General features: G+C 65.6%; 62 protein-coding genes (2 of these 62 cut by a window edge). 25 read left to right on the forward strand and 37 right to left on the reverse strand.

Annotated features, from left to right (window positions below; genetic code table 11):
- Positions 1–12: the beginning of an ATP-binding protein gene (locus tag A4249_RS00335; protein WP_066549803.1), read on the reverse strand. Its footprint begins 1,560 nt before the window's first position; 12 of the gene's 1,572 nt are visible here — the first part of the coding sequence; its start codon is at positions 10–12; the stop codon falls past the left edge of the window.
- 112 nt (positions 13–124) lie between these two features.
- Between A4249_RS00335 and A4249_RS16420 the strand changes: the two genes are divergently transcribed.
- A complete protein-coding gene (locus A4249_RS16420) occupies positions 125–511 on the forward strand; it encodes a hypothetical protein (RefSeq protein ID WP_156494554.1) in 387 nt (128 codons plus the stop codon).
- Positions 424–861, forward strand: coding sequence for a hypothetical protein (locus A4249_RS00340; RefSeq protein ID WP_066549806.1), 438 nt, complete (start codon positions 424–426; stop codon positions 859–861). The genes A4249_RS16420 and A4249_RS00340 overlap by 88 nt, the downstream gene beginning before the upstream one ends.
- On the opposite strand, the gene A4249_RS00345 is transcribed toward A4249_RS00340, so the two are convergent.
- The 13 genes from A4249_RS00345 to A4249_RS16425 form a co-directional block, all read right to left on the reverse strand.
- Positions 858–2,219 (reverse strand): glutamate--cysteine ligase, encoded by a 1,362-nt coding sequence (locus A4249_RS00345; RefSeq protein ID WP_066549809.1) that lies wholly within the window; start codon positions 2,217–2,219, stop codon positions 858–860. The two genes, A4249_RS00340 and A4249_RS00345, sit on opposite strands and share 4 nt — an antisense overlap.
- A gap of 134 nt (positions 2,220–2,353) precedes the next feature.
- Positions 2,354–3,085, reverse strand: a complete 732-nt coding sequence (locus A4249_RS00350; RefSeq protein ID WP_066549811.1) for a 16S rRNA (uracil(1498)-N(3))-methyltransferase — start codon at positions 3,083–3,085, stop codon at positions 2,354–2,356.
- Entirely contained in the window at positions 3,082–3,342 is a 261-nt protein-coding gene (locus A4249_RS00355) for a Txe/YoeB family addiction module toxin (RefSeq protein WP_066549813.1), read from the reverse strand. The genes A4249_RS00350 and A4249_RS00355 overlap by 4 nt, the downstream gene beginning before the upstream one ends.
- Positions 3,339–3,596: a type II toxin-antitoxin system Phd/YefM family antitoxin gene (locus tag A4249_RS00360; protein WP_066554535.1), complete on the reverse strand. Its 258-nt coding sequence runs from the start codon at positions 3,594–3,596 to the stop codon at positions 3,339–3,341. Before A4249_RS00360 ends, A4249_RS00355 begins: the two co-directional genes overlap by 4 nt.
- Positions 3,597–3,639: 43 nt before the next feature.
- Positions 3,640–3,855 carry a hypothetical protein gene (locus tag A4249_RS00365; protein ID WP_156494556.1) on the reverse strand — a complete coding sequence of 72 codons (216 nt, stop codon included), beginning with the start codon at positions 3,853–3,855 and terminating at the stop codon, positions 3,640–3,642.
- Between the two features lie 46 nt (positions 3,856–3,901).
- Positions 3,902–5,065, reverse strand: a complete 1,164-nt coding sequence (locus A4249_RS00370; protein ID WP_066549821.1) for an acyl-CoA dehydrogenase family protein — start codon at positions 5,063–5,065, stop codon at positions 3,902–3,904.
- Positions 5,066–5,161: 96 nt separating this feature from the next.
- Entirely contained in the window at positions 5,162–6,946 is a 1,785-nt protein-coding gene (locus A4249_RS00375; protein WP_066549823.1) for an acyl-CoA dehydrogenase C-terminal domain-containing protein, read from the reverse strand.
- Between the two features lie 3 nt (positions 6,947–6,949).
- Positions 6,950–7,432: a MerR family transcriptional regulator gene (locus tag A4249_RS00380; protein ID WP_039244783.1), complete on the reverse strand. Its 483-nt coding sequence runs from the start codon at positions 7,430–7,432 to the stop codon at positions 6,950–6,952.
- Positions 7,433–7,621: 189 nt separating this feature from the next.
- Positions 7,622–8,038: a DoxX family protein gene (locus A4249_RS00385; protein ID WP_055806164.1), complete on the reverse strand. Its 417-nt coding sequence runs from the start codon at positions 8,036–8,038 to the stop codon at positions 7,622–7,624.
- Positions 8,039–8,248: 210 nt separating this feature from the next.
- The gene (locus A4249_RS00390) at positions 8,249–8,467 is read right to left on the reverse strand and encodes a helix-turn-helix domain-containing protein (protein WP_039244779.1); all 219 of its coding nucleotides are present in this window, start codon (positions 8,465–8,467) and stop codon (positions 8,249–8,251) included.
- 12 nt (positions 8,468–8,479) lie between these two features.
- Complete coding sequence (locus tag A4249_RS00395; protein ID WP_066549826.1) at positions 8,480–9,007, reverse strand: DUF2975 domain-containing protein; 528 nt, start codon at positions 9,005–9,007, stop codon at positions 8,480–8,482.
- A 123-nt stretch (positions 9,008–9,130) separates the two neighbouring features.
- Positions 9,131–10,543, reverse strand: a complete 1,413-nt coding sequence (locus A4249_RS00400) for a protein adenylyltransferase SelO (protein WP_066549829.1) — start codon at positions 10,541–10,543, stop codon at positions 9,131–9,133.
- A 316-nt stretch (positions 10,544–10,859) separates the two neighbouring features.
- On the reverse strand, positions 10,860–11,717 hold the full coding sequence (locus A4249_RS16425; RefSeq protein ID WP_156494558.1) for a hypothetical protein: 858 nt from the start codon (positions 11,715–11,717) through the stop codon (positions 10,860–10,862).
- 375 nt (positions 11,718–12,092) lie between these two features.
- Between A4249_RS16425 and A4249_RS00410 the strand changes: the two genes are divergently transcribed.
- Positions 12,093–12,644: an OmpA family protein gene (locus A4249_RS00410; RefSeq protein ID WP_039244254.1), complete on the forward strand. Its 552-nt coding sequence runs from the start codon at positions 12,093–12,095 to the stop codon at positions 12,642–12,644.
- A gap of 61 nt (positions 12,645–12,705) precedes the next feature.
- On the opposite strand, the gene A4249_RS00415 is transcribed toward A4249_RS00410, so the two are convergent.
- On the reverse strand, positions 12,706–13,416 hold the full coding sequence (locus A4249_RS00415) for an NAD-dependent deacylase (protein WP_066549832.1): 711 nt from the start codon (positions 13,414–13,416) through the stop codon (positions 12,706–12,708).
- A 63-nt stretch (positions 13,417–13,479) separates the two neighbouring features.
- On the opposite strand from A4249_RS00415, the gene A4249_RS00420 reads away from it, so the two are divergent.
- Positions 13,480–14,586, forward strand: coding sequence for an S-(hydroxymethyl)glutathione dehydrogenase/class III alcohol dehydrogenase (locus A4249_RS00420; RefSeq protein ID WP_066549834.1), 1,107 nt, complete (start codon positions 13,480–13,482; stop codon positions 14,584–14,586).
- Between the two features lie 61 nt (positions 14,587–14,647).
- On the forward strand, positions 14,648–15,031 hold the full coding sequence (locus A4249_RS00425) for a VOC family protein (protein WP_039244257.1): 384 nt from the start codon (positions 14,648–14,650) through the stop codon (positions 15,029–15,031).
- 6 nt (positions 15,032–15,037) lie between these two features.
- Here the strand turns inward: A4249_RS00425 and A4249_RS00430 are convergent, their stop codons facing one another.
- Positions 15,038–15,724 carry a glutathione S-transferase family protein gene (locus A4249_RS00430; RefSeq protein WP_055806152.1) on the reverse strand — a complete coding sequence of 229 codons (687 nt, stop codon included), beginning with the start codon at positions 15,722–15,724 and terminating at the stop codon, positions 15,038–15,040.
- A gap of 87 nt (positions 15,725–15,811) precedes the next feature.
- On the opposite strand from A4249_RS00430, the gene fghA reads away from it, so the two are divergent.
- The 4 genes from fghA to A4249_RS00450 all read left to right on the forward strand — a co-directional run bounded on the left by fghA (position 15,812) and on the right by A4249_RS00450 (position 18,654).
- Positions 15,812–16,651 carry an S-formylglutathione hydrolase gene (gene fghA, locus A4249_RS00435; RefSeq protein ID WP_066549836.1) on the forward strand — a complete coding sequence of 280 codons (840 nt, stop codon included), beginning with the start codon at positions 15,812–15,814 and terminating at the stop codon, positions 16,649–16,651.
- 26 nt (positions 16,652–16,677) lie between these two features.
- A complete protein-coding gene (locus A4249_RS00440; RefSeq protein ID WP_017504686.1) occupies positions 16,678–16,902 on the forward strand; it encodes a hypothetical protein in 225 nt (74 codons plus the stop codon).
- Between the two features lie 107 nt (positions 16,903–17,009).
- Complete coding sequence (locus tag A4249_RS00445; RefSeq protein WP_066549838.1) at positions 17,010–17,621, forward strand: superoxide dismutase; 612 nt, start codon at positions 17,010–17,012, stop codon at positions 17,619–17,621.
- A 94-nt stretch (positions 17,622–17,715) separates the two neighbouring features.
- Positions 17,716–18,654: an MBL fold metallo-hydrolase gene (locus tag A4249_RS00450; RefSeq protein ID WP_066549843.1), complete on the forward strand. Its 939-nt coding sequence runs from the start codon at positions 17,716–17,718 to the stop codon at positions 18,652–18,654.
- Here the strand turns inward: A4249_RS00450 and A4249_RS00455 are convergent.
- Entirely contained in the window at positions 18,651–18,872 is a 222-nt protein-coding gene (locus A4249_RS00455) for a hypothetical protein (RefSeq protein ID WP_066549845.1), read from the reverse strand. The two genes, A4249_RS00450 and A4249_RS00455, sit on opposite strands and share 4 nt — an antisense overlap.
- Before the next feature lie 250 nt (positions 18,873–19,122).
- On the opposite strand from A4249_RS00455, the gene rpsD reads away from it, so the two are divergent.
- The 3 genes from rpsD (at position 19,123) to A4249_RS00470 (ending at position 22,763) form a co-directional block, all read left to right on the forward strand.
- Complete coding sequence (rpsD, locus tag A4249_RS00460) at positions 19,123–19,740, forward strand: 30S ribosomal protein S4 (protein ID WP_055806141.1); 618 nt, start codon at positions 19,123–19,125, stop codon at positions 19,738–19,740.
- A gap of 195 nt (positions 19,741–19,935) precedes the next feature.
- The gene (locus tag A4249_RS00465) at positions 19,936–20,316 is read left to right on the forward strand and encodes a hypothetical protein (RefSeq protein WP_082464942.1); all 381 of its coding nucleotides are present in this window, start codon (positions 19,936–19,938) and stop codon (positions 20,314–20,316) included.
- A 95-nt stretch (positions 20,317–20,411) separates the two neighbouring features.
- Positions 20,412–22,763, forward strand: a complete 2,352-nt coding sequence (locus A4249_RS00470) for a bifunctional diguanylate cyclase/phosphodiesterase (RefSeq protein ID WP_066549848.1) — start codon at positions 20,412–20,414, stop codon at positions 22,761–22,763.
- A gap of 7 nt (positions 22,764–22,770) precedes the next feature.
- Here the strand turns inward: A4249_RS00470 and A4249_RS00475 are convergent, their stop codons facing one another.
- A complete protein-coding gene (locus A4249_RS00475) occupies positions 22,771–23,877 on the reverse strand; it encodes an NADH:flavin oxidoreductase/NADH oxidase (RefSeq protein ID WP_066549851.1) in 1,107 nt (368 codons plus the stop codon).
- A gap of 283 nt (positions 23,878–24,160) precedes the next feature.
- Between A4249_RS00475 and A4249_RS00480 the strand changes: the two genes are divergently transcribed.
- Positions 24,161–24,571, forward strand: a complete 411-nt coding sequence (locus A4249_RS00480) for a hypothetical protein (protein WP_066549855.1) — start codon at positions 24,161–24,163, stop codon at positions 24,569–24,571.
- Here A4249_RS00480 and A4249_RS00485 read toward each other — a convergent pair.
- From A4249_RS00485 to map, 8 genes are all read right to left on the reverse strand, one after another.
- Positions 24,555–24,995, reverse strand: coding sequence for an acyl-CoA thioesterase (locus A4249_RS00485; RefSeq protein WP_066549859.1), 441 nt, complete (start codon positions 24,993–24,995; stop codon positions 24,555–24,557). The two genes, A4249_RS00480 and A4249_RS00485, sit on opposite strands and share 17 nt — an antisense overlap.
- Positions 24,995–25,348, reverse strand: a complete 354-nt coding sequence (gene grxD / locus A4249_RS00490) for a Grx4 family monothiol glutaredoxin (RefSeq protein ID WP_017504696.1) — start codon at positions 25,346–25,348, stop codon at positions 24,995–24,997. Before grxD ends, A4249_RS00485 begins: the two co-directional genes overlap by 1 nt.
- Positions 25,349–25,439: 91 nt before the next feature.
- On the reverse strand, positions 25,440–26,342 hold the full coding sequence (locus tag A4249_RS00495) for an aldo/keto reductase (protein WP_066549860.1): 903 nt from the start codon (positions 26,340–26,342) through the stop codon (positions 25,440–25,442).
- A 5-nt stretch (positions 26,343–26,347) separates the two neighbouring features.
- On the reverse strand, positions 26,348–26,590 hold the full coding sequence (locus tag A4249_RS00500; protein ID WP_066549863.1) for a BolA/IbaG family iron-sulfur metabolism protein: 243 nt from the start codon (positions 26,588–26,590) through the stop codon (positions 26,348–26,350).
- A gap of 56 nt (positions 26,591–26,646) precedes the next feature.
- A complete protein-coding gene (locus A4249_RS00505; protein WP_082853985.1) occupies positions 26,647–27,171 on the reverse strand; it encodes a GNAT family N-acetyltransferase in 525 nt (174 codons plus the stop codon).
- Complete coding sequence (radC, locus tag A4249_RS00510) at positions 27,168–27,920, reverse strand: RadC family protein (RefSeq protein WP_066549865.1); 753 nt, start codon at positions 27,918–27,920, stop codon at positions 27,168–27,170. The genes A4249_RS00505 and radC overlap by 4 nt, the downstream gene beginning before the upstream one ends.
- On the reverse strand, positions 27,920–28,411 hold the full coding sequence (locus tag A4249_RS00515) for a hypothetical protein (RefSeq protein WP_066549872.1): 492 nt from the start codon (positions 28,409–28,411) through the stop codon (positions 27,920–27,922). The genes radC and A4249_RS00515 overlap by 1 nt, the downstream gene beginning before the upstream one ends.
- A gap of 87 nt (positions 28,412–28,498) precedes the next feature.
- On the reverse strand, positions 28,499–29,317 hold the full coding sequence (gene map, locus A4249_RS00520; protein ID WP_017504701.1) for a type I methionyl aminopeptidase: 819 nt from the start codon (positions 29,315–29,317) through the stop codon (positions 28,499–28,501).
- 97 nt (positions 29,318–29,414) lie between these two features.
- Here map and A4249_RS00525 point away from each other — a divergent pair, with 97 nt between their 5' ends.
- Both A4249_RS00525 and A4249_RS00530 read left to right on the forward strand, forming a co-directional pair.
- On the forward strand, positions 29,415–30,182 hold the full coding sequence (locus tag A4249_RS00525; RefSeq protein ID WP_066549873.1) for a competence/damage-inducible protein A: 768 nt from the start codon (positions 29,415–29,417) through the stop codon (positions 30,180–30,182).
- A 162-nt stretch (positions 30,183–30,344) separates the two neighbouring features.
- Positions 30,345–31,709: an OmpP1/FadL family transporter gene (locus tag A4249_RS00530; protein WP_066549874.1), complete on the forward strand. Its 1,365-nt coding sequence runs from the start codon at positions 30,345–30,347 to the stop codon at positions 31,707–31,709.
- Positions 31,710–31,820: 111 nt separating this feature from the next.
- Here A4249_RS00530 and A4249_RS00535 read toward each other — a convergent pair whose 3' ends face one another.
- Both A4249_RS00535 and A4249_RS16430 read right to left on the reverse strand, forming a co-directional pair.
- On the reverse strand, positions 31,821–33,317 hold the full coding sequence (locus A4249_RS00535; protein WP_442854489.1) for a DEAD/DEAH box helicase: 1,497 nt from the start codon (positions 33,315–33,317) through the stop codon (positions 31,821–31,823).
- 276 nt (positions 33,318–33,593) lie between these two features.
- Positions 33,594–34,154, reverse strand: coding sequence for a hypothetical protein (locus tag A4249_RS16430; protein WP_066549889.1), 561 nt, complete (start codon positions 34,152–34,154; stop codon positions 33,594–33,596).
- Between the two features lie 164 nt (positions 34,155–34,318).
- On the opposite strand from A4249_RS16430, the gene A4249_RS00545 reads away from it, so the two are divergent.
- Complete coding sequence (locus A4249_RS00545) at positions 34,319–35,071, forward strand: hypothetical protein (RefSeq protein WP_066549892.1); 753 nt, start codon at positions 34,319–34,321, stop codon at positions 35,069–35,071.
- A 109-nt stretch (positions 35,072–35,180) separates the two neighbouring features.
- Here A4249_RS00545 and A4249_RS16435 read toward each other — a convergent pair whose 3' ends face one another.
- The 5 genes from A4249_RS16435 to A4249_RS00560 form a co-directional block, all read right to left on the reverse strand.
- Positions 35,181–35,687: a hypothetical protein gene (locus tag A4249_RS16435; protein ID WP_156494561.1), complete on the reverse strand. Its 507-nt coding sequence runs from the start codon at positions 35,685–35,687 to the stop codon at positions 35,181–35,183.
- Complete coding sequence (locus tag A4249_RS16440; protein WP_156494563.1) at positions 35,684–36,310, reverse strand: RipA family octameric membrane protein; 627 nt, start codon at positions 36,308–36,310, stop codon at positions 35,684–35,686. Before A4249_RS16440 ends, A4249_RS16435 begins: the two co-directional genes overlap by 4 nt.
- 456 nt (positions 36,311–36,766) lie before the next feature.
- Positions 36,767–37,153, reverse strand: a complete 387-nt coding sequence (locus A4249_RS00550) for a TIR domain-containing protein (RefSeq protein ID WP_066549894.1) — start codon at positions 37,151–37,153, stop codon at positions 36,767–36,769.
- Between the two features lie 132 nt (positions 37,154–37,285).
- A complete protein-coding gene (gene uvrB, locus A4249_RS00555) occupies positions 37,286–39,514 on the reverse strand; it encodes an excinuclease ABC subunit UvrB (RefSeq protein WP_231868823.1) in 2,229 nt (742 codons plus the stop codon).
- 184 nt (positions 39,515–39,698) lie between these two features.
- A complete protein-coding gene (locus A4249_RS00560; protein WP_082853987.1) occupies positions 39,699–43,115 on the reverse strand; it encodes a class I SAM-dependent DNA methyltransferase in 3,417 nt (1,138 codons plus the stop codon).
- 145 nt (positions 43,116–43,260) lie between these two features.
- Between A4249_RS00560 and A4249_RS00565 the strand changes: the two genes are divergently transcribed.
- The 6 genes from A4249_RS00565 (at position 43,261) to A4249_RS00590 (ending at position 47,378) form a co-directional block, all read left to right on the forward strand.
- Positions 43,261–43,596 (forward strand): PadR family transcriptional regulator, encoded by a 336-nt coding sequence (locus tag A4249_RS00565; RefSeq protein ID WP_091749647.1) that lies wholly within the window; start codon positions 43,261–43,263, stop codon positions 43,594–43,596.
- Between the two features lie 26 nt (positions 43,597–43,622).
- On the forward strand, positions 43,623–44,741 hold the full coding sequence (locus tag A4249_RS00570) for an HAAS signaling domain-containing protein (protein WP_066549905.1): 1,119 nt from the start codon (positions 43,623–43,625) through the stop codon (positions 44,739–44,741).
- A gap of 72 nt (positions 44,742–44,813) precedes the next feature.
- Positions 44,814–45,515 (forward strand): hypothetical protein, encoded by a 702-nt coding sequence (locus A4249_RS00575; protein WP_066549906.1) that lies wholly within the window; start codon positions 44,814–44,816, stop codon positions 45,513–45,515.
- A complete protein-coding gene (locus tag A4249_RS00580; protein ID WP_017504712.1) occupies positions 45,508–45,717 on the forward strand; it encodes a helix-turn-helix transcriptional regulator in 210 nt (69 codons plus the stop codon). Before A4249_RS00575 ends, A4249_RS00580 begins: the two co-directional genes overlap by 8 nt.
- Positions 45,718–45,787: 70 nt before the next feature.
- Positions 45,788–46,867, forward strand: coding sequence for a bifunctional transcriptional activator/DNA repair enzyme AdaA (locus tag A4249_RS00585; RefSeq protein ID WP_231868735.1), 1,080 nt, complete (start codon positions 45,788–45,790; stop codon positions 46,865–46,867).
- Positions 46,851–47,378: a methylated-DNA--[protein]-cysteine S-methyltransferase gene (locus A4249_RS00590; RefSeq protein ID WP_066549910.1), complete on the forward strand. Its 528-nt coding sequence runs from the start codon at positions 46,851–46,853 to the stop codon at positions 47,376–47,378. The genes A4249_RS00585 and A4249_RS00590 overlap by 17 nt, the downstream gene beginning before the upstream one ends.
- Here A4249_RS00590 and A4249_RS00595 read toward each other — a convergent pair.
- Entirely contained in the window at positions 47,375–48,220 is an 846-nt protein-coding gene (locus tag A4249_RS00595) for a tetratricopeptide repeat protein (protein ID WP_082853988.1), read from the reverse strand. The genes A4249_RS00590 and A4249_RS00595 overlap by 4 nt on opposite strands.
- 48 nt (positions 48,221–48,268) lie before the next feature.
- Positions 48,269–48,979, reverse strand: coding sequence for a LamG-like jellyroll fold domain-containing protein (locus A4249_RS00600; protein ID WP_066549915.1), 711 nt, complete (start codon positions 48,977–48,979; stop codon positions 48,269–48,271).
- A gap of 109 nt (positions 48,980–49,088) precedes the next feature.
- Here A4249_RS00600 and A4249_RS00605 point away from each other — a divergent pair, with 109 nt between their 5' ends.
- On the forward strand, positions 49,089–49,487 hold the full coding sequence (locus A4249_RS00605; protein ID WP_017504716.1) for a host attachment family protein: 399 nt from the start codon (positions 49,089–49,091) through the stop codon (positions 49,485–49,487).
- Between the two features lie 37 nt (positions 49,488–49,524).
- Here the strand turns inward: A4249_RS00605 and A4249_RS00610 are convergent, their stop codons facing one another.
- Together A4249_RS00610 and ilvA are read right to left on the reverse strand one after the other, a co-directional pair.
- Positions 49,525–51,732: a methyl-accepting chemotaxis protein gene (locus A4249_RS00610; RefSeq protein ID WP_066549916.1), complete on the reverse strand. Its 2,208-nt coding sequence runs from the start codon at positions 51,730–51,732 to the stop codon at positions 49,525–49,527.
- Between the two features lie 69 nt (positions 51,733–51,801).
- Positions 51,802–53,316 (reverse strand): threonine ammonia-lyase, biosynthetic, encoded by a 1,515-nt coding sequence (gene ilvA, locus A4249_RS00615; protein ID WP_066554546.1) that lies wholly within the window; start codon positions 53,314–53,316, stop codon positions 51,802–51,804.
- Between the two features lie 190 nt (positions 53,317–53,506).
- On the opposite strand from ilvA, the gene nadA reads away from it, so the two are divergent.
- Entirely contained in the window at positions 53,507–54,598 is a 1,092-nt protein-coding gene (gene nadA, locus A4249_RS00620) for a quinolinate synthase NadA (RefSeq protein WP_231868736.1), read from the forward strand.
- Between the two features lie 58 nt (positions 54,599–54,656).
- Positions 54,657–55,034: the start of a metalloprotease gene (locus tag A4249_RS00625; RefSeq protein ID WP_066549918.1), read on the forward strand. It continues 483 nt past the right edge of the window; the window shows 378 of its 861 coding nt (coding positions 1–378); it begins with the start codon at positions 54,657–54,659; the stop codon falls past the right edge of the window.

Consider the following 55,034-nt stretch of genomic DNA (forward strand, 5'->3'; position numbering starts at 1 on the left):
CGAACAGGTCATTGCGCACTCTCTCGAACTGAGACCCATGTTACGGCGCATCGGTTAAGCTCGCCTTTGCAAAGGATCGAAAAGAGCCGATGGCATCGTGCGCCGTGTCAGTTAGGAACAACTCATGATCTTGCTTCTCGCCGCGATCGCCATGCTCCAATCCCCGCTATCAGGGGACGGAATCGAACCCCTGACCCTGGCCGAGGATCGAGCCTGCACGGACGACGGGGCTCAGTGCGTCGGTCTGACGCAGCAGACGCGTGACGGCGAGCCGGTCTTCACCCCGGTAGTTCGTGCGCCAGACGCCCTGCCGGCCGCGCCGCAAGAGGCGTCGGGCGAGGTGGAAAATTACAAGCCCTGGGCTGGCCTGATCCGGCTGGCGGACGGCGGGTTTCTGGCCGGGTCGAGATGGAGAGCCGCAGCATGTATTCCGGCGGCGGCGGGCAGGCGACGGAGTTGCGGCTCTATCGGCTGGATGCGGACGGCGAGGTTGGCGCCGCCCCGGTGCTGACCGTGCCGATCCAGGGTTCGCTGATGATCCGCGCCTGTTTCAGCGAGGAGGACATGACCCAGCGCGCCGGCGCATGCCGCGACGAATACAGTTTCGCTGCGACCCTGACCGCGAGCGACGCGGCGGATGCGATGCCGGTCCTGACCTATGAGACGACCGCCACGGCCTATCCGCGCGGCGCCTCGCGATCCGAGGACTCGCTGGAGAAGCCGCCGCTGAAGCCTGCCGACCTGATCGCCGCGCGCGATCCGAAATGCAGCTTCATTCGTCGGTTCACCTTCGACGCCAAGGCCGGCGAATACAAACCGGACAGCCCGCTGCCCGACTGCTCGGACTACACCGTCCCCTAATAGGCGAAGTCGGCGTAGATGCGCTTCACGTCGCCCTGCCAGGCGCCGTGATACAGGTCCAGCAGGCGCTCAGCCGGCGTGACGCCGCTGTCGGCGATGTCTTCCAGTTCCGACAGATAGCCGCGCTCGTCCACCATGCCGCCCGAGAATTTGGCGCGATTCTTCAGCCCCTGTTTGGCGATGTTCACCAGATCGACGGCGATGTCGCGCACGGACCGGCCCGCCACCTCGGCCTTCAGACCCAGGCGGGTCACGTCGCGGCGCAGACGTTCGTGGTCGGCGATGTCCCAGTCCTTGACCAGGTCCCAGGCGGCGGCCAGCGACGGCGCGTCGTACAGAACCCCGGCCCACAGGGCGGGCAGGGCGCAAATCCGGCTCCAGGGTCCGCCGTCGGCGCCGCGCATTTCCAGATAGGCCTTCAGCCGCACCTCGGGGAAGAGGGTGGTCAGATGGTCGTTCCAGTCCTTCAGGGTCGGATATTGGCCGGGCAGGGCGGGCAGTTTGCCGGCCTGGAAATCGCGGAACGACTGGCCCGAGGCATCGACATAACGGCCGTCGCGCTTGGCGAAATACATCGGCGTGTCCAACGCATAGTCGGCGTAGCGCTCGAAGCCGAACCCCTCCTCGAACACGAAGCCCAGCATGCCGGTGCGGTCAGCGTCGGTGTCGGTCCAGACATTGGCCCGCGCCGACAGGAAGCCGTTGGGGCGGCCCTCGGTGAACGGCGAGCAGGCGAACAGGGCGGTGGCGATGGGTTGCAGCGCCAGCGAGGTGCGGAACTTCATCACCATGTCGGCTTCTGAATCGAAGTCCAGGTTCGCCTGAATGGTGCAGGTGCGCAGCATCATGTCCAGACCCAGGGTGCCGACCTTGGGCATATAGGCGCGCATGATGTCATAGCGGCCCTTCGGCATGACCGGCACCTGTTCGCGGGTCCACAGCGGGTCGAAACCGGCGCCCAGGAATCCGACGCCGATCTGGTCGGCGACCTGCTTGACCTCCATCAGGTGCTGGCCGGTCTCGTTGCAGATGTCGTGGATGGTCAGAAGCGGCGCGCCCGACAGTTCGAACTGACCGCCCGGCTCCAGGCTGACGGAGGCGACGAAGCCTTCGCTGTTCCTGCGCTCCAGTCCGATCAGAAAGCCGTTTTCCTCGACGGGCGACCAGCCGAAGCGTTGCAGCCCCTCCAGCATGGCCTTGATGCCGTTCGGACCGTCATAGGCGGGGCGCGCCAGGGTGGTCTTGTCGAAGCCGAACTTCTCGTGCTCGGCGCCGATGCGCCACTGGTCCTTGGGCTTGATCCCCTTGGACATGGCCTCGATGAGGTCGGTCCGGGTCAGCGGCGCGTTATCGGTCATGCGTCAGTCCCCTGCGGGCGCATCGTAAGCGACCGTGTGTCGCGGCTAGATGGGCAAGATTGCGGCAAGGCTCAAGAGGGCTTTCGTCTTTCCCTGACGCTCGTCGCGCGTCGGCTAGTGCCTGAGGGGCGGACTTATCGTTCCCAATCACCGACGGCCGCCTGCCACAGGGTCATGGCGGCGATGGCGGCGGTGTCGGCGCGCAGGATGCGCGGGCCCAGCGACACGGCGGTGGTGAAGGGCAGGGACCGCAGCCGCTCGCCCTCTTCCGGCGAGAACCCGCCCTCCGGCCCGATCAGGATGGACCATTTTTGCTCTTGGGCACCCGCGCCTGCCGCCGCCAGCGCCGATATCGCCGGCGCGCCGCCGGTCTCGTCGCAGAACATCAGCCGGCGTCCGGTCTCCCAGCCATCCAGCAGGGCGTCCAGCTTGATCGGATCACCGACGGCGGGCACGTCCATCCGCCCGGTCTGTTCGGCGGCTTCCTCGGCGATGGCGTCCAGACGGTCCAGGCGGATCCGGTCGGCGTTGGTGCGTTTCGTCAGAACCAACCGCACCCGGCGTGCGCCCAACTCGGCGGCCTTCTCCACAATGGTCTCGACGCGCGCCTTCTTCACCACCGAAACGATCAGTTCCAGATCAGGACCGAAGGTCTGGGGTCGCACCTGTTCCTCGGCGCGCAGGATCACGCCCTTCTTCAGCACTTCCGCGACCGTGCAGCGCCACTCCCCATCGCGCCCGTTGAACACCAGCAGATCGTCCCCGGCCTTCAGCCGCATGACCTGGGTCAGATAGCGCGATTGGTCCAGCGTGGGCGCAACGGGAGCGGCGGCGGCGAGCGGCGATGTGACGTAAAGGCGGATCATCGGTCGTAGTGATAGCGGCATTGGGCGATCAAAAGCGCATCGTCGGTCACGCGATAGACGAGACGATGTTCCTGGTCGATGCGCCGCGACCACCATCCCGCAAAATCGCCCTTCAACGGTTCTGGCTTTCCAGTCCCGGAAAAAGGCGTCCGCTGGCATTCCCTGATCAGCCGATTGAGCTTTCGCACCATCTTGCGATCATGGTCTTGCCAGTGAAGATAATCCTCCCACCCGTAGGTCTGGAAGGTCAGCTTCATTCTTCGATCAGTGCGCGAACCTGACCGCCGCCCGCATCGAGTTCGGAGATCGCCTCACGCAATCGCGCGGCGTTCGCCGGGCTGCGCAGCAGGTACTCGGTCTCTTGCCAAGAGGCGAAGTCTTCCAACGACATCAGCACCGCTGCGGGTTTGCCGCCCTCGCGTGTGATGATGGTGTAGTCATGATCCGCCGTCACCCGGTCGATGACCGAGGCGAGGTTCTTGCGGAGTTCGGTGACGGACATCGCGTTCATGGCATGAATGTACGTGATTAAGTACATTTATGCAAGGTCGCGTCTAAGGCCTGTCGGGCGTCTCTTTTTGGTCCGCCTTCTCTCGGGACGCTTCGCGCTGCGCTTCTATCAGCCGTTCGGTCGAGGGGCTTACGATCTTCTGGATATCAAGCAACGCGCTGCCGACGCCGATGGAGGCGGCGTCTCGCCTGCGCCGCTTCATGGCGCCGACCAGCATCGGCATCAGCCAGAGCGCTGCCATGAGCACCGCCGTCGCCACAACCCACTCCATCATCGCCGCATTCTCCGTTCGATTGGGAAAGTGGCTACAGCGTCCTCGCGATCAAGAGCTTCATGATCTCGTTGGTGCCGCCGTAGATGCGTTGGACGCGGGCGTCCTTGTACAGCTGGGCGATCGGATATTCGTTCATATAGCCATAGCCGCCGTGGAGCTGGAGCATCTCGTCGATGGTCTCGCCCTGGATGTCCGTGACCCAGTATTTGGCCATGGAGGCGGTGGCGGCATCGAGTTTCCCCTGCAGATGCAGGCCGATGCAGTGGTCGGTGAAGACCTTGGCGACGGTGAGCTTGGTCTTGACCTCGGCGAGCTTGAACTGGGTATTCTGGAAGTCGATGACGCGTTTGCCGAACGCCTTACGCTCCTTGACGTAGGCCAGAGTGGCTTCAAGGCCGCGCTCGGCTGCGGCGACGCCCTGGACGGCGATGTTCAGCCGCTCCTGGGGCAGTTGCTGCATCAGTTGGACGAAGCCTTGGCCTTCGGTCCCGCCGATGATGTTGTCGCCCGGCACCTTCACGTCGTTGAAGAACAGTTCGGAGGTGTCGTTGGCCTCCATGCCGATCTTGTGCAGGTTGCGACCACGTTCGAATCCTTCCGCGCCATCGGTCTCGACCACGATCAGCGAGGTGCCCTTGGCGCCCTCGGCCGGATCGGTCTTGGCGACCACGATCAGGAAGTTGGCCAGCTGGCCGTTGGTGATGAAGGTCTTGGAGCCGTTGACGACATAGCCGTTGCCCGACTTGATGGCCGTGGTCTTGACCCCTTGCAGGTCCGAGCCCGCGCCCGGTTCGGTCATGGCGATGGCGCCGACCAGTTCGCCGGATTGCAGGCGCGGCAGCCAGCGCGCCTTCTGCTCCTCGGTGCCGTAATGCCAGATGTAGGGCATGACGATCGCATTGTGCAGCGAAATGCCGAAGTGGTCTGCGCCCTTCCAGCCCAGCTGACGCATCAAGACGACCTCGTGCCGATAGTCGCCGCCGAAGCCGCCGTCCTCTTCCGGCAGCGACAGGCCCAAGAGACCCGCCTCGCCCGCGTCGTTCCACAGCTGGCGCGGCACAGAGGAGTCGGCGATCCATTGCTGCACCTTCTCGAGCGGCGCGTGCTCGTCGATCCATTTGCCGACGCTGTCGGAGAAAAGGGTGATCTCTTCTTCACGCATGAAGTCGGGATCGGGGCTGCCCAGCACGTTCATCGGTTTCGTCCCTGAGGTTCGCGGGCTTTTGCCCGTCTGGTCGGTAAGAAAAACGGGCCAGCGAGATCGCCGACCCGTTTCGTCGTCAGTTTGAGATCAGAACGCCTCGGCCGGCATGGCCATCAGCACGTCGGCCCCGGTCTTCATCTTCTTCAGATGGGCTTCGGCGTCGGGCAGGATGCGCTCGACGAAGTAGCGGCCGGTCTGAAGCTTGGTGGCGTAGTAGGGGTCGGTCGAACCGGCCTCGACTTGGGCTTGAGCCACCTTGGCCATCTGCGCCCACATATAGGCCAGAGCCGTCAGGCCGAAGACGTTCAGATAGTCGGTCGATGCGGCGCCGGCGTTGTCCGGATTGGCCATGCCGTTTTGCATCAGCCACATGGTGCCGTCCTGCAGCTTGGCCTTGGCGTCGGCCAGGCCGTCGACGAAGGGCTTGATGGCCTCATTGCCGCTGTTTTCGGCGACAAAGGCGTCGATCTCGCCGAACCAGGTCATGATCGCGCGGCCGCCGTTGGCGGGCAATTTGCGGCCGACCAGATCCAGCGCCTGGATGCCGTTGGTGCCCTCGTAGATCATGGTGATGCGGGCGTCGCGCAGATACTGCGAGGCGGTGAAGTGTTCGGTGTAGCCCGAACCGCCGTGCACCTGCATGCCCAGCGAGGCGACGTGGAAGCCCTTGTCGGTCAGATAGGCTTTCAGCACCGGCGTCAGCAGGCCCATGTAATCCTTGGCCTTCTGGGCGACGGCGGCGTCTTCGGACTTCTCCAGGTCTGCGTGAAGCGCGGTCCACAGGATGAAGGCCTGGCCGCCTTCGACGAAGGCCTTGGCCTCCAGCAGCATGCGGCGAACGTCGGGGTGGACCATGATGCTGTCGGCCGGGCCGTCCGGGTTCTTCGGTCCGGTCAGCGAACGGCCTTGCAGGCGGTCCTTGGCGAATTCGACGGCGGCCTGATAGGCGGCGGTGCCGATGGCCAGGCCCTGCAGGCCTGTGCCGAGGCGCGCCTCGTTCATCACGACGAACATATTGTTCATGCCGCGGCCTTCTTCGCCGATCAGCCAGCCCTTGGCGCCGTCGTACTGCATGACGGCGGTGGCGTTGCCGTGGATGCCCATCTTGTGCTCGAGGCCGGCGCATTCCAGGCTGTTGCGCTCGCCCAGCGAGCCGTCCTCATTGACCAGGAACTTGGGCACGACGAACAGCGACAGGCCCTTGATGCCCGGAACCGCGCCTTCGACGCGGGCCAGCACCGTGTGGATGATGTTGTCGGCGAAGTCGTGCTCGCCCGCCGAGATCCAGATCTTCTGGCCGGTGATCGAATAGGAGCCGTCGCCGTTCGGCACGGCCTTGGTGCGCACCATGCCCAGGTCCGTTCCGCACTGCGGCTCGGTCAGGTTCATCGTGCCCGACCATTCGCCGGTCGCCATCTTGGGCAGGTATTTCTGCTTCAGCTCTTCGGAGGCATTGGCGTGGATGCCGGCATAGGCGCCGGCCGTCAGGCCCGGATACATCGAAAAGGCGGCCGAGGCGCCGGCCGTCATCTGACCGAAAGCCGAGGCCACCACGCTGGGCATGCCCTGACCGCCGTACGCCGGGTCGGCGGCCAGCGCCATCCAGCCGGCTTCGGACATGGCCTTGTAGGCTTCCTTCCAGCCCTTGGGTCCGGTCACCACGCCGCCCTCGGCCCAGTGGCAGCCTTCCTTGTCGCCCGGATTGTTGATCGGGGCGATGACCTCGTCGGCGAACTTGGCGCCTTCTTCCAGGATCTGGCTGACCAGATCCGAAGAGACGTCCTGGAAGCCCGGCTGGTTGGTGTAGCGGTCGATCTCCAGCACTTCATTCAGGATGAAGGTGAAGTCGCGGACAGGCGCCTTGTAGGCCATGGATTACGCTCTTGCTTTGAAGGGGTGGTGGTGGTCGTGGTTGAGACGCGCGCGCAGCAGCTTCTCATAGTCTTCGGCGCCCGGCAGCAGGTCGGGGCGGTGTTCGGACAGCTTGGATTCCATCCAGGCGCAGGCCTGTTCGGCCGTCTCGATGGCGCCTTCGATATCTTCCAGCTGCTGTTTCAGCGCCGCGATCTGGGCGCGGTGCCGCACCAGGGCCACGGCCATCTGATGGACGTTGTGATCCTTCTGATCATAGAGATCCATCATGTCCTGGATTTCCTGAAGGGTGAAGCCGATGCGACGGCCCCTCAGGATCAGTTTCAACCGGGCGCGGTCGCGCGCGTCATAGACGCGGGTTTGGCCCTTGCGCGCGGGCGTCAGCAGGCCCTTGTCTTCATAGAATCGAAGGGCGCGCGCCGTGGCGCCGAACTCGCGGCACAGCTGGCGAATGGAATAGGTGCGGTGGTCGTCGGCGGTGGCCATACGCCTTCATAACTTGACGTGCGCGTAAAGGGAAGAGGCTTACGCGCACGTAAGGGTAAGCTTTTCATCCTTGCCGACGATCAGGCATGAAAAAGCCCGGAGCCTGGGGGGAGGCTCCGGGCGCAAACGCCGGACTGCAGGGGGGAGAGGGGTCCGGCGTTCGATCTCTTTCAATCAGGCCTGCAGCAATCAGGCTCTGCGGCGGCCCAGCAGCACCGGGACGGTGATGGCCAGCAGGACGGCGTTGACCGCCGCCAGTCCGAAGTCCTGGCTCAACGCGTGGATCGTCATCATGGTCGCTTCCATGACGATCAGGCCGACCGCCGCCGTCAGCAGCAGGGGGCGACCCACACGCCACGAGATCAGCGGGCTCAGCACGCCCATGGCCAGAACGATCTCGACCACGCCCAGACCGCGCACCATGTTCTCGGGCGCGACGGCGGGCCAGCCCATCAGATTGATCAGGTTGGTCATCGGCTCGGTCAGCTTGGCGTAGCCGGCGGCGATGAAGAACATCGCGATCCAGCCCTGCAGCGTCCAAAGGGCGATGTTGGCGTAGGCGGCGCGGTTGCGCGACGGCGCGGTGGTGAAGGTCGAGGTGGTCATCGGGGAGGACGCCTGAAGGTCATGAACGGCTGCGATCCGGCCTGGGGGCGTTCCCCGGGGAGCCGTTCGCTGAAGCCTATATAGCGGCGCTTCAGACGGTTGTCATCATGCGATGACATCAACTGATGACATCAGCTGATGACTTTCTGTTACGAGCCGGGGGCATTGGGCCGATTCCCAATGCCCCACAAGGATTTGCAACGCGCGATTTCAGTCTTCGGGCTGCGGCCCCGGCGTCTGGACGATCAGATCGCCGGGTTGGCAATCCAGTTCGCGGCACAGGGCGTCCAGGGTCGAGAAGCGCACCGCGCGGGCCTTGCCGGTCTTCAGGATCGACAGATTGGCCAGGGTGACGCCGACGCGGTCGGACAGTTCGGTCAGGGACATCCGGCGTTCGAGCAGCAGCCGGTCCAGTTGGATCATGATCATGGCGCGCGTTCCTCAGACCGTGGTCAGCTGTTCGTCGCGCATGGCCGACCCCTGCCGGAACACCTCGGCCAGGATGAAGACCACCAGAATGCCTAGCCAGGACCCCAGGTCGAAGTCATAGTCGGCCGGCGACTGGCCGATGCTCTGCGGGGCGACGAAGACCAGCAGCAGCGCCGTCAGCTGAATGCCGATCAGGCCCAGACCCACGCCTTGCAGCCGTTTGACGTTGGCGAACTCGAAGGCGTCGCCCTGATTGACCGACAGCAGGATGCGCCGCAGCCGATTGATGATCCACCAGGTGAAGCCGCAGGCCAAGAAAGCGCCGAGCAAGGTCAGACGCTCCGGCCATTGCAGCTCACGGCCCGTGCTGCTGTTCATGTCCTTCAGTCCGTCGATGAAACCTGCTGCGAAGTCGGCCGATACGACGCTGCCCAAGAGACAGATCGCCATGACGATCGTCGCCAGCATGACGAAGACGTTTGCGAACCCCAGGCACCAGCGCAGGGCGCTTGCGATTGAATATTTGCCGATCAGTTTCATCTCGAAAGCCCTTCCCTTCGGGTCGCCCTCCGCGACCGCCTTGGTGACTATCGATATGGATTTATCGATAAACGGGCAAGAGAATTATCGATAAACGAGATGAAGCTTTCGTAAGGTTCGGCGTCAGGCCGTGAAGCTCCAGGCCAGTCGCGCCGCCTCCAGCCGATCCAGCTTGGCCTGGAAGGGCGCCCAGTCGTCGGCGTCGGCGACGGCGGCCCAGATCGCCTCGACCTCGTCGATCAGCATCTCCTCCGGTTCGCGCGCCGCGAACATCGTATGCTCCAGCCGTTCGATCCGATCCGGTTCGTGTTCCATCAACGCGAAGCGGAAGGCGTCGAAGGCCTCGCCCTGATACAGTTTCGCGCGTGGTCCCGACAGGGCGCGGGCCGAGGAGGCGAAACCGCCGAACCAGTCGAAGAACAGCGGCTCCCACCGCAGGGCCGCGCCGCCCTCTCGCAGCAGGGCCAGGGTTGTATCGACCAGCCGCTGATCCGCCGCCTCGCCCAGGCTGTGGACGCCCAGTCGCATCAGGAACGCGGCGCGCAGTTCACGGATATAGGCGGGGCCGAAGCCGTTCAGCGCATCGGTCAAAGGCTCGACCTCGGCGACCAGTTTCAGACATCCGGCCAGCTGCGTCAGGTTCCAGAACACCGCCTCGGGCTGGCGCGCGAAGGCGTAGAGGCCCGTCTGGTCGAAATAGGCGGCGGTGAAGGCCGGGTCGTATTTGGGCAGGAACCGCCAAGGGCCATAGTCGAAGCTCTCGCCCGTGACGTTCAGATTGTCGGTGTTCAGCACCCCGTGCACGAAGCCCGCTGCGATCCACCGCGCCGTCAGTTTCGCCGAGGCCTCGACAACAGCCCGCAGCAGACCGGGCGCATCCCCGGCGGCGACGCTCGGGTGATACAGGCTACGCACGTGTTCGATCAGCGCTTCGATCTGGTCCTTGCGGCCCAGATAGGCCGCGCGCTGGAACGTCCCGAACCGCACATGGCTGTGCGACAGTCGCACGAGCACGGCCGACCGCGTCGGCGACGGCTCGTCCCCGCGCTCCAGCGCCTCGCCGGTCTCGATCAGCGAGAAGGCGCGGCTGGTCGGAACGCCTTGCGCCTCCAGCATCGTCGCCGCCAGCACCTCGCGCACCCCGCCCTTCAGCGTCAGCCGCCCATCACCGCCCCGCGACCAGGGCGTCTGGCCAGAGCCTTTGGTGCCCAGATCCATCAGCCGGCCCAATGCGTCGCGCATCTGCGCCGCCAGGAACCCCCGCCCGTCGCCCAGATCGGGATTGTAGTGCCGGAACTGATGCCCGTGATAGCGCATGGCGATCGGACCGGGCTGCCCCGGCAGGGGCTCGAACCGCCCGAACGCGGCGATCCATTCCGCCTCGCTCAGCCCCTCCAGCCCGACCTCGGCCGCCGCGCGGTCGTTGCGAAACCGCAGGATCGTTTTCGGAAAGTCCGCGGCCTGAACCGCATCGGCATAGTCCGCGCCCAAGTCAAAAAAACGCGGTTCGGGGCGGTAGGCTGGGGAGACGGGCATGGCAGGCTAGGTGCGTGTCCAAGGAGAGGAGCGCAACCGCGCGCACGTCTTTCTTTCGTGATCCCCCAGTTTCGCTCTGCTCGCCGCACGATCACTACGGGGTGGGCCAGGCATCCTATTCGCCTGAGGTCAGTCTAATGTTTTCAATCTTCTCTCGCTCGCCGGCGTCTTCTTCCTGCCCACGCTTCCAAGCCGTGCGATCCTGTCTCGGTTCGTTCGCACGAAACGCACCGCATAGTCGGGGAGAAAGAAATCAGACGAATTAGACTAATTAGACGGTGTTTTGCCGACGACTGTCTGAATGGGCGTCGGCGCGTCAGCCCGCGCCCAGCAGGTCCGACCAGCGCCAGCTGCCCTTGCCCAACGCGAGCTGCGCGCCGCCGGGGCGGTCTTCCAGCTTCAGCACGGCCAGGCCCGTCATGCGCTGGCTCTTGCATTCGGCCGGGGCGAAGGCGACTTCCAGGGCGATGGCCTGGCGCACGCCGGCCAGACCCTTGCCCGCCTGGTTGCGGCTTTGCAGCCAGTCGCCGTTCCAGACCAGGATGGCGCGGCCGTTCGCATCCATGTCCTGGGATGCGGCTATGACGGCGCGGCGCACGGCCTGGTCATCGCGCACGGCGTCCTGGACCCAGCGCACCATGTCGCACGACCCTCCGCCGGAGCCGGAGCCGGAGCCGGAGCCGGAGCCGGAACCGGCGCCGGTCCCGCCCGATCCGCCCGATCCGCCCACGCCGGTTCCGCCGCCGCCGCCTGGGCCGGCGCCGACCGTCATGGCACCGGCGATCTGGGCTGCGCCCAGCAGGGGCAGGGGCGGACCCGGCGGGGCGGGCGCGGCGGGCAGGGGTTCGACGTCGGGCGGGCGTTTGCTGACCACCAGTCGCGGTCGCGCCGCCGCCACGGCCGGCGGTCGCCGCTGGGGCGCAGGTTTGGGCGGCGCGGCCGCCTGGGCGGCGGCGGCCGGCGCGTCGGGCTTGGGCGAGGGATCGGGCGCGATCACGCGCGCGGGCGGGGGAGGCGGCGGGGGCGGCTCGACCAGTTCGACCATCATCGGCGGCGACTGCGGCGCCTCGACGATCGGCTCCGCACCGCCGCGCATCAGCAGCGCCAGCCCCAGATGCGCGGCCAGGATCGGCGTCGCCGCCAGCGCCCAGCGCCGTGTGCGCGCCGCGCTCAATCGCCTATCCGTGATGGGAGTTGAACACGCCGCCGCATGGTCATCGGGACAAAACGCCTGTAAAAACCGCCAGGCTCCGTTGAAAACATTCGGTCGCGTCAGGAAAGTGGCGTCGTCGTGAATACAACCGCGCGACGGCGCAGAGCGGCGATAGATGAGCGTATCCGCCCTCCGGCATTGGCCGTCGGCGGCGCAACGTCTTCACTGAGGTGATGGTTCCGTGCTCATGCAAGAATAACGCGAATATTCCATCTGCTTATGGTCAAGCTGACATGATGCCGCCTAAAGCGCGTCATTACTCCGCCTTGTCTCATACGCCATTTTCATCTTGCGCATGAACTGGGTGTGGCGCTCCCGGCAAGAAGGAGACAGAACTTGAGCAGATCGAAACTCAGGACGGCGGTCGTCGGCGGCGCCCTCATCGCCCTCGGCTTTGCGGCCAGCGGCTGCGCCAGCCATCGTTTCGTGCGTGATCAGGTCGAAGTCGTCGACAACCGCGTGACCACCGTCGAAGGCACCGCAGGCCAGGCCCTGCAACGCGCCAACGACGCGCACAAACTGGCCGAGGGCAAGTTCCTCTATCAGGTCGTGCTGTCGGACGATTCCGTGAAATTCCCCACCGACGCGGCGGCCCTGTCGCCCGAGGCCGAGCAGCGCCTGGCCCAGTTCGCCCAGCGTCTGCAGGGTGAGAACAAGAACGTCTATCTGGAAATCCAGGGCTACACCGACTCGACCGGCACGCCCGAGCATAACGACCAGCTGGGCGAGCAACGCGCCGAGGCCGTGCGTCGCTTCCTGAACCGCCAGGGCGTCGCCCTGAACCGCATGGCCACCATCTCCTATGGCCAGGAACAGCCGGTGGCCTCGAACGACACGCCCGAGGGCCGTTCGCAGAACCGCCGCGTGACCATCGTGGTCCTGGCCTAAGCCGCCTCGACCTCGAACGCCGGAACGGCGGCCGCCTTCGCAGCGGCCGCCGTTTTCGTCTCTACAGCGTGTCGAAGAAGGCCGGCACGGCCTGCGTCGCCGGCCCGTAAACGCCTTCGTCAAACAGGCGCGCCACCGAGGTCGGCTCCAGGTTGATCTCCACCGTCCGCGCCCCGGCATACCGCGCCGCCTGCACGAACCCCGCCGCCGGATAGACCGCGCCCGACGTGCCGATGGACACGAACAGGTCGCAGGCCTCCAGCGCCCGCTCGATCCGCTCCATCTGAAGCGGCATCTCCCCGAACCAGACGATGTGCGGCCGCATGACGCCTTCGGGATGATGCGGCGAGGCCTGATCCGCCGCCATGTCGCCGGCCCAGCCCATCACCACGCCCGACCGGGTGCAGCGGCCTTTCAGCAGTTCGCCGTGCATATGGATCAGCTCGAACCCGGCGGCCGGCGGCGTCTGTTCATGCGCCCGGTCGTGCAAATCATCGACGTTCTGCGTCACCAGCAGGAAGTCGCCTTCCCACCGCGCCGCCAAGTCCGCCAACGCTCGGTGCGCCGCATTGGGCCGGACATCGGCCAACTGCCGCCGCCGCTGATTATAGAAGTCCTGCACCAGCGCCGGATCGACCGCATAGCCTTCGGGCGTCGCCACATCCTCGACCCGATGCCCGCACCACAGCCCGTCCGACGCCCGAAAGGTCGGCACGCCGCTCTCGGCCGATATGCCGGCCCCGGTCAGGACGACGAGGTTTGTGTGTGACATGACGGCTTCATACCATCCTGCGCCTGCCTTAGAAGAGGAGGGAATCGTTCAGGAGCCCCCGCCATGAAAACCCGCGCCGCCGTCGCCTTCGAGGCCAAACGTCCGTTGGAGATCGTCGAGGTCGATCTGGAGGGGCCCCGCGCGGGCGAGGTGCTGATCGAGATCAAGGCCACCGGCATCTGCCACACCGACGCCTATACGCTGGACGGGCTGGACTCCGAGGGCGTCTTCCCCTCGATCCTAGGCCACGAGGGCGCGGGCGTGGTGGTCGAGGTGGGGCCGGGCGTGACCTCGGTCGCGGTCGGCGATCACGTCATCCCGCTGTACACGCCGGAATGCCGCCAGTGTAAGTCGTGCCTGTCGCGCAAGACCAACCTGTGCACCGCCATTCGCGGCACCCAGGGCAAGGGCGTCATGCCCGACGGCACCAGCCGCTTCAGCTACAAGGGTCAGGCCATCGCCCACTATATGGGCTGCTCGACCTTCTCGAACTTCACCGTCCTGCCCGAGATCGCGGTGGCCAAGATCCGCAAGGACGCGCCCTTCGATAAGGCCTGTTACGTCGGCTGCGGCGTGACCACCGGCGTGGGCGCCGTGGTCAACACGGCCAAGGTCGAGCCCGGCGCAAACTGCGTCGTCTTCGGCCTGGGCGGCATCGGCCTGAACGTCATCCAGGGGCTGAAGATGGTCGGGGCCGACATGATCGTGGGCGTGGACATCAACGGCGACAAGGAAGAATGGGGCCGTCGCTTCGGCATGACCCATTTCGTCAATCCGAAGGATGTGCCGGACGTGGTGACCCATCTGGTCCAGCTGACCGACGGCGGCGCGGACTACACCTTCGACTGCACCGGCAACACCGTTGTCATGCGCCAGGCGCTGGAGGCCTGCCACCGCGGCTGGGGCGAGAGCGTCGTCATCGGCGTCGCCGAATCCGGCAAGGAGATCGCCACCCGCCCGTTCCAGCTGGTGACCGGCCGCGTCTGGCGCGGTTCGGCCTTCGGCGGCGCGCGCGGCCGCACCGACACGCCCAAGATCGTCGACTGGTACATGGACGGCAAGATCGAGATCGACCCCATGATCACCAACACCTTCGCCCTGGACGACATCAACAAGGCCTTCGACCTGATGCACGAGGGCAAGAGCATCCGCTCGGTCGTGGTGTTCTGACGCCTTGCGCGTCGTCGTTTTCGTTGTTTAAGAAAACGGACTGAAAGAGGGAAATCTGACCATGTTCACCCACGTCACCGTCGGCGCCAACGACATCGAGGCGTCGCGCCGGTTCTATGACGCCGCGCTCGGCGCCCTTGGCGTCGAGCCGGGCCAGGGGCCGGATCCCAAGGGCCGCTACTGGTGGCGCACCCGCATGGGCGCCTTTGCGATCGGCGCGCCGATCGACGGCGAGCCGGCCTGCCATGCCAACGGCGGAACCATCGGTTTTCACGCCAAGACGGCCGAGATGGTCCAGGCCTTCCATGACGCCGGCGTCGCCGCGGGCGGTCGCGCCATCGAGGACCCGCCCGGCGAACGCAAGGGCCCCTTCGGCCCCATGATCCTGGCCTATCTGCGCGATCCCTCGGGCAACAAGATCTGCGCCATGCACCGGGTGGGGTGAAGGGCGTCAGCCGGCGGCTTGGGCCTCACGGTATCGCATGTCGCGGGGGCCATGTGCGGCGATGGTCGCACACTGGTCCGCGACGGCCTTTCGATAGGCCGGGCGATCCAGGCAGCGGTCGAAATAGGCCTGCAGCGCGGGATAGGCCTTTAACATGTCCAGCGATGCGGCGATCTTCAGGACTGAACTCATCATCAGGTCGGCGACCGTGAAGGTTTCTCCGACCAGCCACAGACGGTCGCCCAGCGCGAGCTGGAGCTCGGATAATCGCTTTTCGGCGAAGGGCAGAACCTGCGGCCGCCGCGCCGCCTTGGCCGCTTCGTCGGGCAGGAAGAACTCGGCCTCGCTGACGTTGATCAGCGCGCCTTCGACGCTGTTCAAGGCGGCGAAATACCAGGTCAGAACCTGCGCTCGCATCACCGGATCGGACGGGATCAACACGCCCGCTCGTTCGGCGATGTCCCAGACGATGGCGCCGCTCTCGAACATCGGAGCGCGGCCGTCCTCCTCCAGCGTCGGCACCTGACCGAACGGCTGAAGCGCACGGTATTCCGCCGACTTCTGGTCCACTGCATCCAGCAACCGGATTTCATAGGCCCAGCCCGCCTCGTTCAGGATCCATCGCACGCGGTGATCCCGAACTTGTCCGGCGGCGAAGGGCGGAACCCATTTGAAAGCGGTGACGGTGATCATCTTTTGATCCTCATGGTCGGTCGCTCGCCGACTCTATCACGAGCTTCGCGCGTTGCGGACATCGGCCGGTTGCACTAGCCAGAAGTCATGACCTTGCAGACCACCAAGACCCACGCCGTCCACGGCGGAACCCTGCGCTATCTGAAGCACGACAGCACGGCGACCGGCACGCCGATGACGCTGTCGGTCTTCACGCCGGCGGGCGAGGGGCCTTTCCCGGTGCTGATCTGGCTGTCGGGCCTGACCTGCACCGAGGATAATTTCACCACCAAGGCGGGGGCCTACCAGGCCGCCGCCGAACACGGCGTCATCATCGTGGCGCCCGACACCAGCCCGCGCGGAGAGGGCGTCGCCGACGATCCCGCCTATGACCTGGGCCAGGGCGCGGGCTTCTATGTGGATGCGACACAGGCGCCCTGGGCGCCGCATTTCCGCATGGAGACCTATGTCACCGAGGAACTGATCGCCCTGATCGACGCCGAGTTTGCGACCACGGGCGTCCGCTCGATCAGCGGCCATTCGATGGGCGGCCATGGCGCCCTGACGCTGGCGCTGAACCACCCCGACCTGTTCCGTTCGGTCTCCGCCTTCGCGCCGATCTGCTCGCCCACCCGGTGCGCCTGGGGTGAAAAGGCCTTCACCGCTTATCTGGGTGAAGACCGCGCCGCCTGGGACCGTCACGACGCTGCAAAGCTGATCGCAGCCGGCGCGGCGCGCGGCGTCTATGACGACATCCTGATCGACCAAGGGGACGCCGACACCTTCCTGGCCGAGCAGCTGAAGCCCGAGCTGCTCCAACCCGCCGCCGACGCCGCCGGCCAGAAGGTCACGATCCGTATACAGCCGGGCTACGACCACTCCTACTTCTTCATGGCCAGCTTCATCGCCGACCACATCGCCTTCCACGCCGAACGCTTGAAGACCTGAGCGGTCAGCGATGCTACAGGGCCGGCATGAGCGCTCCTGATCCCTATGAACCGATGTTTTCCGCCCTGTGCCGCGAGGTGGGCTATTGCCTGCACGCCAAGGGGCAGAAGCGGGTGATCGAGGCGCTGCCAAAGGGGCTGGACGCCGCCGTGCGCGCCGTCTTCGCGGCAGAGGGCGTGGATGAACCCAATGCGCCGGGCGATGTGAAGCGGGCCGTTCGCGATTGCCTGAAGGCGAACTTGCCAGCTTGACCGTTACGGGTCGATAAGTCGGAACAAATCCAGGCGCTGTCGCTTGGGTTTCATGAACGGGCGCCTAGATGAGGCGCATCGGAAACTTGTCGCGAGAGGAACCTCCCATGGCCTTCACCCTGCCCCCGCTGCCCTACGCCTATGACGCGCTGGAGCCGGCCATCGACAAGGAGACGATGACCTTCCACCACGACAAGCACCATCAGACCTATGTCGACAACCTGAACAAGGCCGTCGACGCCGATGAGAGCCTGCAGGGCAAGTCGCTGGAGGAAATCTTCACCAGCATCTCCACCGCGCCCAAGGCCGTGCGCAACAACGGCGGCGGCCACTGGAACCACAGCCTGTTATGGGAACTGCTGGCCCCGGCCGATCAGGCGGGTGAGCCCTCGGCCGAGCTGAAGGCCGCCATCGACGCCGATCTGGGCGGCATGGACAAGTTCAAGGAAGACTTCAACGCCGCCGGCGCCGCGCAGTTCGGTTCGGGCTGGGCCTGGCTGATCGTGCAGAACGGCAAGCTGAAGATCACCTCGACCCCGAACCAGGACAATCCGCTGATGGACGTCGTGGACGAGCGCGGCGAGGTCATCCTGGGCGCCGACGTCTGGGAGCACGCCTATTATCTGAAATACCAGAACCGCCGCGCCGACTATCTGAAGTCGTTCTGGACGGTGGTGAACTGGAGCAAGGTCAACGAACTCTACGCCGCCGCCAAATAAGGCCGGTACAGCCCAGCGATCGAGAGATGACGACGCCCGCCGGAACCTCCGGCGGGCGTTTTCGATTGCGTCATCGCAAACGGAGATCGAAGCGATGCGGATGATGATGACGGGGGCTGCTTTCGCGGCCCTGATGTTGGCGGCCTGTAACCCCAACGCAAACGCGCCGAAGCCCGGCGATCCCGCGCCGCCCAACCCTACCCACACCGTCGCGGCCCCGGCCGAAAAGCCGGTCTATCGCTTCAAGATCGGCGCGCTGGACGCCATCGCCCTGTTCGACGGCCAGAACCCGGTCAAGAACGACAACCAGACCTTCGGCGTCGGCCTGACGCCGCAGGCGGTCTCCGCGCCGCTCACCGCCGCCGGACAGCCGGCCGATCCGATCATGCTGGAAATCCATCCGCTTCTGGTCAGGAACGGCGCCCGCACGATGCTGTTCGACACGGGCCTGGGCGAGGGCAAGGGCCAGTTGATGGACAGCCTGCAAAAGGCGGGCGTCGATCCGGCCTCGATGACCGACGTCCTGATCTCGCACGGCCACCCGGACCATGTCGGCGGCCTGATCCGCAACGGCGGCCTGGCCTTCCCTAATGCAGCGATCCGGATGTCGCAGGCGGAATGGGCGTCCATCCGCGCCAATCCCGAACTGGCCGATCTGGTGCGGATCATCACGCCCAAGGTCCAGGCTTTCGAGCCGGGCGGCGAGGTCGCGCCGGGCATCCAGTCCCAGGACACGGCCGGCCATACGCCGGGGCACGTCGCCTATCTGATCGCCGACGGCCAGAACCAGCTGCTCTACACCGGCGACCTGATGCATCACTGGATCCTGTCGGTCGAACATCCGGACTGGAAGGTCGGCTATGACGACGATCAGGCGGCAGGCCTGAAGGCGCGGCTGGACGAGGTGACGGCGCTGCGCAACTCCGGCGCCCACATCTACGCCTATCACTTCCCTTTCCCGGGCCTGGGCAAGGTCGCGACCCGCGAAGGCCGGGCGATGTTCATCTCCGAAGCCCAGTCTGCAAAGGACTAGATGCGAAGGTCCACGCCGTGCCGGGTGCGCGCGTTCATGCGCTCGGCATGGTGCTGGCGGACCACGCGGCGCTGGCGCAGCATCTCATGGATGCCGTCGGCGAGATCGAGCAGCTGGTGGTCGCTCAAAGGCTCGACCAGATCGACCAGCTGGGTCTTCAGCGTCTGCATGGCCTCGTCGGACAGTCCGGTCTGAAAGCTGCTGGGTTCGGGCTGCATTCCACTCCTCCTTGTCCTCATGCGTGGTTTGGTTGCATCGAAGGAAGGGTGGGGCGACGGGATCGTTCCATCCCATCGTGCTTAACAGCCCGCCGTGCTTGACTCCGCCGCCCTCGCTGGCCATAAGCGCCGCCTTCCACGGGTCCGCTTCGGCGGGGCCGGGATGAATGACGGAAGATGCGTGGACCGCCGTTGAGATCGCATTCCCAATCCAGGGGATGCCGGGCCGTATCGTCGAAAAGAGAATAGAATGTCCAAGCGCCACAGCGCCAAGTACAAGATCGACCGGGCCATGGGTGAGAACCTGTGGGGCCGCGCCAAGTCGCCGGTCAACAAGCGTTCTTACGGTCCCGGCCAGCACGGCCAGCGTCGCAAGTCCAAGGTTTCGGACTTCGGTCTGCAACTGAAGGCCAAGCAGAAGCTGAAGGGCTACTACGGCAACATCACCGAGAAGCAGTTCGCCAAGACCTATGACGAGGCTGCGCGTCGCAAGGGCAACACCTCGGAAAACCTGATCGGCCTGCTGGAATCGCGCCTGGACGCCGTCGTCTACCGCGCCAAGTTCGTCCCGACCGTCTGGGCCGCCCGCCAGTTCGTCAGTCACGGCCACGTCCTGGTCAACGGCAAGAAGGTCGACATCGCCTCCTACCGCGTTAAGCCGGAAGACGTCGTCACCGTGAAGGAAAAGTCGCGCAACATGGCTCTGGTGCTGGAAGCCCAGCAGTCGTCGGAACGCGACGTGCCGGATTACCTGGAACTGTCGGACCGCTCGTTCTCGGTTCGCTACGTCCGCGTGCCGGAACTGTCGGACGTGCCGTACGCCGTGAAGATGGAACCGAACCTGGTCGTCGAATACTACGCTTCGTAAGCGAAGCTTACGAAGCTTTCTTCAAGGGGGCTATCGCCCTTCGGGCTACTTGAGCCCCGTGGCGGTCCCTTTGAAGTGTTCAGTTTGGAGGGCCTCGGATTCGTCCGGGGCCTTTCGTTTTTTATCCTGTTCCCTCCAAGGGAGAACAGGCGCATTCTCGGCCGGTTCAGGCTTTGAGGCAGGGGAGGTCGTCAGTTGCGCGACTCCATCATGAAACGCTTGGCTTTGATCGCCGCCGCATCGGCGGGCCTGGCCGCCTGCGCCAGCCGCGGCGAGCCGACTGTCTCCACCGCGGGCATGCCCGGCGCGCTGGAGCCGATCCATGCCGCCGCCTTCACCAAGGACCAGGCCGTCTTCTGGGTCAGTTCGAACGGCTGCACGGCCAAGGAAGACCTGATCCCGATCGTCAGCCTGCAGGGCGGCAGCGCCGTCATCACTCTGCGCCGCATCGACGAGGACAAGTGCAAGCAGGACCTGGTCCAGGGCGTCGAGCTGAAGTGGTCGTTCGAGGAACTGGGCCTGACGCCCGGCTCGCCCGTCAGCGTCAACAACCCCTATCAGATGCCTCGCTCCTGAAAACGGCTGTAGCGTTTCGTTAAGCCTGTTCGAGCGCGTCTGATTAAGCAACGTCCGTTACGACGACAGACCGTCCCCCCAAGGTCTGTAGCTTCATGCGCTTCTTCACCTGCCTGACCGACGACCACAATCTTTGGCTCGTCGCGTTGGCCGCCGGCCTGTGCCTGATCGGTTCTATCATCACCTTCCGCCTGTATCGCCGCCTGCGCGCCGCCCAAAAGGGCACGCGTCTGGCCTGGGCCTTCATGGGCGCGGTGGCGACCGGGGCGACGATCTGGTGCACCCATTTCGTGGCGATGATCGCCTATGAGCCCGGCGTCACCATCAGCTATGGCCCCGTGCTGACCGGCCTGTCCCTGGGCGTCGCCATCGCCGGCAGCGCGCTGGCGCTCTGGGTGGCCTCGCGCCGGATGCCGGCCTCGGCCGAGATCGGCGGCGTGCTGTTCGGCCTGACCGTGGTGGCCATGCACTATACCGGCATGGCGGCCTTTGCGACCGACGCCGTCATCCACTGGTCGGCCCCATATGTCGCCGCTTCAGTTGCGGGGGCGGTCGTCTTGGGCGCCCTGGCGTTCAATCGCGCCCGGCAGTCCGGCAAGGTCGTCCCGGTCGTGCTGATGGTCATGGGCATCGTGGCCCTGCACTTCACCGGCATGGCCGCCATGACGATCGTGCCGGTCGGCGCGCTGGTCGATATGGGCGCTGTCGGATCCACCAATCTGGTCCTGGCCTTCGCCGTCTCCGCCGTCGGATTGATGATGCTGGGCACCGGCGTCGCCAGCCACGCCCTGGACGTCCAGTCCCGTCTGCAGGCCAAGGCGCGCCTGGATCACCTGATCGAGGGCAGCGTCGATGGCATGGTGGTCGAACAGGACGGCGTCATCCTGGCCGCCAACGCCGCCTTCGCCGATCTGGCGGGCGTCCAGCATCAGGCCTTGGTCGGCGAGCCGCTGTCGCGCTGGATCGCCGGCGTTGCCGATCTGACAGTAAACGGCCTGAGCCAGTCCAAACTGGTCGCCGAAGGCGGGGCGGACATCCCCGTCGAGATCGCCGTGCGCCGCGACTGCGGTATGGATCACGTCATGATCTACGCCGTGCGCGATCTGCGCATGCGTCAGGCGCAGGAGCGTCGCATCGCCCATCTGGCGCGCAACGACGGCCTGACCGGCCTGCCCAACCGCTCGTCCTTCCTGGAATGGCTGACGCGCCAGACCGCCGACCTGACCGTTCCGAACAAGGTGGCCCTGCTGGCCATGGATCTGGACCGGTTCAAGGAGGTCAACGACGTTCACGGCCATGCCGCCGGCGACCAGCTGCTGATCCAGATCGCCGAACGGATGCGCGCCTGCCTGCGCCACGACGAGTTCATCGCCCGCCTGGGCGGGGACGAGTTCGTCGCCGTCGTGCCGATCCAGCACAAGGACGACGCCCTGGATCTGGTCGCGCGCCTGCGCGACGCCGTCACCGCCCCGGTCGTGCTCGACCATGCCGAGGTCGCCTGCGGTCTCAGCACCGGCATCGCGATCTGGCCTGACGACGCCCACGACCCGTCCGCCCTGATCAATGACGCAGATCTCGCCATGTACCGGGCCAAGGCCTCGCTAGGGACCGACGTCTGCTTCTACGAGGAGGAGATGGACGAGGCGGTGCGCAATCGACGTCGCATGGCCCAACAGATGCGCGAGGCCCTGGATCAGGGCCAGTTCAGCCTGAACTGGCAGCTTCAGGCCGCCGTCGATACCGGCGACATCACGGGCTATGAGGTGCTGCTGCGCTGGATCCAGCCGGACGGGACCTTCATTTCGCCGGCCGACTTCATTCCTCTGGCTGAAGAGAACGGTCTGATCCTGCCGATCGGCGAATGGGTGCTGCGCACCGCCTGCGCCGAGGCCGCCAGCTGGACCGAACCGCACAAGATCGCCGTCAACCTGTCGCCGGTGCAGCTAGGCCACGTCGACCTGCCGCGCCTGGTGCATCAGGTCTTGGTGGAGACCGGCCTGGCGCCGTCGCGGCTTGAGCTGGAGATCACCGAGACAGCCATGATCACCGACATGGAGCGCACGACCCACGTCCTGCGTCAGTTGAAGCTGCTGGGCGTCTCCATCGCCATGGATGACTTCGGCACCGGCTATTCGTCGCTGTCGACCCTGCGCGCCTTCCCGTTCGACAAGATCAAGCTGGATCGCTCCTTCATGTCCGAACTTGACGGCGGACCCCAGTCGGCCGCCATCATTCGCGCGGTCCTGGCCCTGGGCGAAAGCCTGCACATCCCCGTCCTGGCCGAGGGCGTCGAGACGTTGGAGCAGCTGGCCTTCCTGCGCGATCAGGGCTGCGACGAGGTCCAGGGCTATCTGCTCGGCCGCCCGCAAAAGACGGCCGATGCAGAGGTTCAAGCCGCTGCACGCGTTCTATGGGCCGTCGATCCGTCGATGGAAAAGGCCGCCTGATCAGGCCTTAAACGTCGGCCTTGCCGTATGCCGGCCAAACGCCCTTGCCGGCGCCGCGATACTGGACCGGCAGGCCTTCGTCCTCGCCCAGGGCTACGGCTGCATGGTGCGCCCAGTGCGGGTCGTCCAGCGCCGCGCGTGCAATGGCTATGAAGTCCGCCTGACCGGACGCCACGATGTCCTCGGCCTGCTGCGGATCGAAGATCATGCCGACGGCCATGACATTGGCCTGAGGCGTCGCCGCCTTCACGGCCTGGGCGAACCGCAGCTGATAGCCCGGCTCACCGCCCGGGATTTGCGCCTGCGCGACGTTCCCGCCCGACGTCAGGTGCAGATAGTCGTAGCCCATGTCGTGCAGCGCCTGACCAAGGGCCGTCACCTCGTCCAGGGCGATGCCGCCCTCGACCCAGTCCGAGCCGTTGAAGCGTACGCCAAGCGCCTTGGTCCGGGGCCAGGCGTCGCGCAGGGCTTGGGCGACCCGCAGCGGGAATCGCGCCCGGTTCTCATAGGATCCGCCGAACTCGTCGGTGCGGTGGTTGGACACCGGCGACAGGAACTGGGTCAGCAGATAGCCGTGGGCGGCGTGCAGTTCGACCAGATCGAACCCGGCCCGGTCCGCCCGCCTCGCCGCGTCCTCGAAGGCGGCGACCACGCGGTCCATGTCGGCCGGGGTCATGGCGGTCGGCGTGTGCCAGTCATCCTTGAACGGTTCGGCCGAGGCGCTGAAGGTTTCCCACGCGCCGTCTTCGGCCGTCAGGGCGCCGCCACCTTTCCACGGCGCGCTGGTCGAAGCCTTGCGTCCGGCGTGGGCCAGTTGGATGCCGATCGGGGTGTCGCTGTAGGTGCGGATGTCGCGAATGATCCGGGCGAAGGCCTCTTCCTGGCCGTCGTTCCACAGGCCGGTGTCGTCCGGCGTGATCCGTCCCGCCGCCTCGACCCCCGTCGCCTCGACGATGATCAGTCCAGCGCCGGAGATCGCCAGTCGTCCCAGATGCTGCACGTGCCAGGGCTGAGGCACGCCGTCGATGGCCGAATACTGGCACATCGGCGCGATGGCGACGCGGTTCTTCAGCGTCAGGGGGCCGACGGCGCGGGGCGAGAACAGCTGGCTCATGAAGGACGATCCGTGGGGCAGGAGAGGGGGGGACTGTAGCTATGGCGGTTGCGGTCACGTTCAACCCCGATCCTTTCCGATTGTTCACCCAGCTTTCCGATTATTCACGTGTGCGCGCCCGGCCCGCGCGGCACAAAAGGGTCAAGCTTCAACTGGGGAACACACCAATGCTTCGTCTCGCTCTCGCCATCGCCATCGCCGCCCCGCTGCTGTCGGGCTGCATCATCGTCTCGACCGAAAAGCCGACCACGCGCGTCATCACCGCGCCGGCCTCGGGCCAGTGATGCGCAGCCTGGTCAAGGGCCCGATGATCAAGGGCCAGATGATCAAGGGTCTGGCGGTCGCGGCCCTGGTCGCGCCGTTGCTGTCGGCCTGCGTCATCTATGACAGCGACGCGGGCGAGAATGTCTCGGTGAACCTGCGCCGCGACGACGCCCCGCCGGCCGAGGCCATCCGCGAAGCCCGGTTCGCCGACGGCGCCCTGGTCGCGCGCGTCGATTCCAACGGCTGCACCCAGGCGTCGGATTTCGAAGTGTCGGTGTCGGACGGCTCGCCGGCCGAGATCACGCTTCGCCGCACCAAACAGGACCTGTGCAAGGCCCTGGTCCCGGACGGCGTCGAGCTGCGCTGGACCTATGCCGACCTGGGCGTGGAGCCCGGCACGCCGGCCCGCATCCTCAATGCGCTGAAGTAGGCGTCTCGAACACGACCAGCATGTCTGGCGGAATGCGCTGCGGTCTCAGGGTCGCAGCGTCCACCAGCACCCATTCGGTGACGCCCTGGGCGCAGACGCGCCCTTGGGCGTCCTCGATGCGGACATAGCGGGTGAAGCGCGGTCCCTGCGGATCGCCGACCCAGGTGCAGGCGACCACGCCCTCGGCGCCCGGCTCGATGCCGCGCAGATAGTCGATCTCATGCCGGGTCGCGACCCACGACCATTTCGCCCGCGTCGCCTCGTCGAAGCGCGCATTCCAGTGGGCCGTGCCCGCATCCTGCAGCCAGCCGACATAGACGACGTTGTTGACGTGGCCGTTGGCGTCGATGTGCTCGGGCCGCACGTCCAGCGGCACGACGAAGACCTCGCGGTCCTCGCGCGGCGTGAGGGTCTTCCTGGCCATCAGGCCTCGCCGAGCGGCACGCCCTTCTCGACCATCAGGGCCTGAAGCTCGCCGGCCTGAAACATCTCGCGGATAATGTCCGATCCGCCGACGAACTCGCCCTTCACATAGAGCTGCGGAATGGTGGGCCAGTCGGTGAAGCTCTTGATGCCTTCGCGCAGGGCCTCGTCCTGCAGCACGTCCACGCCCACGAAGCCGGCGCCGACATGATCCAGGATCTGCACCGCCAGGGACGAGAAGCCGCAGCGCGGCTGGTCCGGCGTGCCCTTCATGAACAGAACCACGTCGTTCTGGGCGACGGTTTCGCCGATGAAGGCGTGGACGGGATCGGCGGCTTGGGCGGTGTCGGTCACGGATAAGGGCCTTTCGTGAAGCCCGTCAGCTAGGGAGCCGAACGGGCGCGGTCAAGGCGTCCGCGACGTTCTGCACAGCCGCTGGGCCTGGTCAGGCCGCCTGATTGGCCACGACGCGCGCCATCTCGATCTGCGCGGCCAGGCCCGGCGGCATGTCCCGCTCGGGCGCAGCGGCCAGTGTCGCCAGCCGATCGGTGTCGGTCGGATTGACGATCACGCTGGATACCGACGGGTCGGTCAGCACGTAGGACAGGCAGATCGCCTCGGCCGTCCAGTTGTGCGTGCGATACAGGAAGCCGAACGCATCCTTCTGCGGCGAATCCTGCGGCCGCTTCTGGCCCCCGAAGCCGAACAGGCCCTTCTTCACGATCGGCGCGATACGTGGCCCCGAGCGACGATCCTTGTAGAAGTCATAGGCGAAGACCGCCATGTCCTGTTCGCGGGCTGCACGGACGCGGTTTCGGGTCTTCCAGTCGGCATTGATGTCGAACGGGGTCAGCAGGGCGTCGAACGCCCCGGTGGAAACATAAGCGTCCATCACGTCGCCGCCGCCGGCGATGCCCAGGAGCTTGATCCGTCCCGTGGCGCGCATGGCCTTCAGCGCGCTCAGCGATGACTGCGCCAGTTCGGTTTCGCCGGGCTCGTGCAGCACCGCCATGTCGACCCAGCCCAGGCCGGAGAAATGCAGCACCCGATCGATGGCGGCGGTCATGCCCTGGGCCGAGAAGTCGCGCTGCTGGTCGCGACCGTCGCCGGCGCCCAGCGTCAGGCTGACATAGACGAGCTTTCGCTCCACATGCGACAGCGCCTCGCCCAGCACCTCGGCCGCCACCGGGTCGGCCGTTTCCAGCCGATAGCTGTTGATCCCCGCCTCCAGCGCCGAATAGAGCAGGTCCAGCCCGGCCTCGCGCCCGCGCTTCAACGCCTCGGCGCCGAAACTGAGCGTCAGGTTGGAAATGGCGGCGCCGGAGACGCCGAAGGGGCGATAGCGCATGGTCTTCAGACCTCCTTGGCCGGAGCCGAGGTCTCCAGCGCCAGGGCGTGCAGCTCGCCGCCCATCTGACCTTTCAGCGCCGCATAGACCATCTGGTGCTGACGCACGCGCGGCAGGCCGGTGAAGGCGCTCGACACGATCCGCGCGCGATAGTGGTCGCCGTCGCCGGCCAGATCCTCGATCTCGATCTCGGCGTCGGCGAAGGCTTCGACCAGATGCTGGCGCAGCGTTTCGACGGACATGGGCATGGCGGGCGCTCGTACTTCGTTCAACGCCAGTTTGCCCGGTAATCCTTAATGCCGACCTACGGCGCGCGCCGTGGCCGTTCGAACAACTGCACCGGATGATCCTTGTAAGTCGTCGTCGCATAGGGACGATAACCGACCCGCGCCGCCAGCTTCAGCGAGGCCAGGTTCTCGGGCGAGATCATGCAGACGGTTCGCCCCTCCAGCCTCCGGTCGGTCCAGGCCAGGGCCGCCGTCAGGGCCTCGGCCGCATAGCCCCGCCCCTGAAATCCCGGCGCCACGCCCCAGCCCAGCTCCGGCGCATCGAACGGCGGCTCCAGCTCGCGGCGATAGTCGAACACCCCGACGCTGCCCAGATAGGCGCCGCCGTCCCGCAGCCGGATCGTCCAGTTGCCATGGCCCATAGCCGCCCAATGGCCGAGATCGCGCAGAAGCCGGAACCAGAGCTCTTCGCGCCCCAGCGCCCGGCCCATGATGTGGCGCGTGAAGTCCTCATCGGACCACAGCGTCAGCAGCTCACCGAAATCGTCAGTCGAGACGGGGCTCATCACCAGTCGCTCGGTCGTCAGAATTCTGTCGGTCACATCAGGCCCAGTTGCTTGAAGCTGGCCACCCCGTCGCGGCCGACGACCAGATGGTCGTGAACCTCGACGTTAAGGGCGCGGCCGGCCTGCACAACCTGTTTCGTGATCTCGATGTCGGCGCGGCTGGGGGTCGGATCGCCCGACGGATGATTGTGCACCAGGATCAGGGCGCTGGCCGACAGCTCCAGCGCGCGCCGCACGACCTCGCGCGGATAGACGGGCGCATGATCGACCGTGCCGCGGTTCTGCACCTCGTCCAGGATCAGCTGGTTCTTCTTGTCCAGATACAACACCCGGAACTGCTCGCGTGGCTCGTGCTGCAAGGCGACGCGGACATAGGCCAGGAGCGCCGTCCAGGACGAGATCACCGGCCGCTTCGCCGTCGGCTCCTTCGCGATCCGCCGCGTCACGTCGAAGATCAGCTGAAGGTCCAGCGCCACCGCCCGCGTCGCCTTGCCGACGGCGTATCCCATCGACCGCGCCACCTGATCCTCGATCGCCTCATGGCTGGCCGCCCCGATCCCCTCCAGCCCTCCGAACCGCGCCAGCAGATCCTTGGCCAGCGGCTTGGTGTCCTTATAGGGCACGCTGCGAAACAGCAGCAGTTCCAGCAACTCATAGTCGGGCAGGGTGCCCAAACCGCCCTTCGCCGCCCGCTCACGCAGCCGGTCGCGATGACCGCTGTGGCGCGGAATCGGCTTGGTCCGGTCTGCGTGTTGCGATCCGTCTGAAGCCTCGTCCAGCGACATTAGCGCACCGCCTGCTCGGGACCGAACTCCAGCCCCACGGGCCACCTTGGCCACACGGGTTGCGACGGTGCGGCGTCCGCTGGCGGCGACTGGTCATGGTGGCTCAGGTATCGTGTGCCATCCATCCGCTCCGCCGCCATGCCAACACGGCCTTCGCTGTCCTCGAACACGGAGATGACTTGCCACGTCCCACCTTGACGCTCGAACATATTGCCACCGCCCGGAGCGCCTCGGCTCAGATAGGCGCCCCCTCGCGCCTTCAGGCCGCAGGCGGGTTCATCATCCTCATAATTCACACAGTGGGTCAGCGGGGCGTCCGGTCCGGACCACCAGCAACTGAACAACGCCTTCGTCTTCAGCGGAATGCATCGCTCGACCTCAGCGCCATGATCCGAAATCAAGGTGAGCGCATCTGGCGTGGAAGGCGCACGATCAGCAGCGCAGCCCAACAACAGCGTCGCTAAGCCGATTACGGCGTAGGCATTCCTCATAGGCGAATCCACCGGTTGCGTATCAGCAACCTAACGTCGCGCCGTGGATCACGAAAGTGGTTGTGTCAGCGCATGACGCGCCGTCCGTCAGTTTGGTCGGAACAGCCCCGCCGGCGACGCCGTGAAGATTTCCAGTCCGTCTTCCGTTACCCCGATGGTGTGCTCGCACTGGGCCGAGAGGGACTTGTCGCGCGTCACGGCGGTCCACCCGTCGGACAGCACCTTCACGTGCGGCTTGCCCAGGTTCACCATCGGCTCGACGGTGAAGAACATGCCGGGTTTCAGCACCGCGCCCTCGCCGCGACGGCCGTAGTGCAGGACATTGGGGCTGTCGTGGAAGACGCGGCCGATGCCGTGGCCGCAGAAGTCGCGCACCACGCTCATGCGCTGAGCCTCGACGAATTTCTGGATCGCATAGCCGATGTCGCCGAAGGTGTTGCCCGGCTTGACCTGCTCCAGGCCCAGATCCAGCGACTGATAGGTCACGTCGATCAGCTTCTTGGCCCGCGCATTGATCTCGCCCACCGCATACATGCGGCTGGAATCGCCATGCCAGCCGTCCACGATCACGGTGTGGTCGATGTTGACGATGTCGCCGTCCTTCAGCACCCGGTCGCCGGGAATGCCGTGGCAAACGACGTGGTTGATCGAGGTGCAGACGGTCTTCTCGTAACCCTTGTAGCCCAAGCAGGCGGGCAGGCCGCCGTTGTCCAGGGTGAACTCGCGCACCAGATCGTCGATCGTGCTGGTCAGGACGCCCGGCTTCACATGCGCCGCGATCATGTCCAGCGCCTCGGCGACCAGACGGCCGGCCTTGCGCATGCCCTCGAAGTCTTCCGCCTCATGGATGCGGATGGCGCTGGAGCGGACCAGGACGTCGGTTTCGAGTTCGGGCGTTTCGTACATGGGGCGATCGGTCTGCAAAAGGCGGGATACGGCGCAATCCGTTCGCCGCAGATGGGCGTTATAGCATGAAACCTCAAGCCTGCCCCCGGATTCCCGCATGACCGACGCTGACACCGACCGTTCCGGCCCGACCGCCGCCGTCCTGGTCATTGGCGACGAAATCCTGTCGGGCCGGACCCAGGACACCAACACCAACACCATCGCCCGGTTTCTGGCGGCGTTGGGGATCGACCTGATGGAGGCGCGGGTCGTCAGCGACGATCACGGCCGGATCGTCGAGGCGTTGGACGCCCTCCGCTCACGCTGGGACTATGTCTTCACCACCGGCGGCATCGGTCCGACCCATGACGACATCACCGCCGACGCCGTGGCGGCCGCCTTCGGCGTGGCCCTGCATGAACATCCCGACGCGCTGGCGATCCTGTCGCGCCGCTATGGCGACGACTTCAACGCCGCGCGCCGTCGCATGGCGCGCATCCCCGAAGGCGGCGTTCTGATCGCCAATCCGGTCACCGATGCGCCCGGCTTCCAGATCGGCAATGTCTTCGTCATGGCCGGCGTGCCCAAGATCATGCAGGCCATGCTGGAGGATGTGGCCCCGCGCCTGCGCACCGGCGCGATCGTTCATGCCCAGACCTTGAAGGTCGGCGGCGTGGGCGAGGGGGCGGTGGCCGATGTGCTGCGGGCGGCGGCCAACCAGCGTCGCGACCTGTCGTTCGGCAGCTATCCGTTCGGCCATGGCAGCGTCGGCGAGATCGGAACCCATCTGGTCATTCGTGGCCGCAACGCCGATCAGGTCGATGCGGCGGCGCATGATTTGATCGCAGAACTGCGTAATCTAGGCATCGATGTTGCCGCTGCGTAACCTCGCAAAGCCGTGATCGTGTGCGGCTCAGGCGCCACGGTTTCGCCTGTTTCCGGTCCGATGGGGGCCTTGCCCGCAACGCTTTCGCGCCGCGAACGCTGAGAGGGCTCCTCCCCTGATCGACCGCGCGTAATGCGGCCGGCGCTTACTTAGGTGTATGAAATGACCTCCAGGAACTTCGCCCGCGTGGGCGGGATCGCCCTGACGACCGCCCTGCTGGCCGGCGTCGCCGCCCCGGCCATGGCCGGCTCCTTCTATGTCCAGGAACAATCGACCCGCGGCCAGGGTCGCGCCAACGCCGGCGTCGGCGCCGACAAGGGCGTCCAGTCGCTGTGGTGGAACCCTGCCGCCATCGCCGGAACCCAGCGCGAAGTCTATGTCGGCATGCACGGCCTGATCTTGGACTCCGACGTCGACAACCGCGGCTCCACGCTCAGCTACAACCTGCCTGCCCCGACGCCGCCGTTCCCGGCCGGCACCATCCTCAGCGGCTCAACCGTTGTGGCTGGCGACCCGCATGTCCACGACGTCGTCGAAAGCGGCATCGTGCCGAACTTCGCCGTCTCCATGCCGATCGGCGACCGCTTCAACGTCGGTCTGGCCGTTCAGGCGCCCTACAACTTCACCACCAAGTACGAACAGCCCGACTTCGCCCGCTACGACGCCCTGACGTCGGAACTGCGTTCGGCCAACGTCAGCCTGGTCGCCGCCATGACGGTCACCGACTGGCTGGACATCGGCGCCGGCTTCGACGCCCAGTACGCCAAGGCGACCCTGTCGTCGGCGCTGCCGAACCTGCCGACCGTTGCTGGCGTTGCTCCGCTGGTGCTGATCCCCTCGGCCACCGACGGCCGCAACCAGCTGGAAGGCGACGGCTGGGATTACGGATGGAACGCCGGCGCCCAGATGCACTTCGGCAAGCTGGACCTGGGTCTGTCTTACCGCTCCAAGATCGAACACGAGCTGGAAGGTTCGGTAAACATCTCGGGCCTGACCGGCGTCCTGGCCGGCGCCAACGTCTCGACCGATGGCGGCGCCTCCTTCACCACGCCTTGGTACGCCACCGTCTCGGCCCGCTACGCCGTCAACGATCGCCTGACCCTGAACGCCCAGGTCAACCAGATCGGCTGGAGCGAGTTCGACGCCATCCGCGTCGCCTACACCGGCGGCGGCTCGACCATCGTTCAGGACTATGACGACGTCACCACCGGCGCGATCGGCTTCGACTACAAGATCGATCCGTCGATGACCTTCCGCGCCGGCCTGGGCTACGACCCGACCCCGACGCCGGACGATCACCGCACCGCCCGTATTCCGGACGGCGACCGCTGGCTGTACGCCGCCGGCCTGTCCAAGACGATCGGTTCGATGACCTTCGACGGCGCCGTGACCTACATCGACATCGACACCGCGACGATCAACGACACGCGCGACGTCTATGGCAACGGCCTTGTCGTCTCGAACCTGCGCGGCGAAGCGCAAGGCTCGGGCGTCGGCTTCTCGCTGGGCGCGACCTGGAACTTCTGAGTTCCGCTCAGCCCCGGCTGACATGAGAACGGCGGCTCCTTCGCAGGAGCCGCCGTTTCTTTTGTCTCAACATGAAGGCGGCGGGGAGCAAACGCTCCCCGCCCCGCAGGCTCAGCCCTTGGCGGCGCCGCCGTAGCCCTTGCCGCCGTTCGACGGGCGGCGACGGGGGCGGCGCTTCATTTCGCCCTCGGCCGGTTTGACATTGTCGTTGATCGAGGGGACGCGCTCGCCGGCCAGGGGGTTGTAGGCGCGCTCGGGACGCGGGGCCGCCGGGGTCTCGCCCGGGCGGTTGCGACGCTGGCGGTGCGGCTGGCCGCCGCCTTCCGGACGCACGCCCTCGCGGTGTGGCGCGCGACGGCCGCGACCGCCCCGTCCCTGGCCGCCCTCGTTGCGCTCGCCGCCCTCGCGTTCCGGCATGGTCGCCTTCTTGCCGACGCCGGTCGCCATGATGGTGGCGTCCAGCTGACCCAGGGCCTTGTCGTTACGACGGTCGATGGCCGGGATCTTCTGGCGTGTGACCTTTTCGATGTCGCGCAGCAGCTTCATCTCGTCGCCGGCGACGAAGCTGACGGCGGTGCCGTCCTTGCCCGCCCGCGCCGTGCGGCCGATGCGGTGGACGTAGCTTTCCGGCACGTGCGGCAGTTCGAAGTTTACGACGTGCGAGACGCCGTCCACGTCGATGCCGCGCGCGGCGATGTCGGTGGCGACCAGGACGCGCAGCTTGCCCTTCTTGAAGGCTTCCAGGGTGCGTTCACGCTGGGGCTGGCTCTTGTTGCCGTGGATGGCCCCGGCCTCGACGCCGCCGGCTTCCAGATAGGCCGCGACCTTGTCGGCGCCGTGCTTGGTCTTGGTGAAGACCAGGCAGCGCGTGTATTCGGGATCGCTGAACATCTCGGTCAGCAGGGCGCGCTTCCTGCCCTGTTCGATATAGACGACCGACTGGCTGATGCGCTGCACCGTGGTCGACTGTGGCGTGACCTGGACCTTGACCGGGTCCTTCAACAGTTCGCCCGCCAGCTTGCCGATCTCAGACGGCATGGTCGCCGAGAAGAACAGGTTCTGGCGCTTGGCCGGGATCTTTGCGACGATCTGGCGGATCGGCTTGATGAAGCCCAGGTCCAGCATCTGGTCGGCCTCGTCCAGGACGAAGATCTCGGTCGAGGACAGGTCCAGGTTCTTTTGCTGGATGTGGTCCAGCAGGCGGCCGGGCGCGGCGACCAGGATGTCCAGACCCTGTTGCAGGGCCCGCTCCTGACCGCCGTATTTCACGCCGCCGAAGATCACCGCGACGCGGAAGCCCAGGTGCGCCCCATAGGCCTTGAAGCTGTCGCCGATCTGGGTGGCCAGTTCACGCGTGGGGCTCAGGACCAGCACGCGGGTCGTGCGCGGCTTGGGGGCGATGCGGTTTTCGGCCAGGCGATGCAGGATCGGCAGGGCGAAGGCGGCGGTCTTGCCGGTGCCGGTCTGGGCGATGCCCAACAGGTCCTTGCCGGCCATGACGTCGGGGATGGCCTTTTCCTGGATCGGGGTCGGCTTGGTGTAGCCGGTCGAGGCCAGGGCCTGCAGCAGGGCCTTGTTCAGGCCCATGGATTCGAATGTGGTGCTCACAGCAGTCTATCTTTCGCGTAGCGGCAGGGCGCTATCAGCCATGGCATGACGCCGTCGGGCCGCGCACCGCCAGTCCCGACGGGGCCTCGGGGAGGAGGCCTGCGGGGTGGATCGGGCGCCGCCCCGCGTGTCCGGGCAGCGAATGGATATGAGGGGCCGGCGGCTTCTACAGACAGGTCCGAAGGGGACCCACACGCGCTGGAGACGCCGGAGATCGCGAGTGTGCGACGCCGCGCAAATGGGCGCTTATCGCCGATAAGTCAACTGCGGCGCCCATCAGGGCGCGTATCGCGTGGCCGCCTCGGGCAGTCCGTCGGGCAGGCCGATGGCCGCGCGCCAGTCCTCGGGATGCAGCCGCGCCATCTCCAGATCCAGCCACGCCAGCGGCTTCAGCGCCCCGTCGTCCCAGAACCGCTCGGCCCACGGCTGGCCCGTCTCGATCGCCCGCGCCCGGTCCCGCGCCGTCGCCTCGGGCCCCAGATGCGTCGCGCGCCAGTGATACAGCCACGGAATATGCCAGTGCGGCGCCCGGCTCAGCCGCTCGTCCGTCATCGCCGCCGCCAGACATTCCGCCAGCGCCCGCGCGTCCTCCAGCTGGGCGTTGAAGGCGTCGCGCCGCGCCTGGATATGCCGGTCCCAGCCCTCGGCAGGCTCGATCGGCGCCAGCGTCGGTTCGGGCCGTTTCCAGCCTTCCGCCTCGCGCCGCTTCCACAGGGCGGGCACCCCGACGTCATAGCGTGCGGCGACGGAGCGCGCGGTCTCGCCGTCCTCCCACGCCTTGCGAACCTCAGCCCAGACGGCGTCCGGCCGGATCTTGCGATGTATGCCCTGGCTCATGGGACGGGGGTGTCGCACGCCCCTGCGTCATCATCGGTCGCACCCGCGCCTCATGCGCAGCTGGCGCGTGACCCCTGACATGTCGCGATGTGGAAAATCAAATCTCTAGCCTCGAAAATCGGCCTTCTTCCGGCCTGGGGTAGAGACCGCCCCATAATGCCCGCATGGAAAAACGCCGCTACAAGATCAAACCGCCCGAGGTCTGGACCCAGGTCCGAAAAGACTATCTGTCCGGCCTCGACGCCAAGACCGTCGCCGCCCGCCACGACGTGACCGAGGCCTCCATCCGCGCCCGCGCGACGAAGGAGGGCTGGTCCCGCCATCCGCGCAGCGAGGCCGCGACGCCCGGGCCCCAGCCCCTGTCGCCTCAGGACGCCGCCGACCTGTCGCCCGACGACCCCAACGACCCGGCGGCCCTGGCCCGCGCCGCCGCCCAGGCCTCGGGCCGCGCCCTGCACGCCCAGGACTTCGCCCAGGCCCGCGCCCTGGCGGCCCTGGCCGAGACCTATCGCAAATTGGCCGACCGTGACGGCCCCGGCCGCGCCGCCCGCCTGACGGTGAAGAACGCGCCCCTGCAACTGGTCTTCGACATCCTGACCAATGAGGCCGAGGCCGAGCGCCGCTTCGCCATGAACACCAGCGACAAGAGCGACTGGGAACTGCGCGGCCAATACTGGCAGGCGAAGCAGAAGCTGGAGCGCGCCAACACCGAATGGGGCCACGCCCAACTGGCCCGCCGCGTCCAGCTGGACCGCCGCATCGCCGCCCTCGAGGACCAGCTCCGCGCCGCCGGCCTCGACCCCGTCATCGAACGCGAACAGGACCGCCGCATCTCCAAAGGGATCGACCTCTACGTCGGCGAGCCGCGCGGGACCATCACGATGGAGGAGTGGGACAAGACGCTTGATGAGCTCTAACCGCGCTCTCATCTCGGCGAAATTGAAAACTTGGCGTAATGATAAATATAAGCCTATAATCTATATAGGATTATCTCTGACAATCCTACATAGTGATGTTATGATCAGTCTAACCGTGATGTTCGTCTGGGGTAGATCGAAGATAACCTTGTGACTGATTTATAGGATTAATCACGAAGACTGGAAGGCCCAAGCTCATTGCGTAGCTAACAACTTCCCCTGTTCCGCCAATTCCTGCCGCTGGTTTTTCATCCCAGATAGCGAGTAGCTCATCGACTTGATCAACGATCCAACGCCCAGCGGCCAAAAATGCTTTGGGGTCCGCGACATCTGCAGGCAATCTCACCACCTTAGATCGAGACAGCAATCGATCAAATCGCTCGCGATCAACAGATTCTTCGAAGGTTCGCTCGTAACCAGACGAAGGAATAACGGCCGTATGGGTCAAGCCTCTATCGATTGCTCTCTCGGCAAAGATTTGGTCGGCTCCGGCTGCCAGTGATGAATAGGCGGAGTCTGATTGGGACAGTTTGCGAATGTACGTGTCGATCTCATCGACAGTCCACTTCCAGTCTGCACCATCTCGATCTTGATGTCCGCTTACTCCCACTTTCATGCGGATTGTCCACAGGCGGTTGAAAACGCCAAATTAAGGGCTTTGCCTACAGTTAGCCAAGGAGTGGCGAATACGATCTGCGCCAAGTAAAGGCCAATAAATATTCGCGGGACAAGTAATTCTGTCACGTGAAAAGGACGATGTCGTATGCCATCCTGATTGGGATCTAGAAGTCGCCATTCTTGGCCGAAAGGCTGAAAATGAAGGCCTTTTTCCATCTCTTGAATGACAGAAAACTTGGCTGTGTTGAGCGTCTTATAGCTATCAATACCGGCAATCCATAAAAGGGATGCCAATATGCCGGCTAAAGAAACCGCTATAATTACGTGAAACGGCGAATCTGAGGTTCGAATGTACGCGCTCGATCCAAATATCAACGTATTAAGAGTCAGATAGAAGCTGTTTGCGGCTTGGCGACGCTGACTGACACGATCAGCCATTTCAACCATTAGTTTGAAGAGTTCAATTTCTTCCGCTCGGCTAGCAGCTTTGCCATCGCTGGAGCTGCTTGATGGTGGCCGGTTAGGCCTTTCTGCGGTTACCACAGTTGGGGTGCGCTCCCACGGTTCTGATGAACTGCTCTTACTCGATCTATCCATTGCGCCAGAGGTTGGCTCCAGCATGGTTCCGTCAATGAAGGCGGTTTCGAAAGATCAAACTCCGGCATAGAAAGGCCGAGTGCGCCACGGTCGAAGATGCCGTCTGCCACGACGCCGCGTTCGCGCCACAGAAGTATTGGAAGTCCGATCTGATAAGCCATCGCTGACTCAATCTGGCAATAAGGGCTGCTAAGCCAAGTACCATCCCTTGATTGCTGTTCCTCCTCCATGTCGGAATCAGGCCTGTCGATACCTTTGGAGATGTACGTGCGTCGGAGACCAATACAGACTAGGCCGCAACACCCGTTCATAAGCCGACGAATGGCCTCCAAGGGCGCAGACATATCATACTCCGACCGGCCCAATGTTATTGGCTGAAGCCCGCAACCATCGAGATGTCTCTCAACCTCTACGATGAAATCTTCTTGTACGCTAAGAAAACTCTTTGGCGTGCTAACGAATACAGGAAGCTTCATCCGATCAGAGCTTGGCAAGAAATGCGCTGATGTTATCCCAGGTCCAAGCTTTCACCGAGAGCCCAGCAATATCAAGCGGAAGACTCGCTGGCCGATCTTCAGTCGTAGTGTAAATCCCCAGCGTTGGTACCCGCTCTTGGTTCGCCGCCCCGATTTCCCAAAGCTGGCCGGCGGCCTTCGCTGTGTTTTTGCTGATGAGTGCAATGACCCCGTCGCAACCTTGGATTCGAGCGCGGCATTGCGTCTTCCACTTTTCATCCCATGGTTCTTTCACCGACATATCGGTGAAGGTGAAAGAGCTCCGAGCATTGAGGGCTTGGCCGACGAGATAGTCCCTCGCCCACTTATCCTCGATTGCAAACGCGATAAAAATCTTGTGGCTTTTGGCCATCTAAGCCTCCGTTGTAGTTGTGTGAACTTGTACAATGACGGCGTGGTTGGCAAGCATCGCGATGGCAGGCGGTTTACGCCCGGCCCACCGAAACACGGCGAGCAAAACCTTTTGCGATGAGCGTAGTACTCTCTAAAGCCGCCCCTTCCTGAACCGCTCCTGCGCTTCCGCCGCCGCCTCGGCGCGCCAGCGTTTGGGCGCGGACTTGTCGACGGCTTCGCCGGCGCCGGTCAGGGCTTCGTTGGCGAACTCCAGGTCCATCAGCTTCATGCGCTTGATCTCGTCGCGCAGGCGGCCGGCTTCCTCGAACTCCAGGTTGGAGGCGGCCTCGCGCATGCGGCCTTCCAGGTCGCGCAGGGCGGCCTGGAAGTTGGAGCCGACGAAGGGTTTGGAGGCTTCGGCCACGCCCGGCTTGGTCAGGCGATCCATCTCGCGCGACTCATAGGGGCTGTCCATGATCTCCTTGATGTCGCGCTTGACCGTTTCGGGCGTGATGCCGTGTTCGGTGTTGTAGGCGACCTGGCGTTCGCGGCGGCGGTCGGTCTCGGCGATGGCGCGCTCCATACTGCCGGTCATGCGGTCGGCGTACAGGATGACGCGGCCGTCCACATTGCGCGCGGCGCGGCCGATGGTCTGAATCAATGAGGTCTCCGAGCGCAGGAAGCCCTCCTTGTCCGCATCCAGGATGGCGACCAGGCCGCACTCGGGGATGTCCAGCCCCTCGCGCAGCAGGTTGATGCCGATCAAACAGTCGAACGTTCCCAGCCGCAGGTCGCGCAGGATCTCGATCCGCTCCAGCGTGTCCACGTCGGAGTGCATGTAGCGGACGCGGATGCCCTGCTCATGCATATATTCGGTCAGGTCCTCGGCCATCTTCTTGGTCAGGGTGGTGACCAGGCTGCGATAGCCCTTGGCCGTCGTCGCCTTGACCTCGTCGATGACGTCGTCGACCTGGTTGCGGGTCTTGCCGGAGACGGGGCGAATCTCGACCGGCGGGTCGATCAGGCCGGTGGGGCGGATCACCTGCTCGACGAAGACGCCGCCCGCCTGTTCCATTTCCCACGGGCCGGGGGTGGCGCTGACGTGCACCGTCTGGGGGCGCATGGCCTCCCATTCCTCGAACTTCAGCGGGCGGTTGTCGATGCAGGAGGGCAGGCGGAAGCCGTATTCCGCCAGCGTCGACTTGCGGCGGTAGTCGCCCCGGAACATGCCGTTGATCTGGCCGATGGTGACGTGGCTCTCGTCCACGAACAGCAGGGCGTTGTCGGGGATGTATTCGAAGAAGGTCGGCGGCGGCTCGCCCGGCGCCCGGCCGGTCAGCCAGCGGCTGTAGTTCTCGATGCCGGCGCAACTGCCGGTGGCCTCCATCATCTCCAGGTCGAACCGGGTGCGCTGTTCGAGGCGTTGCGCCTCCAGCAGCTTGCCGTTCTCGACCATCCAATCCAGCGTCTCCTTCAGCTCCGCCTTGATGCCGGCGGCGGCCTGGTTCAGCGTCGGCCGCGGGGTCACATAGTGGCTGGCGGCATAGACGGTGATCTCGTTCAGATCGGCCGTCTTCTTGCCGGTCAGCGGATCGAACTCCTGGATAGCCTCCAGCTCGTCCCCGAACAGACTGATGCGCCAGGCCCGGTCTTCCAGGTGGACCGGGAAGATTTCGATCACATCGCCCCGCTTCCTGAACATCCCCCGGTCGAAGTTCAGATCGTTGCGCTTGTATTGCAGCGCGATCAGATCCGCCCGCAGCTTCGCCTCGTCGATCTGGTCCCCCACCTTCAGCGTGAACGTCATCGCCGTATAGGTCTCAACCGACCCGATCCCGTAGATGCAGGACACCGACGCCACAACAATGACGTCTTCGCGTTCTAGTATAGCTCTAGTCGCAGAGTGCCGCATTCGGTCAATCTGCTCATTGATGCTTGAATCCTTTTCAATGTACGTATCCGTACGCGGAACATAAGCCTCTGGCTGGTAGTAATCGTAGTAGCTGACGAAGTATTCGACCGCGTTGTCGGGAAAGAACGATTTGAATTCGGAATAGAGCTGGGCCGCCAGCGTCTTGTTCGGCGCCAAGATCAGGGCGGGGCGCTGGGTTTCCTCGATCACCTTGGCCATGGTGAAGGTCTTGCCCGAGCCGGTGACGCCCAGCAGGACCTGGTCGCGGTCCCCGGCCTGGGCCTGGGCCACCAGTTCGGCGATGGCGGCGGGCTGGTCGCCGGCGGGCGTGTATTTGGTCTCAAGCCGGAAGCGGCCGCCCTTCTTCTTGCCCTCGTACGAGGGGCGGTGCGGCACCCAGTCGGCGGGCGCGGCGACCGGCTCCTCAGGCGTCAGGCGCGGCCCGGCGACGGGGGCGAACATCGGCATTTTCCCGGTGTCGCGCAGGAAGGCGGCCGACACCTCCTGCACCCCCGGATTGGGCACGTGAACGGGCTTGGCCGGCTTGGCGGCGGCGGGCTTCGGCGTCGAAGAACGGTTCATGAACAGAACTTAGTGCGTGAGGAGGTCTCTCGCCATAGCGCCGCACGACCGCAAGGGTTGCTCCCGCCGGTCAGGCCGCGCGGCGCGCGGCGTAGGTTCCGCCCGGCAGGGCGGTGATCCAGCCATAGCGGACAAGGGTCGACAGGGCCTGGACCACCCGCTGTTCGATCCGCTTGCCGCCGCCCTTGAAGGCGCGCGACACGGCGGCGGCGTCCATCGGACGGTGTGCCGCCTCCAGCACGGCGTGGATGGCCATGGCCTGTTCGCCCTTGTCCTTGGGGAAGGCCGGCAGGCTCTTGTCGATGGCGACGACCGTCTCGCTCAGGTCCAGTCGACCGGACTTGGCGGCGGCGCCCTTGGCGAAGCGCGGAATCTGATAGTCGGGCCGCAGCCAGCGGACATGGCCCGCCGCCTCTTCCGCCGCGCGTGCGGCGTTCAGGGCGACCAGCCGTTCCAGAATCTGTTCGTCGCTCAGGTCGTGGGGCCAGCCATAGGCGTCGGCCGTCGCCCGGTCGATCTGATCGTGCAGATCCTTCAGGATCAACACCCGGCCGCGTTCCTTGACGTCCTGATCCTTGGCGTCCAGCGGCGTCCCGGCGCGGATCTTCTCCAGCACATTGTAGAGGCCTGTCAGGGTCAGGTCCGGATGCTCGGCCTGCACCGTCTTGCGCGTGGCGTCGAGTTCCTCGCCGAGGTCGCTGAGGATGGTGCGGAGGGCGTCGGACGGGTCGGGGAAGGGGAAGGGGTCGAAGGTGCGGGATTTTGTATAGACGGAATCATTGCCCTGACCGAGCCAGCCCCCTGCACGCAATGCCCAGGTCACGTGGATTTTCGACGATAGGATGGACAACGTAGCCCCATCATCGTGGGCGATCACGACAGATTTGTCGTCCAACACAACTTTGCTTGCCACGAACTGGAACAAGCGATGGCGAGCGGTATCTACTGTAGCGATCATCCGTTCGATGCCGGCTAAAGCGGGTCGAAGATCACGGCGGGGTTCGCCAAAAACCCACCAATTGTCGCGGTATGAGGCCCTATTGTTGCGATCCCGTTCCGGCTTCACTGTATCCAGAAGATGCTGGTAGACTTCCGGATAAGCACGTCTGACCTCTTCGGCAGACACGCCGAACAGGTCGATGACCTTCAGATCGCGCGAGTAAGCAGTGAGGTCGCGGCCATTTCGATATGGTCGGATGTACTGCTCTAATCCCTGACGGGTGCCCAAGCCTAGATGTTCTGCTTCCCCCTGACGCAGAAGGAAACCCGCGCCGTGGAGCTTTACGCCGTCGTGAGCCATGCCTGCCCCAGCCGAGAGCTTGGCCGCCGTCGTCACATCAGCGCCAACAGACAAATCGGGGTTGATACGCCCCCGAAGTGCCCTGAAGTCGAGTTTGGGATCGTCGGTGTCTAACCCAGCCTCGCCTATGACCTCGCTCAGCACACCGTCGTTGCGGCCTTGAGCGACAACTGTCATAGCAATCCGAACAGCAGCGGCGCCGGGCGTCCCTTTGACCCACGGATGATCGGGCACGGCAAAGATAATGGACAGGCCGGGCTTAGCGGAAAGATGGCGTTCCACGACGCGACGAAGGAAGACTTGGCTGATCGAATTCGTCGTAACGAAGCCAAAACGGCGAACTTGTGATTTCTTCCGCGTCAGGAGTTCCGCAGCCCGGTCCCACCAGTACATGACGAAGTCCGCGCTGCCATTGACGTGCGAGTGGACCCGCCAAAGAGTCTCCGCGTAAGGCGATCCAAACGCCTTACGGAAATCGCTCGCGGCAATAAACGGTGGGTTCCCCACGATGAACTCCGCCGTCGGCCAGTCCGGCCGCCGCGCGTTCGGATAGACCTGAACAGCAACCCCGTCCTTCATTTCGAACTGATGCTCGGGATAGCCGTCCCAGGTCAGGACCGCGTCCTTCTGCTGGATGTTGCCGAAGGCCTTCAGGATCGGTTCGGCGGGGTGTTCGACACTGTTGCGATAATGCTGTTGCAGATAGCCGATCCACAGCACCAGTTCGGCGATAGCGGCGGCGCGGACGTTCAGTTCGATGCCCAGGAACTGGTGCGGATCGACGGTCTCGAGGCCGATGCCCTCGGTCTCGCCCAGTTCGGCCAGCGCCTCCAGCACCTCGCCCTCCAGCCGCTTCATCAGCTCCAGCGAAACATAGAGGAAGTTGCCGGTGCCGCAGGCGGGGTCCAGCACGCGGGTCATGCAGAGCTGATGGTGGAAGGCGCGGATGGCCGCCACCGCCTCTCTCTTTGCACTATCGCGCTCCGCGCTGCTTGAGTGCGCGGCGTCGCCTCGCTCCCGCGCATCCCCCGCCTTGATCAGGGCGGCGTTCCAGTCGGCCCTCAGCGGCTCCATCACCGTCACCTCGACCAGCCGTTCGACATAGGAACGCGGGGTGTAGTGGGCGCCCAGCTTGCGCCGCTCGCCCGGCTCCAGCGCCTGTTCGACCAGGGTGCCGAAGATGGCCGGCTCCACGTAACGCCAGTCGTGGCTGGAGGCGGCCAGCAGTTCCCCGATCTCCTCGCGTCCCAAGGGGAAGGCCTTGGCGTTCTTGAACAGGCTGCCGTTGAAATGGCGCAGATGCAGGCCGAAGCCGGCATAGAAGCGGTTCTCATACTCCGGCGCGTCCATGCTCTTCCACAGGGATTGAAGCATCGGTGCGAAGCTCTCGGGATGGTCCAGCTGGTCCTTCAGCAGGGCGGTGAACCGCCCGCGCGGCAACAGGTCCACGTCCTCGGCGAACATGGTGAAGATGCACCGCATCAGGAAATGGGCGACCTCTTCCGCCGGATGCTTCTTCTCCAGCCGTTTCGACACCTCGGCCAGCCGCTCTGCGATCTGGCGGGTGACGCGGGCCGACTCGCGCGTCGGGTCCAGCGACAGGGGTTCGGTCCAGATGGCCTTCAGCCGCTTGACGATCTTCGCGTCGCGCAAATCCTCCAGCCGGACCCGGAAGCCCTTGCGGTCGGGGAAGTGGGAGTACGCCCGGCCGCTGCCCGAAAAGTCGGCATAGACCTCGAACACATAGCCGACGTCGCAGACGATGATGAAGGGCGGGGCGGCGTGGTCGGCCGGCAGGCGGAAGACATAGTCCTCGGCCTGACGCCGGGCGTTGCGCATCAGCACGTCCCACTTGCCCTGCGACGCGGCGGTCGAGGCGGTTTCGTCCGCCTTGAACAGCGTGCCCTGCCCGTCGTCGCGATGCGCCGCCCGCGACTGTTTGGCCTCCAGGATGAAGCAGCCGCGCTTGTACAGGTCGATCCGCAGGGTCGAGGCCAGGCCTTCGGATTCGCGCCGCTTCACGCCTCGCTCGAACACATAGTCGTTGGTGCGGGTGTCGTCGCTGGCCGGATCGGGGCGCGGAAGGCCCAGCGCTTCGCAAAGCTCCGTCAGGAACATCTGATAGTTGGCGCGCTCGGCGCCGCCGCGGGCCTGGCTCCAGCGTTCGATGAACGTGTCGACGTCCAAGTCAGTCTCCCCCAAGAAGGGCGCACTTGGCCTAGATCGCCGAGAGGTTGCAAGGCGGGAATGAAGCCGTTCGCGCTTGACACCCTCGCACAGTATGTCCCATACACTGTGCGGCACACACTATGTGACGCATGGAGGTTGGCGGGTGAGCGAGAACGACGAGGCGCTGCTGTTCGAGAGCCTGCGGCTGGAGCTGCGGCGGGGGTCATTGATCCTGGCCGTGCTGGCGAGCCTCCGGCGCGAGCAATACGGCTATTCGCTGCGGGTCGCCCTGGGCGAGGTCGGGGTCGAGATGGAGGAGAGCACCCTCTATCCGCTGCTGCGCCGGCTGGAGAGCCAGGGGCTGCTGGACAGCGAATGGCGCGAGGAGGAGCGGCGCAAGAAGCGGTTCTACCGCCTGTCGCCGCGCGGGGAGGCGATGCTGGAACGGCTCGCTGTGGAATGGCGCGGCCTGTCGGCCTCGCTGGAGAAGATGCTGTGAACACCGGGAAAGAGGGAGAGACCGGCATGGACCTGGTCGAACGTTATCTGAAGGCCGTGGCGGCCCAGCTGCCGAAGGACAATCGCGAGGACATCGTCGCCGAGCTGCGCGACGAGATCATAGGCCGTCTTGAGGCTCTTGAGGCCCGTCTGGGCCGGGCGCCGACCGACGACGAGGTCGAGGCCCTGCTGCGCGAGGTCGGTCATCCGCTGAGCGTGGCGGCGCGCTATCGCCCTGGACCGCATGCCCTGATCGGGCCTGAGCTCTATCCCTGGTGGATGTTCGGGCTGAAGGTCGGGCTGACGGTCATGGTCGCCGTCACCCTGATCGGCCTGGCGGTGCGGGTTCTGGTCGGCGACGTCTATGTCGGCCAGGCGATCGGGCAGGGCATCTCCAGCCTGATCAGCGGGGCAATCACGGTCGTCGGGCTTCTGACCGCCGTCGGCTTCGTCCTGGAGCGTCAGTCGAAGAAGCCGGACTTCATCGCCAAATGGCGCGTCAAGGATCTGGGTGTGTTCGAGCTGGGCGGCGATTTCGATGCCGAACAGTGGACCGCCCAACGGATGGCCAAGGGCGAATGGTTCACCAGGGGCGCTGAAGGCGCCTCGAAGTCAGGCCGCGCCGTGCGCAAGAGCGCCGAGATGTCGCCCGTGGCCCGCGCGGTGGCCAGCGCCATCGGCTGGACCGTGGTGCTGCTGTGGTGGACGGGCCTGCTTCAGACGCGGCCGGTCTCGCCCGACGAGCTGTTCGGCGTGATCGACGGCGTCAACTACGGCCGCATTCTGACGGACATGATCAGCGTCGCCTATTGGCCGGTCGCCCTGTTCGCCGCCTGCCGCATCGGCTTCGACCTGATGCGGGCGGCGTCGGGCGGCAATGTGCGACTGACGGCGCTGGGCGACCTGGCGTTCGGTATCGCCGCCGCTTGGGGTCTGCTGTGGGTCTGGTTCTGGTCGGCGCTGTCGCCGCTGATCTGGGTCGGCAGCGTCACCGATTTCGTGGATCGGATTCGGGTTCTGATCGGCCGCTCCGGCGACGATGTCGGCGGGGTGGCGACGATCCTGATGGTCGTGGTCGTCTGGGCCTTCGCCGCAGAGGTGGTGCGGGTCATCCGGGCGGCGGCGCGACTGGTCGTCGGTCGATAAGGCGACATCTCCTCTTGACGGCGTGTAACCTATAGGTGATATGTCACCTCAAGGTTACTTCAGGAGGAAGTCGTGAACAAGGACGAAAACGCCGCGGTTCTGCGGGTGCAGTCGAGCCGGCGTCGATACTGGTGGGGCGGCGTCGCCATGCTCGTCATCGGCGCCGCCGCCTTGGCCGGCGGCGCCGGTTTCGCGCTCGTGCATGGAACGGAGGGCGATCAGGCGACGACCGCGGGCGTGGCGGCCGGCTTCGGTTTCGGGCTGATGATCATCGGCGCCATGATGGCCTGGTGCGGCCGCCCCGGTCAGCCGATCGATGTGGCGGAAAGCCGTGACGGCGCCCGCCGCGAAAAGCTGCAGCGGGGGCGTACGCAACAGCTGGTCCTCTATCCGTTGGTGCTGCTGCTGTTCATGGCTCAGGCGCATCTCGCCATGCAGAGGGTCCTGGGCGGCGACCACAACCTCGGCGCCTATGTGCAGATCCTGCTGCCGGTTCTGTACGGCTGGCTGATCCCTGTGCTCGTCATGGGCTGGGATTGGAATGCGCAGAAAAATCGCCGCTTGATGGAAGACGAGCTGACGCAGGTGCTGCGGGCGCGATCGATGATCCTGGCCTTCGTCGTGCTGATGGGCGGGGTGACCGTAGCGCTGGGTCTGGGTCTGTGGCGCGCGGACTATGGCGTGCTGGCTCTGCCCTATGTCCTGGCGCTGGGCGGGGCGTCAGCGGGTCTGCGATTCGCCTGGCTGGATCGCGAGGCCGGTCGCGATGGGTGATCCCAGGCTCGGCTCGCGGCTGAAGGAGGCGCGCACCGCCGCAGGCCTGACGCAGCAGGGGCTGGCCGACAAGGCCAGCGTCTCGCGCAAGACCATCAATACGGTCGAGAACGGCGTCTTCGTGCCCTCGACCGTGCTGGCCCTGGAACTGGCGCGGGCCCTGGACACGACGGTGGAGGCCTTGTTCTTCCTGAGAGACTGATCCGATCCATGTCCGAAAACCGCGAGACATCGTCGGGCGGGCGGCGCATCCTGCGGGCATGGATCAGCTGTTGGATCAGAAGGCCTGCTGGCGCGCCGTCGTGGCGCGGGACGCCCGTTTCGACGGGCGTTTCTTCACCGGCGTGACCTCGACGGGCATCTACTGTCGGCCCGTCTGCCCGGCGCGGACGCCGAAGCGCGAGAATGTGGCCTTTCACCCCAGCGCCGCAGCGGCCGAGGCGGCTGGCTTGCGGGCCTGTCTGCGGTGCAGGCCCGAGACGGCGCCGGAAATGGGCGCCTGGCGCGGCACGTCCAACACTGTAAGCCGGGCCCTGGCCCTGATCGAGGCGGGGGCGTTGGATGTCGGCGACACGGACGCACTGGCGATACGGCTGGGCATGGGCGAGCGGCAGCTGCGCCGCCTGTTCCGCCAGCATCTGGGCGCGGCCCCGGTCAGCGTGGCCCAGACGCGGCGCGTGCTGTTGGCCAAACAGTTGATCCACGAGAGCACCCTGTCGATGGCCGAGGTGGCGATGGCGTCGGGTTTCGGCAGCGTACGACGATTCAATGAGACGTTTCAGGCCCTGTATGGGCGCGCACCGTCCGACCTGCGGCGTCGCAAGGTCGAGGCGGAACCGGGCGGGGTGATCAAGATCGGTCTGTCCTACCGCCCGCCCTATGACTGGGACGCCATGATGACGAACTTGGCGACGCGCGATGTCGCGGACGAGGCGGTGGTGGACGGCGCCTGGACGCGGCGGCTTCGGTTGGACGTGGACGAAACCGATGGCGCGGTGACGGTTCGGCCGGCCGGTGAAGGCAAGGCGGCGGTCGAGGCGCGGATCGACAATCTGAAAGCCTTGCCGGGCGTGCTGGCGCGGGTGCGGCGCGTGTTTGACCTCGCCGCCGATCCCGAGGCGATCACGCGCGACCTGTCGGCCGATCCCGTTCTGTATGCCGCAATCAGGGCTAGGCCGGGGTTGAGGCTTGCGGGCCACTGGATCGATGCGGGTGAGGATGCGCCCAGCGACCGGCTGACGACGACGGACGCCGCGCTGCTGGCGCGCGCCGAGCGGTGGCGGCCGTGGCGGGCCTATGGCGCACTCTATTGCGCCCTGAGCGAGGAACGGCGAAATGACCGAGCAGCCTGACATGCATCTGACCCTGGATCGCATCCCGTCCCCGGTAGGCGAGGTGCTGGTCGTCACCGACGCCGACGGCGCGGTGCGCGCGCTGGATTTCCACGACTACGAAGCCCGTCTGCGCCTGCTGCTGCGCCGACACTACGGTGAGGTCGTGCTGACCGAAGGCCGCGCGCCGGAGCCGGTGCGTCGGGCGGTCGAGGCGTGGTTCGGCGGCGACCTGACCGCCTTCGACGCCATCACGGTCCGCACCGGCGGTACGGATTTCCAACGCGCGGTGTGGAAGGCGTTGCGCGACATCCCGACCGGCGAGACCCGCACCTATGGTCATCTCGCTGCGGCCATCGGCGCGCCCAAGGCCGTCCGCGCCGTGGGTCTGGCCAACGGCGCCAATCCGGTCGGCGTCATCGTGCCGTGCCACCGTGTAATCGGAGCGAACGGGACGCTGACCGGCTATGCGGGCGGCCTTGAGCGCAAACGCTGGCTGCTGGCGCATGAAGCGGGCGGTCGGCTGCTCTAGCGGATGGGTGGAGCAGGCGTCAGCGAGAGTGGTGAGAGCACTTGGGGCGCAGTAGGCGATGCGCCACCCTTCAGCTCAGCGATATATTCCAGTTCGCGTTTGGCGTTTGCGTCGTCGGGATCGATTTGAAGCGCAGCCTCATAAGCGGCCTTCGCCTCGTCCAATCGACCCAGTTCGATCAGGCTGAAACCGCGCCGGCGATGGAACGGGCCACGATGCAAAAGCATCAGCATATCGTCGTCCGCCAATGCGGCGTCAGCCAGAACCAGGGCGTCGTTCCAACGTCCCAACCCCTGCAGGGCGGCGGCCTTTTCGACAAGCAATAACCAGTTTTTCGGCTGTACCTTCAGCACGCGATCCAGATAGCTGATGCCTTCTTCGTACCGACGCGCCTCGACGGCTTCCGAGGCGAGCATCAGGGCGATGTCGCCGTAGACATTGGGCAGGGCCGTCGCGCCCGTTGCGCCGCTTCCATTCTTGCCGGCGGCTGCCGACAGGCCGACCATCATCATCAGCACGTCGCCGGGATCGGAGACTCTCACAACGTGCTGGCCTGCTTGCTCGACCAACTGTCCATAATCCGCAGGCATCCGATCCAGCGCTTGACGGAGCGCGGGAAGACGCCGGGCGAGAGCGGAATAGCCCCTTTGTTGAAAGTCAGTGTTGGCCTGAACGAACAGGTCGTGATCTCGGGATTCCTGGCGCGACATCTGTGGCGTAGCGGCGACGGCCGCCGCGAGAGCTGGCGCGGGCGGCGTCATCAAGGCAGCTGTCAACAGCGCCAGTGCTGCAGCCAAAGTTCTCAGCATGATTTTTTCGCTCCCCATCGATCGTCTGACCATAGGCGCAACCTGGACGATTTGGCGAGGCTTAGCGCGCAGCGCCTGTCGTTAGCCCCGCGTGAACCGTTCAGGCGGCAGGGCGGCGTGGGTGAAGCGGGCCTGACGCACCGCGCCTTTGAAGTAGTTCACGCGGTTGATGCGGCAACCGACCGAGGCCCGGCCTGGCCCTTGCGGCTTGAACGGCACGGCATGTTCGCCTTGCAGGACGCCGTCGACATAGGCCCGGTACAGGACGCCGTCGAAGGTTTGCGCGACGTGGAACCACTGTCCGCACGGATGGAGCCGCTCGGGGAAGATCAGGGTGTGGTTGTAGCCAGACCCGCGCGTGAAAGCGTCCAGGTACCAGCGGTCCTGAACCACGCGGATCTCGAACAGGAAGCGCGTCTGCGACGGCGGCTGGCCGGCCGGCGCCTCTTCGGCGAGATGAAACCAGCGTTGCTCGAATGCGCCGCCGTCGGGTCGGAACAGGGCTTCGAAGGTGAAGGTTTCGGCCCCGGCCAGCGGATGCTGATCGATGAACAGGGCATCGTCCACGCCGTCGAACTGAACCGCTCGGCCGAACGGACTATCGATCAGGATTGGTGCACCCTCCACGCGGGTCTCGATCTCCCCGATGTTGGTCAGGCGATCGAAGGTCCACACCGTCTGGCGCGGCGATGCAGCCGTCATGGTCGCGCACCCCGGCAGGATCGCAGCCGCGGCGCCCGATGCGCCCAAGGCCATCAGGCGGCGGCGGTCCAGCGGCAGGACGTCAGGCATGGTTCATCTCTCGGCGGTTTTGTCGCGCGACACTATGGGATCGGCGGCCCGAGGCAACGGCCTGCGTCCCGGTTCGTTGTCTCGATCCCTACACACTGGAGTATCGACGATGAAACTTTCCAATGGCGCGCTGGTGGCGGTGGTCGATGGCGAGAAGCTGGCCCTGTTCAAGAATACGAACGCTTCGGACATCAAGCTGACGCCGCTGGAAACGCCAGCCATCGCGGATCGGGTGTCGGGTTCGGCCGGCCGCCGATCCAATGAGGCGAACCCCGACAATGACACCCAGGCCGAGGACGGTTTCGCCATGGGCGTCGCCGAGGTGCTGAACAAATGGTCGGTCACCAACAAGATCGACGAACTGCTGGTGATCGCCGCGCCCAAGACGCTGGGCGAGCTGCGCAAGCATTGGCACAAGGACCTTCAAGCCAAGCTGGTCGGCGAGATCGCGAAGGATCTGACGGGCCATTCCAGCGATCAGATCGCCGCCGCCATCGACAAGGCGTGAAGACAGACGGGCGCTGTGCGTGGCGCCTGTCGCCTGATCAGGCGGCGCGTCTCGACTGCGTTGTCTGACCCAGATCAAAGCGACTGATCAGACCCTCCAGTTCGCCGGCCTCGTTCGTCAGGGCGTGGCTGGCGGCGGTGGATTCCTCGACCATGGCGGCGTTCTGCTGGGTGAACTGGTCCATCTGATTGATCGCCACATTGATCTCGCCGATGCCGACCGACTGTTCGCGCGTCGCGGCGGCGATGGTGCGAACCAGGGCGTTGGCCTCCGCCACCTGGACAGCGATGGCGCTGAGGCTGTCGCGCGTCAGCGACACCTGATCGGATCCGCGCTGCACATTGCTTTGCGACAGGGCGATCAGCGCCTTGATCTCCTTGGCGGCGCTGGCTGACCGTTCGGCCAGGCCTCTTACCTCGGAGGCGACGACGGCGAAGCCGCGTCCGGCTTCCCCGGCCCGGGCGGCCTCGACGCCGGCGTTCAGGGCCAGAAGGCTGGTCTGGAAGGCGATCTCGTCGATGACGCCGACGATCTGATTGATCTGGGTCGAGGACTGCTCGATCTCCGACATGGCGCCGATTGCGTCCTGCACGACGGCCTCGCCCTTGTCCGCCGCCGCCTGAGCGGCCTGGGTGATGTCGCGGGCGCGCTCGGCGTTTTCGGCGCTGCTGCGCACCGTCTGCGTCAGCTCGTCCAGCGCAGCGGCGGTCTGCTCCAAACCCGCGGCCTGTTGTTCAGTGCGGCGCGACAGGCTGTCGGCGGCGGCGGCGATGTCCTGGCATCCGCCGCGCATCGACTGAGCCGTGGTCCAGATGCCGGTCATCGTCGTGTGCAACTGATGCAAAGCGGCGTTGTAATCTTCCGGGATGCGACGCGTGTCGGCGGTGAAGCCCGCCTCCGGCATCCGCCAGGCCAGGTCGCCGGCGGCGAGGCGCGACAGACCTTCTCCCAAAGTCTCGACCGCGCGGGTTTGCGAGGCGGCGAAGAGCTCCGTCTCCTCGGCGTGCCGGCGACGATCGGTTTCGGCGGCCGCACGTTCGCGCTGTTGCTGGTCGCGCCGCGCCAGACCGTCCGCAAGCTCAAGCCGGAACCCTTCGAGCGCCCGCGCAATCTGGCCCAGTTCGTCGGCCTTGTCCGCACCGGCGACGGGAATGTCATAACGTCCTTCGCTCATGGTCCGAACATCCGCCGTCAGACGCGCAAACGGGCGCCGGATTAAACGGTCGCTGGTGATCAGCAGGGCGACGATGATGGCGGCGATGATCAGAACACCGCCGACCAGCAGCATCAAGGCCAGCTGCCGCGCCGGGGCCTCGATCGTCGCGACGGGAATGTCCAGCACGACGGCCCAGGTCGCCTTTTGGCCGGGCAGGATCACAGGCTGGACCAGGCGCCGAACCGGCTCGCCGTTTACGCTGACGCCCTCGACCGCCTGGGCCTGACGTTCGGCGATGACATTGCGCACGATGTCCGCGCCAGCGTCCGCATAGGCTTGACCTCGCACGGCGGTGTCCGGATGGGCGACCCAGACGCCCTTGTTCGACACCAAGGTCACGCGGCCCGTGCCCAACGGCCTCATCGCCGCCAAGCGCTGCGACAGGTTGGCCAAGGTGATATCCAGGCCCGCGACGCCGATGATGCGGCCGTTGGCGCGCACCGGATAGGCGACCGAGGTCATCGCGACCTTGCCGCCGCCAATGCTCTCTTCGTACGGTTCGACCACGACCGGCGCGCCGCTGGCCATCGGCTCGGTGTAATAGGCCTGTTCAAAGTCTGAGCCGTCAGCCTCAGGCTCGAGGGAAATCTGACCGTCGCGGCGCACCCAATAGATGGAAAGTCGTCCGTTGACGTTCGAACTGGTCGCCGCATCACCAATGTGGGCGGCGTCGGCGCCGACGGCGTCCGGGGCGGCCATGAACCAGGCGCCCATGACCTGATCGGTGGCTTCGGCGTTCGGCTTGACCAGGCCCATATAGGCGGTGCGGTCGGTCAGTCCCGTCTGTAGTGCGGCGCCCAAGGTTGCGGCCAGGGTCTTGGCGCCCGTGCCGGCCGAGACGATCTCGTTGCGGATCTCTTGCGAGGCCTCTTGCGCAGCGCTTTCGGCGTATCGGCCGGCCATGTCGCGAACGATCGCGCCGGAATAGGCCGTCACGCCGATGGCCGCGACGATCATCAAGGCGCCGATGGCGAGCCCCGCCACGACGGCGAGCTTCAGGGCGATGGACAGGCGATTGAACGAGAACATGACAGGCTCCGTAGGCCTGTCACTATGCATCCGCGCCCGCAAACACCCGGTTAAGGGCGCACTACGTAGTTACGCGCCGTCCAGGAACAGGCGGCACGCCGGATTGGCGGTCTCATCAACGTAAGGGTAGCCCAGATTGGCCAGGGCGGCGGTCAGATGATCCTGTTCTTCGGGCGGCACGCTGATGCCCGCCAGCACCCGGCCGACGTCGTCGCCGTGGTTGCGATAGTGAAACAGCGTCAGGGCCCAGGCGGGCTGGAGGCTGTTCAGAAACCGCAGGAAGGCGCCGGGACGTTCGGGGAACTGGAAGCGCAGGATACGCTCGTGGGGCAGGCCGACGGTGCGGCCGCCGACCATGTAACGGACGTGCAGCTTGGCGGTCTCATTGTCGCTCATGTCCTCGACGGCGTAGCCGCCGGTGCGGAGGCGGGCGATCAGATCGTCGCGCTCGTGAGTGCCGTTTCGTAGGGCGACGCCGACGAAGATTTGCGCCTGCCCGTCGCCGGACCAGCGATAGTTGAACTCGGTCACCGAACGGCCGTCCAGGTCGTCGAGAAAGCGGCGATAGTCGTCGCGGTCGTCCTTCATCGCCACGGCCAGCAGGGCCTCGGCGCCCTCACCGATCTCGGCCCGCTCGGCGACATGACGCAGGCGGTCGAAGTTCAGATTGGCGCCCGAGTTGACGGCGATCAGACTGCCTCTACCGGGATGGGCGGCGGCCCAGGCCTTCAGCCCCGCCAGCGCGACGGCGCCCGAGGGCTCGGCGATGGCGCGGCTATCGTCGAAAATGTCCTTGATCGCGGCGCAGATGGCGTCGGTGTCCACCAGCACGATCTCGTCCAGCAGATCCTTGCACAGCCGGAACGTCTCGGTCCCGGCTCGACGCACGGCGACGCCGTCGGCGAACAGGCCGACCTCGTTCAGGGTCACGACCTGACCCGCATCGATGGCGGATTTCATCGTCGGGGCATCCACCGGCTCGACGCCGATGATCCGGGTCTCGGGACGCAGGAATTTGACGATCGCCGCCACCCCGGCGGCCAGGCCCCCGCCGCCGATAGGCACAAAGATGGCTTCGATCGGATCGGCGTGCTGACGGGCGATCTCGAGGCCCACCGTGCCCTGGCCCGCGATGACATCGGGGTCGTCGAAGGGATGGATGAACGCCGCGCCGGTCCGGCCCTCAAGCTCACGGGCGTGGGCGTAGGCCTCGTCGAAGCTGTCGCCGTGCAGAACCACGTCGCCGCCCAGAGCGCGAACGGCCGCGACCTTGATGCCGGGGGTGGTGGTGGGCATGACGATGGTGGCGGGGATGTCGCGACGTGCGGCCGCCAGGGCCACCCCTTGCGCATGATTGCCCGCCGAGGCGCAGATGACGCCCCTGGATAGTTCGTCCTCCGACAGGCCGGCGATCTTGTTGTAGGCGCCGCGGATCTTGAACGAAAAGACCGGCTGCAAATCCTCGCGCTTCAGCAGGACGGGCCGGTCGAGCCGGGCCGACAGGCGGCGCAACGGGTCGAGGGGCGTTTCCTCCGCCACGTCATAGACGCGGGCGGTGAGGATGCGGCGGATGGTGTCCTGCATGGAAATGCTGCGGATAGGCGCTTGGAAGCAAAGAAGTGGGCTGCCGTCTAGGCGATATTCGCCGAAATGGGAACGGTTTTTGCAAATCTTTGTCTTCGGTGGCGGATAGGAGGCGGCATGCATTTCCTCTTGCACAGCGCCCGCATAGGCCTACATTGCGCCTGCTTATGCTAAATGTGAGCATAAGGGTATGGAGATGATCATGGCTGACGGCGCCTTTGGTCTGACGAAAGAGCTGGCGCGGCAAACCGCCGGGGTGTGGGCCAAGGTCAAGGACCACGTCACGCCTTTGGAGTGGCCCGAACAGGCGCGCCTGATCAGCGAGATCAACCGGCTGAAGCGTGAACGCGACGCCGTAATCCTGGCCCACAACTATATGACGCCCGAGATCTTCCATGGGGTCGGGGACTATGTCGGCGACAGCCTGGGCCTGGCCAAGGAGGCCGCGCGGTCGGACGCAAGCGTGATCGTCCAGGCGGGCGTTCACTTCATGGCCGAGACGTCCAAGATCCTGTCGCCCGAGAAGACCGTGCTGATCCCCGACCTGCGCGCCGGGTGCTCGCTGGCTTCATCGATCACCGGGGCGGATGTGCGGCTGATCAAGCAGCGCTACCCCGGTCTGCCGGTCGTGACCTATGTGAACACCACCGCCGATGTGAAGGCCGAGACCGACATCTGCTGCACCTCCGCCAACGCTGTTCAGGTGGTGGAGTGGGCGGCGAAGGAATGGGGCGTGGACCGCGTCATCCTGATCCCCGACGAATATCTGGCGCGCAACGTCGCGGCCCAGACGACGGTCGGCATCATCGCCTGGAAAGGTCGCTGCGAGGTGCATGAGCGGTTCACGGTGGACGACATCGCCGAGATGCGCGCCGCCTATCCGGGGGCCGAAATCCTGGCCCATCCCGAATGCCCCGAAGACGTGCTGGCGGCGGCGGACTTCGCCGGCTCGACGGCGGCGATGACCGACTACGTCGAGGCGCGCCGGCCCAAACAGGTGGTGATGATCACCGAATGTTCGATGGCCTCGAACGTCGCTGGCGACGTGCCGGGCGTGCAGTTCATCGGCCCGTGCAACCTGTGCCCGCACATGAAGCGGATCACGCTTCAGAACATCCATGACTGCCTGCTGCACATGCAGTTCGAGGTCACGGTGCCGACGGACATGATCGAGCGTGGACGCCTGGCGGTGCAGCGAATGATCGACCTGCCGCCGCCCGCCATTCCCGCGCGCTACGATCTGGTCAAGGCGCGCCACCACGTCGATGTGGAGCTGATCTGAGCGTGACGCGGCGATCGGTCCCGGCGACGGGACGGTCGTCCGCGCCCATCTGGACGCCATGAGCAACACAGACACCACAGATCAGACGCCTGGCCGTACGCCGGGACCTTGGGACGCCAAGCCCGAAGCGACATCGGCGCGTGAAACCGCGCCGACGCCGGCAGCCGAAGCGCCGGTCGAGAAGGACCAGAGCCTGGTGTGGGCGCTGCTATCCACGGCGTTGATGGGCGGCTTCCTGTGGTGGATCACGGGCAGCGCCATCGTGGCGGGCGCGGTGCTGATCGGGCTGTTCGTCCATGAGGCGGGTCACGCTCTGGTGATGAACAAGCTCGGCATGGGGCCGGCCCGCATCTACATTATCCCCTTCCTGGGCGGCCTGGCAAAGGCGCGGCGGGAGCCGAAAAGCGAGTGGGACGGGGTTCTCGTGTCGTTGGCC

This window comes from Brevundimonas sp. GW460-12-10-14-LB2 (assembly GCF_001636925.1).
GTDB classification, from domain to species: Bacteria; Pseudomonadota; Alphaproteobacteria; order Caulobacterales; family Caulobacteraceae; genus Brevundimonas; species Brevundimonas vesicularis.

Coding starts and splice junctions, on each gene's coding strand:
- A4249_RS16420 (WP_156494554.1), top strand. CDS start 125: ATGATCTTGCTTCTCGCCGCGATCGCCATGCTCCAATCCCCGCTATCA.
- A4249_RS00340 (WP_066549806.1), top strand. CDS start 424: ATGTATTCCGGCGGCGGCGGGCAGGCGACGGAGTTGCGGCTCTATCGG.
- A4249_RS00345 (WP_066549809.1), bottom strand. CDS start 2,219: ATGACCGATAACGCGCCGCTGACCCGGACCGACCTCATCGAGGCCATG.
- A4249_RS00350 (WP_066549811.1), bottom strand. CDS start 3,085: ATGATCCGCCTTTACGTCACATCGCCGCTCGCCGCCGCCGCTCCCGTT.
- A4249_RS00355 (WP_066549813.1), bottom strand. CDS start 3,342: ATGAAGCTGACCTTCCAGACCTACGGGTGGGAGGATTATCTTCACTGG.
- A4249_RS00360 (WP_066554535.1), bottom strand. CDS start 3,596: ATGAACGCGATGTCCGTCACCGAACTCCGCAAGAACCTCGCCTCGGTC.
- A4249_RS00370 (WP_066549821.1), bottom strand. CDS start 5,065: ATGAACGTGCTGGGCAGCCCCGATCCCGACTTCATGCGTGAAGAAGAG.
- A4249_RS00375 (WP_066549823.1), bottom strand. CDS start 6,946: ATGGCCTACAAGGCGCCTGTCCGCGACTTCACCTTCATCCTGAATGAA.
- A4249_RS00380 (WP_039244783.1), bottom strand. CDS start 7,432: ATGGCCACCGCCGACGACCACCGCACCTATTCCATTCGCCAGCTGTGC.
- A4249_RS00385 (WP_055806164.1), bottom strand. CDS start 8,038: ATGACCACCTCGACCTTCACCACCGCGCCGTCGCGCAACCGCGCCGCC.
- A4249_RS00390 (WP_039244779.1), bottom strand. CDS start 8,467: ATGATCATGATCCAACTGGACCGGCTGCTGCTCGAACGCCGGATGTCC.
- A4249_RS00395 (WP_066549826.1), bottom strand. CDS start 9,007: ATGAAACTGATCGGCAAATATTCAATCGCAAGCGCCCTGCGCTGGTGC.
- A4249_RS00400 (WP_066549829.1), bottom strand. CDS start 10,543: ATGCCCGTCTCCCCAGCCTACCGCCCCGAACCGCGTTTTTTTGACTTG.
- A4249_RS00415 (WP_066549832.1), bottom strand. CDS start 13,416: ATGTCACACACAAACCTCGTCGTCCTGACCGGGGCCGGCATATCGGCC.
- A4249_RS00420 (WP_066549834.1), top strand. CDS start 13,480: ATGAAAACCCGCGCCGCCGTCGCCTTCGAGGCCAAACGTCCGTTGGAG.
- A4249_RS00425 (WP_039244257.1), top strand. CDS start 14,648: ATGTTCACCCACGTCACCGTCGGCGCCAACGACATCGAGGCGTCGCGC.
- A4249_RS00430 (WP_055806152.1), bottom strand. CDS start 15,724: ATGATCACCGTCACCGCTTTCAAATGGGTTCCGCCCTTCGCCGCCGGA.
- fghA (WP_066549836.1), top strand. CDS start 15,812: ATGACCTTGCAGACCACCAAGACCCACGCCGTCCACGGCGGAACCCTG.
- A4249_RS00440 (WP_017504686.1), top strand. CDS start 16,678: ATGAGCGCTCCTGATCCCTATGAACCGATGTTTTCCGCCCTGTGCCGC.
- A4249_RS00445 (WP_066549838.1), top strand. CDS start 17,010: ATGGCCTTCACCCTGCCCCCGCTGCCCTACGCCTATGACGCGCTGGAG.
- A4249_RS00450 (WP_066549843.1), top strand. CDS start 17,716: ATGCGGATGATGATGACGGGGGCTGCTTTCGCGGCCCTGATGTTGGCG.
- A4249_RS00455 (WP_066549845.1), bottom strand. CDS start 18,872: ATGCAGCCCGAACCCAGCAGCTTTCAGACCGGACTGTCCGACGAGGCC.
- rpsD (WP_055806141.1), top strand. CDS start 19,123: ATGTCCAAGCGCCACAGCGCCAAGTACAAGATCGACCGGGCCATGGGT.
- A4249_RS00470 (WP_066549848.1), top strand. CDS start 20,412: ATGCGCTTCTTCACCTGCCTGACCGACGACCACAATCTTTGGCTCGTC.
- A4249_RS00475 (WP_066549851.1), bottom strand. CDS start 23,877: ATGAGCCAGCTGTTCTCGCCCCGCGCCGTCGGCCCCCTGACGCTGAAG.
- A4249_RS00480 (WP_066549855.1), top strand. CDS start 24,161: ATGCGCAGCCTGGTCAAGGGCCCGATGATCAAGGGCCAGATGATCAAG.
- A4249_RS00485 (WP_066549859.1), bottom strand. CDS start 24,995: ATGGCCAGGAAGACCCTCACGCCGCGCGAGGACCGCGAGGTCTTCGTC.
- A4249_RS00495 (WP_066549860.1), bottom strand. CDS start 26,342: ATGCGCTATCGCCCCTTCGGCGTCTCCGGCGCCGCCATTTCCAACCTG.
- A4249_RS00500 (WP_066549863.1), bottom strand. CDS start 26,590: ATGCCCATGTCCGTCGAAACGCTGCGCCAGCATCTGGTCGAAGCCTTC.
- radC (WP_066549865.1), bottom strand. CDS start 27,920: ATGTCGCTGGACGAGGCTTCAGACGGATCGCAACACGCAGACCGGACC.
- A4249_RS00515 (WP_066549872.1), bottom strand. CDS start 28,411: ATGAGGAATGCCTACGCCGTAATCGGCTTAGCGACGCTGTTGTTGGGC.
- map (WP_017504701.1), bottom strand. CDS start 29,317: ATGTACGAAACGCCCGAACTCGAAACCGACGTCCTGGTCCGCTCCAGC.
- A4249_RS00525 (WP_066549873.1), top strand. CDS start 29,415: ATGACCGACGCTGACACCGACCGTTCCGGCCCGACCGCCGCCGTCCTG.
- A4249_RS00530 (WP_066549874.1), top strand. CDS start 30,345: ATGACCTCCAGGAACTTCGCCCGCGTGGGCGGGATCGCCCTGACGACC.
- A4249_RS16430 (WP_066549889.1), bottom strand. CDS start 34,154: ATGAGCCAGGGCATACATCGCAAGATCCGGCCGGACGCCGTCTGGGCT.
- A4249_RS00545 (WP_066549892.1), top strand. CDS start 34,319: ATGGAAAAACGCCGCTACAAGATCAAACCGCCCGAGGTCTGGACCCAG.
- A4249_RS16435 (WP_156494561.1), bottom strand. CDS start 35,687: ATGAAAGTGGGAGTAAGCGGACATCAAGATCGAGATGGTGCAGACTGG.
- A4249_RS16440 (WP_156494563.1), bottom strand. CDS start 36,310: ATGCTGGAGCCAACCTCTGGCGCAATGGATAGATCGAGTAAGAGCAGT.
- A4249_RS00550 (WP_066549894.1), bottom strand. CDS start 37,153: ATGGCCAAAAGCCACAAGATTTTTATCGCGTTTGCAATCGAGGATAAG.
- uvrB (WP_231868823.1), bottom strand. CDS start 39,514: ATGCCGATGTTCGCCCCCGTCGCCGGGCCGCGCCTGACGCCTGAGGAG.
- A4249_RS00570 (WP_066549905.1), top strand. CDS start 43,623: ATGGACCTGGTCGAACGTTATCTGAAGGCCGTGGCGGCCCAGCTGCCG.
- A4249_RS00580 (WP_017504712.1), top strand. CDS start 45,508: ATGGGTGATCCCAGGCTCGGCTCGCGGCTGAAGGAGGCGCGCACCGCC.
- A4249_RS00590 (WP_066549910.1), top strand. CDS start 46,851: ATGACCGAGCAGCCTGACATGCATCTGACCCTGGATCGCATCCCGTCC.
- A4249_RS00595 (WP_082853988.1), bottom strand. CDS start 48,220: ATGGTCAGACGATCGATGGGGAGCGAAAAAATCATGCTGAGAACTTTG.
- A4249_RS00600 (WP_066549915.1), bottom strand. CDS start 48,979: ATGCCTGACGTCCTGCCGCTGGACCGCCGCCGCCTGATGGCCTTGGGC.
- A4249_RS00605 (WP_017504716.1), top strand. CDS start 49,089: ATGAAACTTTCCAATGGCGCGCTGGTGGCGGTGGTCGATGGCGAGAAG.
- A4249_RS00610 (WP_066549916.1), bottom strand. CDS start 51,732: ATGTTCTCGTTCAATCGCCTGTCCATCGCCCTGAAGCTCGCCGTCGTG.
- ilvA (WP_066554546.1), bottom strand. CDS start 53,316: ATGCAGGACACCATCCGCCGCATCCTCACCGCCCGCGTCTATGACGTG.
- nadA (WP_231868736.1), top strand. CDS start 53,507: ATGGAGATGATCATGGCTGACGGCGCCTTTGGTCTGACGAAAGAGCTG.